Origin of the sequence: Pseudomonas sp. 008 (assembly GCF_016861935.1) — a bacterium.
In the GTDB taxonomy this organism is placed as follows: Bacteria; Pseudomonadota; Gammaproteobacteria; order Pseudomonadales; family Pseudomonadaceae; genus Aquipseudomonas.
Map to the genome: position 1 here is coordinate 1 of NZ_BOMA01000022.1, position 46,293 is coordinate 46,293.

Genomic DNA, 46,293 nt, shown 5'->3' on the forward strand with positions numbered 1-46,293 from the left:
AACCATAAGTCGCCGTTACCGTAGTCATGGATATGTACGCAACCAAAGAGTCGCAACGGATATACCCCCCAATCGTAAAAACGCCCCTCCAGAGCAAAATCAAAGGGCGGTGTAGACTGATGACCTGTTCTCTTCTGGCAAGACAAAGGAGTGTGCCCAGCCATGATCGGTGCCGAGTTACTGTCATCCGAAACCCTGACGGTGGGTTGGCTGATCTATATACCGGCGCTGATCTGGGCAATTGCACGAGCGCCATGGGTCGAACTGTTCAGCGACAGCCGCCGCCAGCATCTGCTGTTCGGTACGGTGTTCGCGCTGTTTATGCTGTGGCTGGTGCGACGGGACTTCGATACCGGCGTGTCCTATCACTTCATCGGCATGACCGCTGTGACCTTACTGCTGGATTGGCCGTTGGCGATTGTCGGCGGGTTGGTCGCGCAGGTGGGCTTGGTGTTGCTAGGGCGTCAGGACCTGGCCGCTGTCGGCGTAAACGGAGCGCTGCTGATTCTGCTACCGATGCTGGTCACCGAGTGCTGCGCCATCCTGGTGGAGCGCGCGCAGCCGCGTAATCCCTTTGTGTATATCTTCTGCTCCGGTTTTTTTGCCGCTGCGCTGTCGGCCTTGTTGTGCCTGATCCTGACGCTCACGCTGCTGTGGTACGACGAGCGATTCGTCATGCCGTACTGGCTGGAAGACTTTGTCGGTTACCTGTGGTTGCTGATTTTTCCAGAAGCGTTCATCAACGGCATGGTGGTCAGCGCGTTGGTGGTGTTCTGCCCCGAATGGCTGGAGACGTTCAATCGCACGCGCTATCTATCGGCGCCCTGGAAAGATGACGATCCCAAATCTTGATCCACATCAAATCCAAAAAACGTTGACGAATCCATGCTTCGGAAAACTTTCAGGAGCATCGAAATGAGTGTCTACGAGTGGGCCAGGCAGGAGTTGCGTCAGAGTCTGGATGTGGCGCAAGAGGTGGGCTTCGATCCGGGATTGAGCTTGCGCGCCTTGCTCAGTGCAGTGGTGCAGCAGAGCAAGGCAGTGCGCAATATTGAAGACCTGGCCGATGAGTTGCGGTTTCTCGCCGAGAACCTCGACGAGGGCCAGGACTATGGCTTTATGCGGCCCTGATGGCCGGGATCAGTGACGCGGGTCGAAGTCGCCGCTGAACAACTCATCCTCGGCATCGGGGGGCACCGGAATCTTGTGCTCTTCTGATGCCCAGGCGCCCAGGTCGATCAGTTTGCAACGGTCCGAACAGAATGGCCGGAATTTGTTCTCGGGGCTCCATTCGACAGGGGCGCCACAGGTTGGGCAATCGACGGTCGGGGTTTGGCTCATGACTGGCCTCCACGCAAAGTAAGGTAAAAGTGATGCAGGCGTTCGACCTCGCTGTGCAGCCAGGCGAGGTCGCGGTCGTTGACCACCACATCGTCGGCATGGCTCAAGCGGTCCTGTCGGCTGGACTGAGCCTTGAGGATCGCCTGGACTTGCTGTTCGCTGGTCTGGTCACGCTGCAGGGTGCGTTCGATCTGTAACTGTTCCGGGGCATCGATCACCAGGACCCGTTGGGTCATGGCGTACTGCCCGGACTCGATCAGCAGCGGCGAAACCAGAATCGCATAAGGCGATTGTGCCTTGGCCAGATGATGGGCGATTTCCTCGGCGATCAACGGATGCAGTAGCGCTTCAAGCCAGCGGCGTTCTTCCGGCACCTCGAAGATCAGCTTGCGCAGGGCCGCACGATCCAGCTGGCCATCGGCTTGCAACACGCCGGGGCCAAAGTGCTCGGCGATTTTTGCCAGTGCCGGGCGACCGGGTTCGACCACCCAGCGAGCCGCATGATCGGCGTCCACCACGTGCACGCCGAGGTCGATGAAGTGCTGCGCGGCCGCGCTTTTGCCGCTGCCGATGCCGCCGGTCAGGCCGAGAATCCAGGGTTTTTCCACAGGGGTATTCATTTCAAACCGACAAACTGCCAATAGAAGCCGGTTATTTGACCACCCCAGAGCAAGGCAATCCAGCCGGCAATGGCCAGATAGGGTCCAAAGGGTAGCGGCGTCGAGGTTTTCGCATCCCGCAGGCGCAGCAAAATCACCCCGAGAATGGCCCCTACCAGCGATGACAGCAGAATGGTCATGGGCAGGATCTGCCAGCCGCCCCAGGCGCCGAGCATCGCCAGGAGCTTGAAGTCACCGTAACCGATGCCGTCCTTGCCGGTGACCAGCTTGAACAGCCAGAACACCGTCCACAGCGCCATGTAGCCGGCCACCGCGCCCCAGAACGCGTCATGCAGTGATACGAAGAGCCCGAAGCTGTTGAGGACCAGTCCCAACCACATCAATGGCATCACCAGTACGTCCGGCAACAGTTGATGTTCGGCATCGATCAGGCTCATCGCCAGCAGGCCCCAACTCAGGACCAGCACCATGCAGGCCTGCCAGCCGAAACCGAAATGCCAGGCGACGAACGCCGACAGCAGGCCGCAGGTCAGTTCGGTCAGCGGGTAACGTTTACTGATCGGCGCTGCACAGCTCGAGCATCGCCCACGTAAAAACAGATAACTGAGTATTGGAATGTTTTCCCACACTCGAATCCGATGGCCGCAGTGAGGACACTCGGAGTGGGGCAATATCAGGTTGTAGGTCGGGCCGGGGGCTTCGGCTGGCAAGTCCAGTACGTCATGGGCCTGCAGGCGCCATTCACGCTCGAGCATTTTCGGCAGGCGCCAGACCACCACGTTGAGAAAACTGCCGATCAGCAGGCCGATCAGCCCTGCGGTAATCACAAAGGCCAGCGGGTTGAGGCTCAGAAATTCGTTCAAGGACATATCAGACCGCTGAGCCGAGTTGGAAGATAGGCAGGTACATTGCAACTACCAGCCCGCCGACGATAACCCCCAGCACCACCATGATGAAGGGTTCCATCAGGCTGGTCAGGTTATCGACCATGTTGTCCACCTCGGCCTCGTAGAAACTCGCGACCTTGTCGAGCATGTCGTCCAGCGCGCCGGACTCTTCGCCAATGGCCGTCATCTGGATCGCCATGGTCGGAAAGATACCGGAGGTACGCATGGAAAAATTCAGCTGCATGCCGGTCGAAACGTCCTGCTTGATGCGCAACACCGCTCGCTTGAACACGATATTGCCGGTCGCGCCCGCTACTGACTCCAGGGCTTCGACCAGTGGTACGCCGGCGGCAAACGTCGTCGACAGGGTGCGGGCGTATCGGGCCACGGCGGACTTGTACATGAGCGCGCCAACCAATGGCAGTTTCAGCAGCCAGGTGTCCGTCCGGTCGCGAAAGCCCGGGGAATTCTTCAAGGCATGGCGCAGGCCGAAGATCCCCCCAGCCAGCACGCCGAGTATCATCCACCACCAGTCCTGCATGAACTCCGACAAGCCGATGACCATCACAGTGAACGCCGGCAGTTCGGCGCCGAACCCCGAGAATACCGACTGGAACTGCGGCACAACCTTGACCAGCAGAATGCCGGTCACAATGATTGCGACAAACACCACGGCCAGCGGGTAGGTCATGGCTTTCTTGATCTTGGCCTTGAGGCTTTCGCTCTTTTCCTTGTAGGTCGCCACCCGTTCCAGCAGGGTATCCAGGGCACCGGCCTGCTCGCCGGCGTCCACCAGGTTGCAGTACAGCTCGTCGAAATACTGGGGCTTTTTGCGCAGGGCCGCAGCGAAGCTGTTACCGGCCGCGACTTCTTGTTTCACCTCGTCCACCAGCTTGCGCATGTTCGGGTTATCGAAGCCTTCGCCGATGATCTCGAACGATTGCAGGAGCGGTACGCCGGCTTTCATCATGGTCGCCATCTGCCGGGTAAACAGGGCAATGTCCAAGGGTTTGATGCGCTTACCGGCACTGAAAATGGACGCGGACTTTTTCCGCACCTTGCCCGGGTTGATGCCCTGCTTGCGCAACTGGGCCTTGATCAGCGCGGGATTTTGACCGGTCAACTCGCCGGTCATTTTCGCACCTTTGCGATCCGTGCCTTCCCAGGCATACACGCTGATTTTCGCTGCTTTGACCGCCATATTCAGTCCTTCGTGACCCGATTGATTTCTTCAAGGCTGGTGATGCCTTGCATGGCCTTGAGTAAGCCCGACGTGCGCAGGTCGTTGAAGCCGTCCTTGCGCATCTGGAGGTCGATCTCCAGTGAATTGCCTTCGGCCATGATCAGCCGTTGCAGGTCAGGGGTGTTCTTTACCACTTCATAAATCCCCACTCGCCCTTTGTAGCCGGCGTTGCATTGATTACAGCCGACCGGTTCATAGATCGTGAACGAGCCGATGCGTTCCTCGGGGAAGCCTTCCTTGAGCAGCGTCTCGCGGGGAATCTCGATGGGTTTCTTGCAATGGCTGCACAACTTGCGCGCCAGGCGCTGGGCAATGATCAGGCTGACCGAGGTCGCAATGTTGAAGCCCTGAATCCCCATGTTGTGCAGGCGGGTCAGGGTTTGCGCGGCGCTGTTGGTGTGCAGGGTGGAAAGCACCATGTGCCCGGTCTGGGCGGCCTTGATGGCAATTTCGGCAGTTTCGAGGTCGCGGATTTCGCCGACCATGATCACGTCCGGGTCCTGGCGCAGAAACGAGCGCAACGCCTGGGCGAAATCCATTCCTTGCCTGGGATTGACGTTGACCTGGTTGACGCCTTCCATGTTGATTTCCACCGGGTCTTCGGCAGTGGAGATGTTGATGTCGACGGTGTTGAGGATGTTCAGCCCGGTATAGAGCGACACGGTCTTGCCTGAACCGGTGGGCCCGGTCACCAGGATCATCCCCTGTGGTTGCTTGAGGGCGGCCATGTACAGGTCTTTCTGCTCGGGCTCGTAGCCGAGGGCATCGATGCCCATTTGCGCACTGGACGGATCGAGGATCCGGATCACCACTTTTTCGCCCCACAGGGTCGGCAGGGTGTTGACCCGGAAGTCGATGGACTTGCTCTTGGACAGGCGCATCTTGATCCGCCCGTCCTGGGGTTTGCGCCGCTCGGAGATGTCGAGACTGGCCATGACTTTGAGCCGGGAAGCAATGCGGTTGGCCAGTTGCGTTGGTGGCTTGGCGACTTCATGCAGGATGCCATCGGTGCGCATCCGCACGCGGTAGGATTTCTCGTAGGGTTCGAAATGCAGGTCGGAAGAACCGCTCTTGATCGCATCGAGCAACATCTTGTGGACGAAGCGCACCACGGGCGCATCATCGGTGTCCTGCCCGGCGATGGCGTCCTGTTTCTGGTCGTCGACCGACTCGATGTCCAGACCGTCGAGGTCGACATCGGCCATCTCTTCCAGGCCGGTGGCGTGGCTGTCGAAGAATTTTTCGATGGCGTCGCTGAGCTTGTCTTCTTCGACCAGGATGGCTTCGGTGTTCAGCCCGGTACTGAACTGGATGTCGTTGATGACCTGTTGATTGCTCGGATCGGAAACCCCCACGAACAGTTTGTTGCCGCGTCGCCAGAGGGGTAGGGCGTGGTGCTGGCGGATCAGTTTTTCGCTGACCAGCCCCTTGGGCTGGGTGTCTTTTTCCAGGCAGTTGAGGTCCAGCAGGGCCATGCCGAAATGCTCCGAAGCCACCTCGGCGACCTGCCAGCTTTTCAGCAGTTTGTTTTGCACCAGATAACTGACCAGTGAGACTCGATCGCGTTGGGCTTGCTGATAAGCCTGTTGCGCACTTTGATCAGTGATCAGCTCGGCCAGCACCAATTGCTTGGCCAGACCGCTAAGGGCAATGTCATTCATTGGGATTCCGGACGCAGGCGGTTAATGACTTATAGCCTAGTCAAGCAGTGGAACCAAACCAGCCGAGGTGAGGTGACAAAAAGTGTCAGAAACTGCGGATCCTGGGAGCAGGAAAGGTCTTTTTCGTGATCCCGAGCCCAGTCTGCAGGGGCGCATACGACTTGGCATGACCTGTGCTGTACCCTGTACAGATCATGAGATTTCGACTCATGCATGGAGCCTGTCTATGAAAAATCAAAATGGTTTTACCCTGATCGAGCTGCTGATCGTGGTGGCGATCATCGGGATTCTGGCGACGTTTGCGTTGCCGCAGTATTCGAAGTACCAATCACGGGCGAAGGTCACCGCTGCGGTTGCAGAAATCTCGGCACTGAAGGTGCCTTTCGAAGACATTATTAATCAAGGCACCGATATTGCCGCCCCCGCCGGGATCGGCGCGACGACCCCCACGGGTAATTGCACGATTACAGCGACGGGTACCGCCTCTACCGGTGTGGGCAGTATTGGTTGCACGATTCTCAACGCACCGGGGCCGGTGCTCGGCAAAACCGTTACGCTTTCGCGTACCCTCGCCGGTGGCTGGACTTGCGCCACCACGGTTGCGCCGGAGTACAGTCCAAAAGGCTGCACCGCCAGCGGTACCTGATTCACTTTGCCAGGCATACCCAGTGCCCCGTTCTCACGACACGGGGCATTTTTTTGCTCGTCATTTGGGGGGGCGATCCGATAATCCAGAAAACCCCCGACAATTCATGCCCTTAGACCTGCGTTAAAACCCGCAACTTGCATGTAGATAATGTCGCACTCATGCATTTTGCATGATTTCGAAAATTGTCATTGTTATTAAGTTATTGATTTGTATGTATTTATTTTTCATCGAGCAGTTGGCATAGCGTTCGCACTGTCTCTGGTAACCCTGCTGACAAGACGACACGCAGCAGATTTTTCAGAAGAACAGGAGTTACTCGTATGAAGAAGTTCGCTATTGCTGCCGCTACTGCCACCGCGCTGACTCTGACCATGGCCAACGCTGCATTTGCACAGACCGCGCAAACCACCCAGGCTCCCATGACGCTGGCCGCCGGTGAAGTGACCAAAGCCAAGGAAGCTACTTCCGATACCTGGATCACGACCAAAGTCAAAGCAGACCTGGTGACCGAAAAAGGCATTCCAGGCACTGATATCAAAGTCGAAACCAACAAAGGCGTAGTGTCACTGTCGTCCACAGTTGCGCTGACTGAAGCTCAGAAAACCACCGCCGTGGCCATCGCCAAGAAAATCAAAGGCGTCAAAGCGGTGTCCGCTGACGGCCTGAAAACCGAGTAAGGCAAGGCTTCTCGCCTGGACCGGGAGAAGATGCGGCAGGCGGGCCAAGTCATACGTCTGTCGCTTTTTGAGAGTTCATGCGAAAGGCCATATGGACGTGGCCGTTACAGGCCCCGACATTCGTGTCGGGGCCTGTTCTATTGGGAGCAACGCAAAAAACTGTGGGCGCGAGTTCAGTTACCGCGTTTGCTGGTGATTTGAACCAATCGGTTTCCTTCAAAGCGCAGGTACTGGTACATCCCGCTGTTGGGCCCGTAGGTCCATTCTTCGACCTGAAACTCTTCCCGTCGATTGGCGCTGCGCTTGTAGCCAAGCAGGTCGCGGGCGACGGGCTCTCCGCATTTTTGCAGCACTTCGCTGGACCTGTCCCCGACGCTGATCAATTGACTGCCGCAGCGCAGGGTATCGGCCGCCGCGGCTTGGCCGGCAGCCAATACCAGGGCCAGGCTCATAAGCCATTGCGCGCCCATCACTCGGCATCCAGATGCAAGGCCGTCACCACGCGGCCATCGCTTTCGGCCTCACCGAGGTTGGCGTCGATGAAGTACACGCGGTCATCGGCCAACTGCCCTTTGTCCACCAGGTAGTCCTTGATGCTGCTGGCCCGTTCTTGCCCCAGTTGGCGCAACAGCACCTCGCTGGAACTCCAGAAGTCGATCACGCTTTCACGCATTTTTTTGCTGCGTTCTTCCTTGCCCAGATCCTTCCATTCCGCGGGCGGCTGGATCTTGAGGCGTGTGCGGTAGATGCCTTCGAGCAGCGGGCCTTTCTCGCTGTCCGGCACTTCCAGCATGGAGGCTTGGGCCGGCACCTTGTCACCGCGGCGCTGGAGCATTTTGTAGTAGTTGTACTGGTATTCCCGTTCCAGGCGTTGCTCGGCGAGTAGCGGGCCGTCGCTGCTCTTGGCGGCAGTGCCTTCGATTTCCAGGCGCAGGGCCGGACGCTCCTTGAGCGCCTGGGACAGTTTGATCAGTGTCGCTTCGGCTTCCTTGCTCAAGTCACTCGAACCGGGGGCAAACGCCACGGTGCCGAGGTCCTCTGAACCACCGCCGCTGACCAGCCCACCAATCATTTTGAACGGCGCCGCGGCCGCCTTCACGATCAGATTGCGCAGGGTCTGCCAGATGATCGGCATGATGCTGAACTGTGGGTTGTTCAGGTCGCCGCTCACCGGCAGTTCGATGGAAATCTTGCCATCGACATCCTTGAGCAAGGCAATCGCCAGTTTCAGCGGCAGGCTTACTGCATCCGGACTGTCGACTTTTTCACCCAGTTGCAGTTGCTCGACCACCACTTTGTTTTCGGCCAGGAGCTGACCGTTGGTGATCTTGTAATGCAGATCCAGATTGAGCCGGCCCTTGCGGATGCGGTAACCGGCGAACTTGCCGGAATAGGGCGTCAGGGTCGTCAGTTCCACCCGTTTGAAACTGGTGGCGATGTCCAGGCTGGCCATCGGGTCGAACGGGTTGACCGAACCCTTGATGGTCACGGGGGCATAGCGGTCGACCTTGCCTTTGACGTCGACGTTGGCCGGTTTTACGTGGCGGCTGTCGATGGTGCCGATGTTGCCGTTCAGTTGTTGGACGGCGGTGGCGAAGTTCGGTGTCAGGCTGAAGTCGGCGAAGTTTGCCGAACCGTCATTGATCCCGATGCTGCCAATGTGGATGCCCAGTGGTTTTTCGCTTCCGGTTGCCGGTTTGGTCGCAGCGGTCTTGGCACCGGAGTCGGCCGGTTGCGGGATCAGCAGGTCATCGATGTTGGTGGTGCGGTCATCGTTGATCATGAAGCGCGCATAGGGCTGGAACAGATTGACCTTGTCAATCGACAGGCTGTCGCCGTGCTGATAGTTCAGGCCTTCGAGCGCCAACTGCTGCCACTTGAGGAAGTCACGGGTTTTCAGAGTGTCGAGGGTATGCAACTGATCGATCTGGGCTTTACCTGTGACGCTGAACGCCAGCGGCTCGGTGCTTTTCAAGTCGACCGCCAGATCACTGCCCAGCATGCCGCTACGCAGTTCGAGGCGAATGAACGGATTGATGTAGGACTGGGCGACGCGCAGGTCGATATCCCTGGTCTGCACGTTCAGTTTGGCGCTGATCGGGGCCAGATTGACCGTGCCGTCCGCCATGATCTTGCCTTGCTTGCCCACGCCCGTGTCGAGCTTGAGGTTGAAAGGGGAGCCATTGAGGCTGTCGAAATTCTGCAGGTCCAGGTTCAGTGGGCCAAGCTCCAGTGCCACGGCGGGTTGTGCCTTGCGGTCGGCCAGGTGCACTTGATAATTACGCAGTTGCACGTCTTTGAGCAGCACCTGCCAGGGCTTGCTCGGTGCAGTCGGCTCGGGCTTCGGTGAATCGGCTGCCGCGGGTGTGCTGGTGGGTTCGGCGTTGGCTTTGGCCGCCTGTTTGGACGGCTGGCTGGCGAACAGTTTTTGCCAATCGAGTTGCCCATCGGCTTCGAGGGCGGCCCAGGTTTCCAGTTTCTGGCTGCGGATCTTGCCGACCACCACTTGTTGCTTGGCCAGGTCCACGGTGGTGTCGCTGATGTCCAGACGTTCGAGCTTCGCCAGCGGTCGGCCGTCCGGCGCCTTGATGGCGAAAGGCGCAACGCTGACGGCGACGTTGTCCAGCAGCAGTTCGGTGCCTTTGTTCAGATTGAGTTTGTAGTCGGTGCTCAGGTTCAGGACGCCGTTTTCCAGGACCAGTGGCACAGCATCGCGCACGTAGGGCCAGAAGGATTTCATCTTGCCGTCGGTGATTTTCAGCTTACCTTCAGAGGCGATCGGGCTCAGGCTGAAATTGCCGGTCCAGTCGATCTGCCCCCCGGCCGGGCCGACCGCGACCAGGGTCATGTCGGCGTTGTCGTCGGGCAGGGTGCTGAGGTTCTTCAGCTCGAAATCCAGTTTGTCGTAGAGAAACTCGATGGGCTCGCTGGGCCGGGCATCTTCGAAATGCACGTAGCCGCCGGCCAGTTTGATCCGCTCCACGCGCAGCGGGAAGGGTTTGGCGTTTGGGTCGACCGGGGTCGGTTCACTGGCGGGGATTTTGAACAGCCCGAGAAGATTGAGCTGGCCGTCCTTGCCGAAGAGTATTTCGGTCTTGGGTTTGTCCAGTTCGATATCGGACAGGTGCAGCGCCTTGGTCCACAGGCTGTCGATCTGCAGGTTGGCGTACAGGCGTTCGAAGCCCACTTGTTCCTTGCCCGGCTCGCCGATGATCAGGCCCCAAAGGGTTACTTCAAGGCTGAACGGGTTGAGTTCGATCCGCGAAATCGTCGCGGGCGTCGTGGCGTAGTTGGCCAATTGCTGGTTGGCAACCCGCAACGCGATGCCCGGCAAAATCAGAAACCCCAGCAGGCTGTAAAGGGCCAGGGCTGTTAACAGGGCGCCGATAGCGCGGATCAATCCTTTGGGCATGTGTGGCTTCATCTGTCGGAATCGGAGTGCCTTGGAGTATGGCATGCGTTTGCGGTTCCGAAGCAATCACGCTTTATAGGATTTGTCTGATAACGGGTGTGGATTTTCAGAGCTGCAGGATCAGCGTTTTCAGCGGCGGTTGTTGATCCATCGACGGAAAGTCGCTGCCCGGTGTCAGCGCTGTCCACTCACGCACCGGGCGTCCGGCCTTCTCTGCGCAGCGCAGCACCTGTTCGCGCCAATCGTCCATGCTGACCTTCGCCAGGTTGTTGCAGCAGATCAGCACGCCATTGTCGGCAGTGGTCAGCAGTGCCGGTTTGAGCAGGCTCTGGTAGTCGCGCAACAGGTCGACCGTGCCGAAAGCACTCTTGGCCCAGGCCGGAGGATCGAGCAGCACCAGATCGTATTGACGCGGTTCCAGACGTTGATAACTCGGCAGCTTCTGGCCGCGACGCTGGCTGATCGGCAGGCCGGCCAATTGACGAATCGCCGGGAAGTAATCGGACTGGATGAACTCCATGGTCGGCAATTGCGGGTTGAGCAGACCGTTTTCGCGGCCGACCGCCAAGTTGCCTTCGGCAAAGTCCAGGTTGCACACCTCGCTGGCACCACCGGCCGCAGCGCAGAGACCGACGCCACAGGTGTAGGCAAACAGGTTCAGCACACTTTTGTTTTTGCTGTGTGCCTTGACCCAGCCGCGGGCGTTGCGCAGGTCGAGAAACAGCAACGGATCCTGGCCGGCATGGCGCCCGCGAACCCGATAATTCAGCCCCCATTCGTGGCCGATCAAGTCTTGCAGGGCGGCCTCGTCGGCGCGGTACACAGTGTCTTCGCGGTCGATGCGCGAGTTGCCGCGGGAGCGGTCGTTGTAGACCAGCAGGCTATCGAGGCCCAGCTGTTGATTGACGATTTCATGCAATTGCAGCAGGGCGTCACGCTCCAGTGACTGATGAAAGCTTTGCACCAGCAGTTGCGGGCCATAGCGGTCGATGGTCAAGCCGCCGGCACCTTCCTGGCTGCCGTGGAACAGGCGATAGCAATCGGTGCCTTGCTGATGCAGCTCGGCGAGCAGGTCCTGGCGACGATCAAGGGCGGCGCACAGCGCCTGATTCAAGGAAGACATGCTGGGCGCCTTGCTGGAGGGAATTGGGGGCGCGGGAGTTTAACAGCTCTGGGCTTTGAGTTTGGGTGGCAAATGCGAGGGATGTGGTGACTGTGCCGCCGTCTTCGCGAGCAAGCCCGCTCCCACAGTGGATTTAGGTGAGGCACAGTTTTCGTGTTCACTGAAGATCACCTGTGGGAGCGGGCTTGCTTGCGCAACCCGCCGAATGGCTCGGCCAAACGGCGGGTGCGCGAGCGCTTTATGAGTTCAGGCGTTTGTCGATCAAGCCCTGCACCACGCTCGGGTCGGCGAGGGTCGAGGTGTCGCCGAGGCTGTCCAGTTCGTTGCAGGCGATCTTGCGCAGGATCCGTCGCATGATCTTGCCCGAACGGGTTTTCGGCAGGGCCGGGGCCCACTGGATCAAGTCCGGTTTGGCGAAGCTGCCGATTTCCTGGCTGACATGGGCCAGCAGTTCTTTCTTCAGATCGTCGTTGGGGTCGATGCCGTTCATGGGGGTGACGAAGGCGTAGATGCCCTGGCCTTTGATGTCATGGGGGTAACCGACCACGGCGGCCTCGGCAATGCTGTCGTGCAGCACCAGCGCGCTCTCCACTTCGGCGGTGCCGATGCGGTGCCCGGAGACGTTGATCACGTCGTCGATGCGCCCGGTGATCCAGTAATCGCCGTCCTCGTCGCGGCGTGCGCCATCGCCGGTGAAGTAGTAGCCGGGGTAGGGTTTGAAGTAGGTTTCGACCATCCGTTTCGGATCGCCGTAGACGCTGCGGATCTGCCCCGGCCAGCTGGACTTGATGGCCAGCACGCCACTGCCGGCGCCTTTGATTTCCTTGCCGTGTTCATCGAGCAATACCGGTTGCACGCCGAACATCGGTTGGGTGGCGCAACCGGGTTTGATCCGTTGGGTACTGACCAGTGGGCTGAGCATGATGCCGCCGGTTTCGGTCTGCCACCAGGTATCGACAATTGGGCAGCGCTGCTCGCCGACCGTATTGAAGTACCACTCCCAGGCTTCCGGGTTTATCGGCTCGCCGACAGTGCCGAGTAATCGCAGGCTCTCGCGGGACGTTTCCTTCAACGGCCCGGGGCCTTCACGCATCAACGCGCGCAAGGCGGTCGGGGCGGTGTAGAAGATGTTCACGTGGTGCTTGTCGATCACCTGCCAGAAGCGCGAGGTGCTGGGGTAGCTCGGTACGCCTTCGAAGATCAGCGTGGTCGCGCCATTGGCCAGCGGCCCATAGACAATGTAGCTGTGGCCGGTGACCCAGCCGACATCGGCGGTGCACCAGAAGACTTCACCGTCGCGATAGTCGAGCACGTACTTGAAGGTCATTGCCGCTTGCAGCAGGTAGCCGCCGGTGGTGTGCAGCACGCCTTTGGGTTTGCCGGTGCTGCCGGAGGTGTAGAGGATGAACAGCGGGTCCTCGGCGTCCATCGGCTCTGGCGGGCAATCGTCACCGACATCGCGCAGGGCCTGGTGATACCAGAGGTCGCGGTCTTCAACCCAATTCACCTGGTTTTGGGTGTGCTCGACCACGATCACGCTGCTGACGTGCGGGCAACTTTGCAGGGCCTTGTCGACGTTCTGTTTGAGCGGCACGAATTTACCGCCGCGCACGCCTTCATCGGCGGTGATTACGGTGCGGCAGTCGGCGTCGAGGATCCGGTCACGCAGTGAGTCCGGGGAGAATCCGCCGAACACTACTGAATGAATCGCGCCGATCCGCGCACAGGCGAGCATGGCGTAGGCGGCTTCGGGGATCATGGGCATGTAGATGCACACGCGGTCGCCTTTCTTCACGCCACGGCTTTTGAGCACGTTGGCCAGTCGACAGACGTTGTGATGGAGTTTTTTGTAGGTGATCTGGATGGATTCGGCGGGGTCATCGCCTTCCCAGATGATCGCGGTTTGATCGCCACGCTTTTCCAGATGACGATCGATGCAGTTGTAACTGACGTTTAACTTTCCGCCGGCAAACCAGCTTGCGTCACCGGTTTTCAGGTCGTACCGCTGAACGGTTTGCCACGGCGTGCTCCAGTCGAGGAACCGTGTGGCCTGTTCGGCCCAGAAGGTGCTGGGATGTTCAATGGATTCACGGTACAGGCGCTTATAGTCGTCCTGACTCAACTGTGCAGCCCGGCGGACGGCATCGGCTTTGGGGAACGTGCTGATATCGAACATGACGGTTCCTTATTCTTGTTTTGCGACAAGAGGGGAGCTGCGCGACCCTCGTAGGAGCTGCCGAAGGCTGCGATCTTTTGATCTTGTTTTTTACAACCAGGATCAAAAGATCGCAGCCTTCGGCCGCTCCTACAGTGATAGCGCACGCCACCGATTTTGCAGTAAACCCGGTGCCGTGGAACTGTCGGTGCTGCAAGTTGAAGGGGCGGGTAAACCGCCCCTTCAGCCTATCACCCGCGGTGACGACCGCGGAAGTAGTTGATCAGGCCTTGGGTGGAAGCATCGTCGGCCGGGGTTTCTTCGCTGCCGACCAGGCGGTTGTAGACGCCTTTGCCCAGCTCCTTGCCCAACTCCACGCCCCACTGGTCGAAGGCATTGATGCCCCAGACCACGCTTTGCACGAAGACTTTGTGTTCGTACAACGCCACCAGTGCGCCAAGACGCCGCGGGCTGATACGTTCGAGCACCAGGGTGTTGCTCGGACGGTTGCCCGGGATCACCTTGTGTGCGGCCAGTTTTTGCACTTCATCCTCGGCCATACCCTTGTCACGCAGTTCGGCTTCAGCCTCGGTGCGGGTCTTGCCGAGCATCAATGCCTGGCTTTGCGACAGGCAGTTGGCGTACAGCCACTGGTGGTGGTCGGACACCGGGTTGAAACTGACGATCGGCACGATGAAGTCGGCCGGGATCAGTTGGGTGCCCTGGTGCAGCAACTGGTGGTAAGCATGCTGACCGTTGCAGCCAACGCCACCCCAGATTACCGGGCCGGTATCGGTTGACACAGGCGTGCCGTCCTGGCGCACGCTCTTGCCGTTGGATTCCATGTCCAGCTGTTGCAAGTGCTTGGTGATGTTGCGCAGGTAGTGGTCGTACGGCAGGATCGCGTGGCTCTGCGCGCCCCAGAAGTTGCCATACCAGACGCCGAGCAACGCCAGCAGTACGGGCATGTTCTGTTCGAATGGCGCGCTCTGGAAATGCTGGTCCATGGTGTAGGCACCGGACAGCAGTTCCTTGAAGTTCGACATGCCGATGGCCAGGGCAATCGGCAAACCGATGGCCGACCACAGCGAGTAACGGCCGCCGACCCAGTCCCACATCGGGAAGATGTTCTCTTCACGAATACCGAACGCCACGGCCGCCGCGTTGTTGCTGGAGACGGCGATGAAGTGACGGTACAGCTCGGCTTCCGAACCGCCCTGAGCGAGGTACCAGGCGCGGGCGGCCTGGGCGTTTTTCAGGGTTTCGAGGGTGTTGAAGGATTTCGACGAGACGATGAACAGCGTGGTCTCGGCGCGCAGCTTCATGGTCAGTTCGTGGAATTCACTGCCGTCGATGTTCGCCAGGTAATGGCAACGCACGCCTTTCTGGGCGTAGGACAGCAGTGCTTCGGACACCAGCTCGGGGCCGAGGAACGAGCCACCGATGCCAATGTTCACCACGTCGGTGATCGGCTTCTCGGTGTAACCGCGCCACAGACCGTCGTGGATACGGCCCACGAGATCGGTGATCTGGTTCAGCACTTTGTGTACGTCGGGCATCACGTTGACGCCGTTGACCGACAGCTTGTCGCCCACCGGGCGGCGCAGTGCGGTGTGCAGGGCCGGGCGTCCTTCGGAAGCGTTGACGATTTCGCCCGAGAACAGCGCTTTGATCGCGCCCTTGAGGTCGACTTCGTTGGCCAGGCCCACCAGTAGATTGCGGGTCTCGGCGTTGATCAGGTTCTTCGAGTAGTCGAGAAACAGGCCGCAGCTGCTGAGGGTGAATTGATTAAAGCGCTGCGGATCGGCATTAAAGGCTTCGCGCATGCTGAAATCCTGCATGGCTTGGCGGTGGTCATTCAGCGCTTGCCAAGCGGGCAGAGCGGTAACGTCGTGAGGAGTGCGGTAATACGCCATCGCTGCGGTTTTCCTTTTACTTGAACGGCCTTTTGAACACTAAAAATCCCGGAGCGCTGTGGGTGGGCGTCCGGTCAACTGCGTCGACACGATTTCTGGCGCAGGGCGAATACAGTAAACCTCGCGCTGCAATCTGTCTTGACTTTGTCTGACCTGCTCCCGGTACTTTTTTAACATTTAACCAGGAGCGGTCCGACAAACGGAAAGCTGGCAGGGGGGGCGGTTCGGTCAGGCGACCTGAACTGGAATGGCATTGCTGGTGTGGCTCAGTTCGTTACCCGGCGCCATGTAGAGCATGCGCGGCTTGAAGTTGAGCAGTTCGGCTTCGCTGTAGTGAGCGTAAGCGCAGATGATCACGCGGTCGCCGACCTTGGCCTTGTGGGCCGCGGCACCGTTGACCGAGATCATGCGCGAACCTTCTTCGCCACGAATCGCGTAGGTGGTGAAGCGTTCGCCGTTGTCGATGTTGTAGATCTGGATCTGTTCGTACTCTCGGATGCCGGATAAGTCCAGCCATTCACCGTCGATGGCGCAAGAGCCTTCGTAATCGAGTACAGCATGGGTGACTTCGGCGCGATGCAGCTTGGCCTTGAGCATGATGGCGTGCATGAGTGTTTCCCCGGGTCGGAATCGAACGGGGGGCAGTTTGCCCGAAGGCTTTGTGGGCGGCAATACAACGCAAAAGATCACAGCCTGCGGCGTCTCCTACAGGTCCCCGCGAGACCGTATAGGAGACGCCGCAGGCTGCGATCTTTTGATTTTGCCGTTAAGACGTAGCGTCGAGGTTCAGATGCAGGTTGTCGATCAACCGCGTCGTGCCGAGGAACGCTGCCACCAGAATCACCAGATCCCGATCTTGCGCTGTCGCCGGACGCAAGGTCAGCGCATGGCGAATTTCCAGGTAATCCGGACGCAGGCCAGCGGCTTCCAGTTGCTTGATCTGCTCGTTGATCAGCGTCGGGTAATCGCGCTCGCCCTGTTTGATCGCGTCGCTGATCCGGGTCAGGGTGCGATAGACCTCTGGTGCGATGGCCCGCTGTTCTTCGCTGAGGAAACCATTGCGTGACGACAACGCCAGACCGTCGGCGGCCCGTACGGTCGGTTCGCCGATGATCTGGATCGGCATATTCAGGTCGTGCACCAGGGCGCGAATCACCGCCAGTTGCTGGAAGTCTTTCTGGCCAAAGATCGCCAGGTCCGGCTGGACCATGTTGAACAGTTTGCTGACTACCGTCGCGACGCCTTCGAAATGCCCCGGACGGCTGGCGCCGCACAGGCCTTCAGACAGTTGCGGAACGCTGACGCGGGTCTGGCCGGCCATGCCGTCGGGGTACATTTCTTCGACGGTCGGGGCAAACAGCAGATGGCAACCGGCCTGGAGCAGTTTTTCCTGATCGGCAGCCAGGGTTCTCGGGTATTTGTCGAGGTCTTCGCCGGCGCCGAATTGCAGCGGGTTGACGAAAATGCTCGCGACCACGAAATCCACCCGTTGGGTGGCTTTGGTAATCAGCGCGATATGCCCGCTGTGCAGGTTGCCCATGGTCGGCACAAAGCCGATGCGCTTGCCTTCGCTACGGGCGCGGGCCACCGCGGCCCGCAGTTCGCGTACGGTTTTTACGGTGTTCATGCAGAGAATCCGTGTTCGAGGCCAGGGAAAGTCGCCGCTTTGACTTCAGTGACGTAAGCGCTCAAGGCTGCTTGAATGCTGGTTTGGTCGGCCATGAAGTTCTTCACGAACTTTGGCACGCGGCCGGTCATGGACAAGCCCAGCATGTCGTGCAGAACCAGGACCTGACCGTCGGTGCCACTGCCGGCGCCGATGCCAATCACCGGGATCTTCACCGCCTGGCTGATTTCTTCGGCCAACTCGCTCGGCACGCATTCGAGCAGCAGCATGGCTGCGCCGGCCTGTTCCAGGGAAATCGCGTCGGCACGCATCTGCCGCGCCTGGTTCTCGTTGCGGCCCTGGACTTTATAGCCGCCGAGGATGTTGACCGATTGCGGTGTCAGCCCCATGTGCGCGCACACCGGGATGCCGCGTTCGGCCAGCAGACGGATCGAGTCCGCGAGCCACAATGCCCCTTCAACCTTGACCATGTGCGCACCGGCCTGCATCAACAGGGCGCTGTTGGTCATGGTTTGATCGAGGGTGGCGTAGGCCATGAAGGGCAGGTCGGCGAGGATCAGGGCATCGGTGTTGCCGCGTTTGACGGCTGCCACGTGGTAGGCCATTTCTGCAGTGGTCACCGGCAGGGTGCTGTCGTGACCTTGCAAGACCATGCCGAGGGAGTCGCCCACCAGCAGCACTTCAACCCCGGCCTCATTGCAGGCGTGGGCGAAGGTCGCGTCATAGCAGGTCAGCATGGTGATCTTTTCACCTGTCTGCTTGAGGCTCTGGAGCGTGGTCAGGGTGATGGCTGGCATGAAAAAAATCCTCATTACAGGCGCTATGAAAACTACTGCGAGTAACGCGCGTGATTCGTCATTTATACAGGCGCACCCTCTTTCGTGGTGCTTGTAAGGCCTGGACTGCGCCCTTTAGCGCCGCGTTGGCGGCAGCGGGACGCCTATAGTCGTGAGGAGAACCCGGGAAGTCAATTGCATGTGTTACCGCATTGTTACGTGTGGGGTGTTACCGACGTTACTGATGCGATTCAGCAGGTATTTGTGAGGCGAGATCTGGCACCGGCCACAAAACCAATGTGGGAGCGGGCTTGCTCGCGAAAGCGGAGTGTCAGTCAACATCAATGTCGAATGATAAGCCGTCTTCGCGAGCAAGCCCGCTCCCACAAGGGATTAGCGTTAAATCGGCGGCAGGCGTTCCAGGCCGACGAACGGGCAGGCGGCGAGTAATTCTGCGAGGGTGCGGCCGTCAGCCAGGCGCAAGTTCGCTGGTGCCAGTTCGGCCAGCGGATAGAGCACAAAGGCTCGTTCCTGCAGGTGATAGTGAGGGACTTTGAGGCGCGGTTCGTCGATCAGTCGATCGCCGAACAACACGATGTCCAGATCCAGCGTGCGCGGGCCCCAGCGTTCAAGGCGCTGGCGGCCTTGTCCGTTCTCGATGGCTTGCAGGGCATCGAGCAGTTCCAGCGGCGCGAGGCGGCTGTCGAGAGCGGCGACCGCGTTGGTATAACGCGGTTGGCCGGGCAGCAGCGAGTCGCTTTGATAAAACCCGGAAACACCGACCAGTTCGGTCTGCGGCAAGCGTGCCAAGGCCTCGACAGCGCTGCGCAACTGTTCGGCAGGGTCAGCCAGATTGCTGCCCATGCCGATGTAGATGCGTTCCATAGCCTATTCGCCTGTCGTGCTCGAAGCGCCGGCAGCGCGTTTGCGTTTGGCACCGCCACTGCGGCGACGTTTGCGCGGAGCACCGCTGCCGTCGTCCTTGCCGCTGAGTTCGCGGATCATGTCCCGACGTTCGCTGTCGTTGGCGTCCTGATAGTCGGTCCACCATTCGCCCAGGCCGTCCGTCTGTTCGCCAGCGCTTTCGCGCAGCAGCAGGAAGTCGTAACCGGCACGGAACCGCGGGTTGTCCAGCAACAGGTCGGCCCGCTTGCCGCTGCGGCGCGGCAGGCGCTCTTGCATGTCCCAGATCTCGCGGATCGGCATGGTGAAGCGTTTCGGAATCGCAATACGCTGGCACTGTTCGGCAATCAACTCGTGCGCTGCTTCCTGCATCGCCGGAATCGGCGGCATGCCACGTTCTTGCAGGCGCAACACGCGGGCCGGCAGGGCAGGCCAGAGCAGGGCGGCGAACAGGAACGCCGGGGTAACCGGTTTGTTCTGCTTGATCCGCAAGTCCGTGTTGATCAGTGCTTCACTGATCAACGTGTGGGTGTACGTCGGGTTGTATTCCAGCGCCTCGGCACTGGCCGGGAACAGCGGATCGAATAGCTGCAGGTCGACCAGCATCTCGAAGGTGTCCGCGGCGTGGCCGGAGAGGAACAGCTTGAGCACTTCTTCGAACAGACGAGCTGATGGAATCTCGCGCAGCATCGGTGCCAGATCGCGGATCGGCAGGGCGCTGTGCTTCTCGATACCGAAATTCAGCTTGGCGGCGAAACGCACGGCCCGCAGCATCCGCACCGGGTCTTCCTGGTAGCGCTGCTTCGGATCGCCGATCAGGCGGATCAAGTGATTGCGGATGTCGTGTACGCCATTGGCGTAGTCGAGAATGCGTTCGCTGACAGGATCGTAATACAGGGCGTTGATGGTGAAGTCGCGGCGTTGCGCGTCTTCTTCCAGCGTGCCGTAGACGTTATCGCGCAAGATGCGCCCGCTTTCGTTACGGGAAGACTGGTTGCTGTCTTCTTCCTCGTCATTTTGCGGGTGATTGGCGCGGAAGGTCGCGACTTCAATGATTTCGCGGCCAAAGTGGATATGCACCAGTTTGAAGCGACGACCGATGATCCGCGCGTTGCGGAATTCGGCCCGTACCTGTTCAGGGGTGGCACTGGTGGCGACGTCGAAATCTTTCGGCGTGATGCCGAGCAGCATGTCACGCACACAGCCGCCGACCAGGTAAGCCTGGTAACCGGCGTTCTGCAAGCGTTCGACGATGTTGACCGCGTAACGGCTGAATTGCGCCTTTTGCAGCGAATGTTGGCCGCTATTGAGCACTTCAGGCGTGCTGCGGATGTGTTGCGTACGACGCAGGGGAGAACGGAATGACTGGAACAGCTTCTTCAGCATGGGATGCACTGTTTGAAGGAATGTTCGGCCATAACGAAGAATGACCGCATGATGGGCCGGGATTCTAGCATTTAGTCGGGGGATGGTGTAGGAAGCTGCGCAAGCGCTTGAAGGGGAATGTCTTGAAAGGGGCGGTTTTGTAGCAGCTGCCGAGCAGCGCGAGGCTGCGTTCGGCGGCGAAGCCGTCGTAAAACCAGAGATTGCGGTGTGTCAGTAGGAACCGGTTGCCCGTATTTGCGACTGCTGCGCAGTCGAACGCAGCCTCGCGCTGCTCGGCAGCTGCTACAGACAGAGAATGCCAAACGCCAGAAACCACAAGGGGAGCCGAAGCTCCCCCAGAAGTAGTTGCGTGCTCTATTTTTATTATTGGTTTCGGGCTTCTTGTTTTTGTTGAGCGCCCTCGCCATGAAGTTTTCCTTCATGACCCTCCCAATCGGGAGCCAAGAGCAAACGGATTGCTTTGGTCGCTGTGTTGCTATGATCGTGTGATCCAACCAGTTCAGGCACTGTCTCGGGACAGTTTTTTATTGTTCTCGGCCTGGTTGCGGGGCAAGCCCCAAATGCAACGCCTCTCCAAAAGAATCAGTTAGCTACGCCTCTCGCCGTCTTGTTTTTATTGTGCGTGAGTCGATTCGTCTTATTTTTATTGTCTTGTGCATTACTTGTTATTGTTCTTGTACTGAACATATAGCAGGGTGCGTGCCAACTTTTGTGAAGTCCAATAAAACAAGGGGTTAGGCGGGCTAATGAGGCTTTTCGAGGTCAAAAAAAACCGGGGCTTCGTTACCGTAAGCCCCGGCTTCTGTTACGTGAAAAAGCTGAGGTAACAGTTTTTCCACAATGTCACGTGTTACCCGCGCATCTGACAGGCGCGGTTCAGCTCTCGCTGGCCACTCCGGTCTTGCGCCGCGGGATGCCCAGGCGCTGACGGCGTTCCCACAAGCATTTGCGACTGACCCCGAGTTTGCGGGCCAGTTCGGTTTCGGTCATGTGATCCTGATGCTCGAGCACGAAGTGCTGGAAGTAGTCTTCCAGGGACAGATCTTCGGTCGGTTCGTGGCTGGTGTTACCGGCGCTGTTGCCCTGCTGGGGCGCGAGGCCGATGAAATCGTCGTCTTCCAGATCGCTGAGTTCGATGTCGATGCCCAGCAGCTCGGCGGAAATCTCCGGGCTCTCGCACAGAATCACCGCGCGCTCGACCGCGTTTTCCAGTTCGCGAACGTTACCCGGCCAGGAGTAATGCCGAATTGCTTGCTCGGCATCCAGGGCGAATTTCAGATCGGTGCGGTTGACCCGCGCGCTCTGCCGCGCCAGGAAGGCATTGGCAATTTCATTGACGTCCGCACCGCGCTCGCGCAGGGCCGGCAGTTTCAGGGCGATCACGTGGAGGCGGTAATACAAGTCTTCACGGAACTGGCCGATCTTCGCCAGGCTCTTGAGGTCCCGGTGGGTCGCGGCGATCAGGCGTACATCGACCTTCTGCGACTGGACCGAGCCAACCCGGCGGATTTCACCTTCCTGCAATACGCGCAACAGGCGGGCCTGGGCTTCCAGTGGCAGTTCACCGATTTCATCGAGGAACAAGGTGCCGCCGTCAGCCGCTTCCACCAACCCGGCACGCCCGGCGCTGGCGCCGGTGAACGCGCCTTTTTCGTGGCCGAACAGTTCAGACTCGATCAGGCTTTCCGGAATGGCTGCGCAGTTCACCGAAATCATCGGTGCCTTGGCGCGTTTGGACAGGTTGTGCAGGGCACGTGCTACCAGTTCTTTACCGGTACCGGATTCGCCCTGGATCAGGACATTGGAATCGGTCGGCGCGACTTTACGGATTTTGCTGTACAGGTCCTGCATCGGCGGGCAAGAACCGATGATGCCGATTTCGCCATTGCTGTTGTCGACACCGCTTTTTGCTGCGGCGCCATTGGACGCTTTGCCGACGACCGGCTCACCGCTGGCTTGCGCCGATTGCCGGTCACGCAGGATTCGCGCGACGGCCTGGAGCATCTCGTCGTGATCGAAAGGCTTGGCGATGTAGTCCACCGCGCCCATTTTCATGGAGTCGACGGCCGAACGCAGGCTGGCGTAACTGGTCATGATCAGCACCGGAGTGCCCTGGCCGAGTTTGATCAACTCGGTACCTGGCGCGCCCGGCAGGCGCAGGTCACTGACGATCAGGTCAAACGTGGGAATGCTGAAACGCTCTTGTGCTTCCTGCACGGATCCGGCTTCGCTGACCTGGTACTGGTTACGTTCCAGCAGACGGCGCAAGGCGGAGCGGATAATTGTTTCGTCTTCGACGATCAAAATGTGCGGCATTGATTCGATACTCTCGACGGTCTCAGTTCACAGCGGACGTCGCTTCGACATGACGCGGTAAGGTCACCCGGATACGGGTGCCGCGTTGGCTTTGAACATCAGCCGGGCTGTCGATGGTGATTTGTCCATAATGCTCTTCAACGATGGAATAGACCAGTGCAAGGCCCAGACCGGTGCCTTCGCCAGGATCCTTGGTGGTGAAGAAGGGTTCGAACAGTCGGTCCATGATGCTCGAGGGAATACCGCTGCCTTCGTCTTCGACGATCAGATCGACCGTGTGTTCGCCGGCTTCGCTCTTGACGCGCACTGCGCTGCCCGGAGGCGAGGCGTCACGGGCGTTTGAGAGCAGATTGATCAATACCTGGGCGAGCCGCTGCGGGTCGCCTTCGACCCAGTGATCGGGGTCGCACAGGTTGTAGAACTGTACTTCGAAATTGCGCCGGTTCAAGGCCAGCAGGCCGATGGCATCCTGGGCCACTTCCGCCAGACAAACGGGCTCGTCGCTGTGCTGATGAGCGCCCGCGTGGGCGAAGCTCATCAGCGACTGAACGATGCGTGACACGCGTTTGGTCTGCTCGAGGATCTGCCCGCTGATTTCCGTGAGTTCGGCGTCTTCTTCACGTTCTTCGCGCAGGTTTTGCGCGAGACAGGCAATGCCGGTGATCGGGTTGCCGATTTCATGGGCCACGCCGGCCGCTAGTCGGCCAATGCTGGCCAGGCGCTCGGAGTGCACCAGTTTGTCTTCGAGCATCTGGGTTTCGGTCAGGTCTTCCACCAGCAGCACCAGGCCGCTGTTACCCGGTGCCAGCGGTTCGTCGATTGCCGCTTTGTGCAGGTTCAGCCAGCGGGTCTGGCCATCGAGGGCCAGGTGCTGCTTGTGCAAGTGTTCGTCCGGCAGATTGATGAAGCCTTGCAGCAGCTCTTTCCATGGATCGGCAATGGTACTCAGGCGCGAACCGACCACGCGCTGCGCGGCAATCCCGGTCAGCTCCTCCATGGCTTTGTTCCACATGAGGATTTCCTGATCCTTGGCCAGCGAACACACGCCCATCGGCAGTTCCTGCAGGGTTTGGCGGTGGTAGCGGCGCAGGGCATCGAGTTCGGCGGCAAGGCCGGTGAGGCGCGAGTGGTAGTCCTCGAGGCGACTTTCGATGAAGTGGATGTCTTCGGTGACGTAGTTTTCGCCGCCGGCCTTATAGGGCAGGAAGGTTTCGACCATGTCCTGCGCCACGCTCGGGCCCATCAGACCGGAGAGGTTGGCTTCGATACGGTCACGCAAACGACGCAAGGCGTAAGGCCGGCGTTCGTCGAACGGCAGATAAAGGTCACGCAGCGCTTGTTCGACTTCTTTCTGCGCCGCCTTGGCGCCCAGCGGTTTGGCCAGTTGCGTGGCGAATTCCTGAGGCGAGGCGGCATGCAGTTCGCGGCGTTGCGGGCGGCGAACGTTGTCCACCGCGCAGGCTTCGGCGGCGCTGGCCTCTTCGGGGCTGGCGTTGGTGAACAGTGAGATCAGAGTGAACATCAGCACGTTGGCGGCCAGCGAGGCAATTGCCGCCATGTGCCAGCTGGTGTCGTCCAGCACGTAAATCATGTTCAGCAACGGAATGTAGAAGCCTTGCAGATTGCCGACCAGCGGCAACAGCATGGTCACCAGCCACACCAGAATCCCCGCCAGGAGGCCTGCGATGAAGCCGCGACGGTTGGCGGTCGGCCAGTACAGCACCGACAACACTCCCGGCAGGAACTGCAACGTGGCGACGAAGGCGACGATGCCGAGGTTGGCCAGGTCCTGTTCCGCGCCCAGCATCAGGTAAAAACCGTAGCCGGCCATGATGATCGCGACGATCAGCGCCCGGCGGGTCCATTTCAGCCAGCGGTAGATATTGCCCTCGGCCGGCGGCTGATAGAGCGGTAGCACCAAGTGGTTCAGTGCCATCCCGGACAGCGCCAGCGTAGTAACGATGATCAGCCCGCTGGCCGCCGACAATCCACCGACATACGCCAACAGCGCCAGGGCTTTGCTATTGGCGGCGATGCCGATGCCCAAGGTGAAATATTCCGGATTGGTGGTGGCACCGAGTTTCAACCCGGCCCAGAGAATCAACGGCACTGCCAGGCTCATCAGCAGCAGGAACAGCGGCAAGCCCCAGCTCGCGCTGACCAGCGAGCGCGGGTTGAGGTTTTCGGTAAAGGTCATGTGGTACATGTGCGGCATGACGATCGCCGAGGCGAAGAACACCAGCAGCAGCGTGCGCCATGGACCTTCCTGCAGTGGCGTGTGCAGGGCGGCGAGGGCGGTCTGGTTTTGCAGCAGCCACAGTTCCAGCTGTTGCGGGCCATCGAACACGCCATACAGTGCATACAGGCCGACGCCACCAATCGCGATCAGCTTGATCACCGACTCGAAGGCGATTGCGAACACCAGGCCTTCATGTTTCTCACGGGTGGCGATGTGACGCGAGCCGAAGAAAATCGTGAACAGCGTAATCAGCGCGCAAAAACTCAGTGCCACGCGATGCTGCACCGGCTCGCGGGTGAGGATGCCGATGGAGTCGGCTACCGCCTGAATCTGCAACGCCAGCAACGGCAGCACACCGATCAGCATGAAAATCGTCGTCAGCGCACCGGCCCAGGTACTGCGGAAGCGGAACGCGAACAGGTCGGCCAGCGATGAGAGTTGGTAAGTGCGGGTGATTTTCAGGATCGGGTACAAAAGCACCGGCGCCAGCAAAAACGCCCCGGAAACCCCAAGGTAGCTGGACAGAAAACCGTAGCCGTACTGATAAGCCAGGCCCACCGTGCCGTAAAACGCCCAGGCACTGGCATAAACGCCCAGCGACAGGGTGTAGGTCAGCGGATGGCGAATGATCGCCCGGGGGATCATGCCCCGTTCACTGATCCAGGCTACACCGAACAGCACCGCCAGGTACGCGGCGCTGATCAGGATCATCTGGGTCAGGCTAAAGCTCATCGGCATCTTTTTGGCTCTGCAGGATGAAGGTCACGACGATCAGAATCAGCCAGAGCAAATAAGGGCGATACCAGGCGCCAGTGGCGTCGATCCACCAATCCATGATGGCCGGGGAGAACAGATAAATCCCCACTACCAGGAGCAGGACCAAGCGATAGATGTACATCCCGGCCTCTCTCTCTTATGCGCGTGCCCGAAAACGTGCGGCGATGGTAACGGATGGGTGCGCCACTGCAAGTGGCATCACTGCAGTTGCGCTTCAGGCAACGTCAGTGTGCGCGGGATCAGCGACGCATCCCAGTGGACAATGCCCCAATTCAGCACTTCCCGTGGCGTGGCGTCATTGAGTTCGATAACGGGAGTGTGCCCCAGCGCCCGCAATGCGCGCAGCAACAGCGGCGTAGCCTGATCTTCGGTCAGCGGCGGCGAGCGATAGGATTTTCCGAGTTTGTGGCCGTCCGGCTGGGTAATCAACGGGATGTGCAGGTAGCGCGGTTGCGGCAGGCCGAGCAGTTCTTGCAGATAGAGCTGGCGTGGCGTGGAGTCCAGCAGGTCGGCGCCGCGCACGATATCAGTGATGCCTTGCCAGGCATCGTCTAGCACCACCGCCAATTGATAGGCGTAGAGCCCGTCACGGCGACGAATCACGAAGTCACCCACCTCGCGGCCCAGGTGTTGACGGAATTCGCCCTGCACCCGGTCGATGAAGTGGTATTCCAGCTCCGGTACACGCACGCGGATCGCCGCATTCTCAGTGCCGTGCCCCGCGTTGCGGCAGAACCCGGGATAGATGCCGTGATACGGCTCCAATTGCTTGCGCGAGCAGGTGCATGCGTAGGCCAGGCCCTGGCTGAACAGGCGATTGAGGACTTCGGCGTAGGCCGCGTGGCGGTCACTCTGTCGGACCATCTCGCCATCCCACTCGAAACCGTAGCTTTCCAGCGCCTTGAGAATCGCCGCCTGAGCGCCGGGCTCCTCGCGTGGCGGATCTAGATCCTCCATGCGCACCAGCCAGCGCCCGCCGACCGAACGGGCGTCGAGGTAGGAGGCCAGCGCTGCAACCAGCGAACCGAAGTGCAGGTGCCCGCTGGGCGTGGGGGCGAAGCGCCCGATGTAGGTGGGGGAGGAGATGGCAGTCATGGCGATTATTTAACGTCTAAAAGCGTCAGAAACAAAAACGGAGCGTTCGCACGCTCCGTCTTTCGTTCAAGTCGAGATTACTTGCCGACTTGCTTTTCCTTGATTTCCGCCAGGGTCTTGCAGTCAACGCACATGTCGGCGGTAGGACGGGCTTCCAGTCGCTTGACGCCGATTTCGACGCCGCAGGACTCGCACCAACCGTATTCTTCGTCTTCGATCAGTTGCAGGGTCTTGTCGATTTTCTTGATCAGCTTGCGCTCACGGTCGCGGGCGCGCAATTCGAGGCTGAATTCCTCTTCCTGACTGGCACGGTCTGCCGGGTCAGGGAAGTTGGCCGCTTCGTCTTTCATGTGATCAACGGTACGGTCGACTTCCTGCATCAAGTCCTGTTTCCACTTGTTCAGGATCTTGGTGAAGTGAGCACGCATGGGTTTGCCCATGTACTCTTCGCCCTTCACTTCTTTGTAGGGTTCGAAGCCGCTGATCGACTGATTTTGCTGCTTTGCTTGGGTGGGCATGAAATGGACCGCCTCTACTCTTGTAATCCATTGCGCAGGATTGCTCCATCACCGACACCTGCCGGCCCTGCGGCTGCAAGCGGGCGAACTTACCAGATCAAATCGGACCGCGCTACTCCCGGATGTCGAGCCCGCGGCCCGTGGTGCTTGCAAAAGATTGCAAAGCTTCGTCTGGTGGCTAAGGAGACCTGATCAATTATTGATTTTAGCCAAACCTGAGACATACGCTTGAATCGATTGAGACCAGCATTATATGGGCTCTGACCGCTTTAGACTCTCGCTCGTTCCTGCGCTTGGGTAGAATCAATTCTTTTCCCCGTTGTAAGGAAGGCTAATGGCTCTGTCCTACAGTGCGCGCAGTCGCGCTATCGAACCGTTCCACGTTATGGCCCTGCTGGCGCGGGCCAACGAGCTGCAAGCGGCTGGCCACGACGTGATTCACCTGGAAATCGGCGAGCCGGACTTCACCACCGCCGAGCCGATCATCCAGGCTGGCCAGGCCGCGCTGACGGCGGGGAAGACCCGTTACACCGCCGCTCGCGGCATTCCCGAGCTGCGTGAGGCCATTTCGGGCTTTTATCAGCAGCGCTACGGGCTGAACATCGATCCGCAGCGCATTCTGATCACGCCTGGCGGCTCAGGTGCGTTGCTGTTGGCCAGTGCCTTGCTGGTGGACCCAGGCAAACACTGGCTGCTGGCCGACCCGGGTTACCCGTGCAACCGGCACTTCCTGCGCCTGGTGGAAGGTGCGGCGCAGCTGGTGCCGGTCGGCCCGGACGTGCGTTATCAACTGACTCCGGACCTGGTCGCGCGTCACTGGGATCACGACAGCGTCGGCGCCCTGGTGGCATCGCCGGCCAACCCCACCGGGACCATCCTGACCCGTGATGAGCTGGCCGGGCTGTCCGCGGCGATCAAGGCCCGCCACGGTCATTTGGTGGTCGACGAGATTTACCACGGCCTGACTTACGGCACGGACGCCGCCAGCGTGCTGGAAGTCGATGACAGCGCGTTCGTTCTCAATAGTTTTTCCAAGTATTTCGGCATGACCGGCTGGCGCCTTGGTTGGCTGGTCGCACCTGAAGCGGCGGTCGGTGAATTGGAGAAGCTCGCCCAGAACCTCTACATCAGCGCACCGAGCATGGCCCAGCACGCGGCATTGGCCTGCTTCGAACCCGCCACCATCAGCATTTTCGAGGAGCGCCGCGCCGAGTTCGGTCGACGTCGTGACTTCCTCCTGCCAGCCCTGCGGGAATTGGGTTTCGGTATCGCCGTAGAACCGGAAGGCGCGTTCTATTTGTACGCCGATATCAGCAAGTTCGGCGGCGATGCCTTCGCGTTCTGTCGGCACTTTCTCGAAACCGAGCATGTTGCAATTACTCCGGGCCTGGACTTCGGGCGTCATCAGGCCGGGCATCATGTGCGGTTTGCCTACACCCAAAGCCTTCCGCGCTTGCAAGAAGCAGTCGAGCGGATCGCCCGCGGTTTGAAGAGCTGGCAAGGCTGATGCGTTTTCATCCTCCCCTTGAAGAGGGGCGCTTGATTCGTCGTTACAAGCGTTTTCTTGCCGATATCGAAACCGTTGGCAGCGAGTTGCTGACCATTCACTGCCCGAACACTGGCTCGATGCTTAATTGCCAGGTCGAGGGCGGGCAAGTCTGGTTCAGCCGCTCCACCGACCCCAAGCGCAAGTTGCCCGGCACTTGGGAAGTTGGCGAAACCCCACAGGGACGGCTGTTTTGTGTGAACACCGGGCGCGCCAACGGCTTGATCGAGGAAGCGTTGCAGGCTGGCGTCATCACCGAGTTGAACGGCTTTACCGAACTGAAGCGCGAAGTGGCCTATGGTCAGGAAAACAGCCGCATCGATTTTCGTCTCGATTACCCGGGCGGGCCGGCTTATGTGGAAGTCAAAAGCGTCACCCTGGGCTTTGATGGCTCGGCGGTGGCGGCATTTCCTGACGCGGTGACCCAGCGTGGGGCCAAGCATTTGCGCGAACTGGCGCATTTGGCCAGGGACGGGATTCGGGCAGTGCAGTTGTATTGCGTGAACCTGACAGGGATCGACGCGGTGCGTCCTGCCGAAGAAATCGATTCGGCCTACGCAGCTGCGTTGCGTGAGGCAGTGGCGTGTGGAGTCGAAGTGCTGGCGTATGGCGTGCGCTTGACTCATGAAGAGATGGTGGTCGATCGGCGACTGGATGTGCTGTTGAACGGTTAGAGCGTGACCCAGATTCCTTGTTCATCTTCGTGGCAGGGGATGCTGGTCAGGGATTGTCCGGCGCAGGGGCCGGCGACGCATTCACCGTCCTCGACCAGAAACAGTGCGCCGTGGGTCGCACACTGGATCAAGCTGTTGCTGGGGTCGAGAAACTGGTCGGGCTGCCATTCCAGCCCGACGCCCCGGTGCGGGCAGCGATTTTCATAGACATACACCCGACCGCCCCGGCGTACGGCCAAGAGCTTCTGACCGTCGACGTCGAAACCGCGACTGCTGGCGTCAGCCAATTCGGCGCCTGTGCAAAGAAGCTTCATGTCTATCCTCAAGTCCTGCGGCTCGTGACCCGGTATGTCCGAGCTTGACGTTCAAATGCACGCAATTATCAAATGACGGCTCGCCCGCAGGGCGATTACCGGATGCCGAGAATACTTGGCCTGTCATAACTATGCCTGGGAAACCTTTAAAGGAGGCTGTTTATGCACCTGTTCGATCCCGGTACGACTGGCCAATGACCCTTCTGATTAAACCTCGTGCGTTGTTCATTGGCTTGAGCCTGTTGTGTTTGCTGGCGATCTGGCTGTCGCTGGCGTTGGGGCCGGTGAGCTTGCCGTTGTTCGATACGCTACGGGCGGCGCTGCGGTTGATCGGTTTGCCCATTGCACCCGACGGGTTGGAGCAGGCCGAACTGATCCTCGGGCAAATCCGCCTGCCGCGAACCTTGCTCGGTTTGGCGGTGGGCGGGGTTCTGGCGCTGTCCGGCGTGGCGATGCAGGGCTTGTTTCGCAATCCTTTGGCCGATCCAGGCCTGGTAGGGGTGTCGAGCGGCGCGGCATTGGGCGCGGCTATCGCGATTGTCGGCGGCTCGGTATTCGGTGGATTGCCTGAATCCTTCGGGCCATATCTGTTGTCGGTGTGCGCGTTTCTCGGCGGGTTGGGGGTGACGGCGTTGGTCTATCGACTGGGGCGACGCAATGGCCAGACCAACGTCGCGACCATGCTGCTGGCCGGTATTGCATTGACTGCCCTGGCTGGTTCGGCGGTCGGGCTCTTCACTTATCTGGCGGATGACGCGACCCTGCGCACCCTGACGTTCTGGAACCTGGGCAGCCTTAACGGCGCCAGTTATGCGCGACTCTGGCCGTTATTGCTGGTGAGCACCGGCGTGGCACTGTGGTTGCCGCGTCGGGCCAAGGCCTTGAACGCATTGTTGCTGGGGGAGTCGGAGGCCGGCCACCTGGGTATCGACGTCGAAGGACTCAAGCGCGAATTGGTGTTCTGCACGGCGTTGGGTGTCGGCGCGGCGGTAGCTGCGGCGGGGATGATCGGGTTTGTCGGCCTGGTGGTGCCGCATCTGGTGCGGCTGCTGGTCGGCCCCGATCATCGGGTGTTGTTGCCGGCGTCGGTGTTGGCGGGGGCCAGTCTCCTGTTGTTTGCTGATCTGGTGGCGCGGCTGGCGCTGGCGCCGGCTGAGTTGCCGATCGGGATTGTCACGGCCCTCATCGGCGCGCCGTTCTTTCTGTATTTATTGCTCAGAGGGCGTGCCTGATGTTGCGAGCGCAGAACCTGCAAATCCGCCGCGGTCGAAAAGTTGTCCTGACGGATATCACCCTTGAGCTTAAACCGAGCGAAGTGCTCGGCGTGTTGGGGCCGAATGGCGCCGGCAAAAGCACGTTGCTCGGCGCCCTGTGCGGAGAATTGCCTGCGGACCATGGCAGCGTCTGGCTCGATGAGCGTGAGCTGAGCCATTGGAGCGGAGCGCAGCGAGCCCAGCGTTTGGCGGTGTTGCCGCAAGTGTCGACCCTGGACTTTGCCTTTCGCGTCGAAGAAGTGGTCGGCATGGGCCGTCTGCCTTATCAAAGCGGTCGGGTCCGGGATGAGGAGATTGTCGCCGCCGTGTTGCAGGCGGCCGATGCGGGGCACTTGAGCGGTCGCAGTTACCTGGCGTTGTCCGGTGGCGAACGTCAGCGGGTGCATTTGGCGCGGGTGTTGGCGCAGCTTTGGCCGGGCGAGGCGGGGCAGACGTTGTTGCTCGATGAGCCGACGTCAATGCTCGACCCGCTGCATCAGCACACTACTCTGCAAGCGGTGCGTGAATTCGCCGATCGCGGTGCGGCGGTGCTGGTGATCCTGCATGATCTGAACCTGGCGGCGCGTTATTGTGATCGCTTGTTAGTGCTCGAAGGTGGGCGTCCTGTGGTGCTGGACACGCCGGAGCAGGTATTGCGCCCGGAACCGCTCAAGGCTGTGTTCGGGCTGGAAGTATTGGTGCAACCGCACCCGGAGCGTGGGCATCCGCTGATCATCGCCCGCTGAGGTGTTTTAGGGATGAAAACACGCATGATGGTTTTTCTGGCCGCGCTGTTACTGAGTGCTTGCCAGCATGTAGCGGTGCCGCCGGTCAGCGGCGAAATCCGGGATCTGCGCAGCGGTCAGACCCTGACGGCGCAAGAACTGCTTGCACGGTTGGCGGAACCTTCGCGGTTGATCGTCGGCGAGCAGCATGACAATCGTGATCACCATCAACTGCAATTGTGGTTATTGCAGGCACTGGGTGAGCGACGGCCTCAAGGCAGCCTGCTGCTGGAAATGCTGACGCCGGTTCAGCAACAGCGCGTCGATGACGTTCGGCATACCTCACCGCTGCCGAGCGATTTGTCCGGGGCATTGGCCTGGCAGCCGGGATGGGACTGGAATCTTTACGGGCCGATCGTTCGTTTTGCCCTGACTCAGCCGTACCCGTTACTGGCGGCCAATCTGGACGCGCCTGAAGTCCGTACTGTCTATGCCAAACCGCCAACATTGAGCGGTACGCGCTCCAACGCTCCGACGGTCAAGAATGAGTTGCTGGCACAGATCAGCGATTCCCACTGCGGCTTGCTGCCTGAATCACAGATGCCCGCGATGCTGGCCGTGCAGCAACAGCGTGACCGGCGGATAGCCGAGCGATTACGGGCGGCACCGATGCCTTCACTGTTGTTTACCGGCGCGTTCCACGCACGCAAGGATGTCGGGGTGCCGATCCATGTGCTGGACCTGGGGGAGCCCAAGGCACCAACGGTATTGATGCTGGCGGAGCAGGGCGCTGAGGTCACGTCGGCTATGGCCGATTACGTCTGGTATACGCCCAGCACGCCGCCGCAGGATTACTGCGCGCAAATGCGTAAACAGTTCGGCAAGCCATCAGGCCAATAGAATCAGGCGAGTTTTCCACAGGCAAAAAAAGACCCGGCAAGAGCCGGGTCAAATAACCGTGATTAGCCTGATGAGGAGATAATCTGAGAGTCCGAACCAAGGGCTTTTCAGAATATCGACCAGTCTCGCGACCAGTTGTGATAATCATAGCGATTCTCATTACCAAGTCAACCGCTGATTTCTCGTATTAGTGAATGACGTCATTCCTTCGCTGGAAATCCTCGTAATCATTGGGTTTCAGGCTGTGCGTTCGAGTGAAATTACCCGTTCAATTCTTGTGGCGAGACGAAATAGCATCCAGCTGTTTGTTCAAGGCTTCCTTGCGCTCGGCGGGAATGTCGTTCCAGTGAACATCCATCAACGCGCCTTCAATCGCATACAACAACACCTTGGACGCCCGAAAACCGCGAGTGCGCACGGCCCGATAAGCGTCCACAGCTCCCAGCCGACGCAAGTCCGAGGCACTGTGGATGCCCACGGCATGCAGCCATTGCGCCGACGTCTTGCCAAGATTCTTCAGGTGTTGCAGTTCATCATTCATCAAGCCTCCTTGCGACAGCCGAATGGTGCGTGGGCGAGCCTCTCAGCAGTGTAGCCATCAGTAGGAAAAGCGTGATTGTTTGGTCGGTTTCGACGCAAAAGCTTCTAAGAGGAAAGCTCAAGAAGCGGCGTGAAAAGGCGGAGCATGTAGTCCGAGGGGCGTGTGGAAAATTGAGTTTTCGAGCAAAAAAAGTACAAAGTCCAGCGCAAGGCGGGGGCGCTGGACTGGGTGAGACGTCGCTTTTAGCGGGTGCGATAACGCAGGCGTGTACCGAAATTCATCGACATCAGAATCTCATCGGCACTCAGCTCTGGCGGGAAGTAGGCGCCGGAGATCTGCGCGTGGGCCAGGCTCGCGCCTTCCAGGGATGAATTGCGAAAGTCGATGCCGCGCAAGTCGGCAGAGCGAAAATAGGCATCGGTGAAGTCGATGCCGTCGGCGTTCAGTTCACGCAGATCGAGCCCGCGGAAGTCACCACCGACCATGTCGATAGGTCCATCTTTCGGGCGTTCATTGTTGAAGCTTGTGATGTCGTCTTTGTGCAGCAAGGCATAAAGCGGGGTGTCGAGAAGTTTCGGCTGGCTCATGTCACATCACCTGATGGTTTTATGACGCCAGTATAGTGCCACTATTTGACAGCCGTGAAGCCGGTGAGGGCTTCACGGTTGAAATAGTTTCTTACAGACCAGGCAGGCGCTGGCGAATCTGCGCAACGACCGTATCGAGGGTGCCACTTTCATTGGTCTGGACGCGCTTGCTGCAGAGGATTTCTGCTGGCGTCAGTGCCTCGCGGCTGGCTTGCTGGGCGGCGATAACAGCCAGGTTGGCGTCGGACGGATCGTTGTTGTCCGCCTGGCGTTGCTTCAACCAGCTCTCGATCACCGCTTGCGGCGCGTCGCAATCGAGGATCAGGAACGGCGCGCCGGTGGCCTCGGCAATTTTTGCCGCGCTGTCGCGTTGGTCGCGCTTGAGATAAGTGGCATCGATCACCACCGGGAAGCCGGCACGCAGAATTACATTGGCAACCTCATGCAGGCGGGCATAGGTGGCGACGCTGGCGTCGGCGCTATAGATGCCGGCCTGCGGGTCGTTCGGTACGGTCTGTTCGCCGAACATGCGCTTGCGCTCGACATCCGAACGCAGGCGAATGGCACCCAATGCTTCCACCAGGCGCATGGCCACATGGCTTTTGCCGACGGCGGAAACACCGTGGGTGATCGCCAGGAAACGCGAAGGAATGGTGCTGTAGCTTTCCGCCAGGTTGGCGTAGTTGCGGTACTGACGCAGAGTGGTAGCGCGCTGCACCGGATCGGCCTCGGCCGGCATGCTGAACAGGCTGACCTTGGCGCGAACCAGTGCGCGGTAGGCTTTATAGAAGTTCAGCAGCTCAAGGCCCTGGTAGTCGCCGGTCAGTTCCAGGTATTGGCTGATAAAACGGCGCGCCAGGCTCTTCAGGCCGCGGTCTTCCAGGTCCATTGCCAGGAAACCGGTGTCGGCGTAAACGTCGGTGAAGCGGAACGGTTCGTTGAACTCGATGCAGTCGAAGATCACCACTTTGCCGTCGATCACGGTAGCGTTGCCCAGGTGAATGTCACCATGGCATTCACGAATGAAGCCGTCGGCCTTGCGCTGGGCGAACAGCGGCTTGAGGCGCTCGAAGCTGCTTTCGGCCCAGGCTTGCAGTGCCTCGAGTTGCAGCAGATCGGCCTTGTCGCTGAGGAACGGAAGGATTTGTTCGAAGTTCTGGCGTACAGGTGCCATGACGCTGTCCGGCGTGCCGGCTTCGTGTTCGGCAGGCACTTTCGGTGCGCTGAGGTGGAATTGAGCGATCTGCGCCGCCATCTCGTCGATGTGCGTGGTGGTCAATTCGCCGTTGGCTTGCAGGGTGCTGAGCAGTTGGCTTTGTGGGAACTGACGCATTTTCAGGGCGTATTCGACGGCCGGACCATCGCCGCCCAATTGTGGCGCCTCGGCGCTGCCGGTGATTGGCAGCACTTCAAGATACAAGTCATGGGTCAGGCGCTGGTTCAGGCGCAGCTCTTCGCCGCAGAAATGCTTGCGAGCTTCGAGACTGGTGAAATCGAGGAAGCCGAAATTCACCGGCTTCTTCACTTTATAAGCATAGGGACCGGTGAGTATCACCCAGGAAATATGGGTCTCGATGACCTGGAACCCTTCTACGGGATGCGGGTAGAGGGCCGGGTTTTGCAGGGCAGCGATCAGGGACTGGCTCACAGGCGATCCTTCAGAGTCTGGGGGAAAATTCAAGGCCGTCATTATGGCTGCAAGTCCGTCCGACGCAAACCTCGGTGGGCTCCTGTTGAGTATGAATAAAGTGCGTATAATCCGCCGCCATGACTCGAACTCGATCCCCCCGCACCCCTAAAAAACCACCTTCCAAGGGCATGCGCCCCTGGCTGGGTTGGGCCCTTAAACTCAGCCTGGTCGGCCTTGTGGTGCTCGCCGGGTTCGCGGTTTACCTCGACGCCGTGGTCCAGGAGAAGTTCTCCGGCAAGCGCTGGACCATCCCGGCCAAGGTGTACGCGCGCCCGCTCGAGCTGTTCGTCGGACAAAAGCTCAGCAAGGACGACTTCCTCACCGAACTCGATGCCTTGGGCTACCGACGCGAAGCTGTCAGCAACGGCCCCGGCGCGGCGGCTGTCAATGGCAATACCGTCGACTTGAACACCCGAGGCTTCCAGTTCTATGAAGGGCTTGAGAAGCCTCAGCCCGTGCGCGTGCGCTTCTCCGGCGACTATGTGGCCGAACTCTCGTCGACCAACGATGCGAAGCTGTCCGTGGTGCGACTGGAGCCGCTGCTGATCGGCGGGATTTACCCGAAAAACCTTGAAGACCGCATCCTGATCAAGATCGATCAGGTTCCGCCGTATCTGCTCGAAACCCTGGTTGCCGTAGAGGACCGGGATTTCTACAGCCACTGGGGCGTGTCACCGAAGTCGATTGCCCGAGCTATCTACGTCAACACCTCGGGCGGCAAGATGACCCAGGGCGGTAGTACGCTGACGCAACAGTTGGTCAAGAACTTCTACCTCACCAGTGAACGCAGCCTGACCCGTAAGCTCACTGAAGCCATGATGGCGATGTTGCTTGAGCTGCATTACGACAAGAGCGAAATTCTTGAGGCTTACCTCAATGAAGTGTTCGTCGGCCAGGATGGTCAGCGCGCGGTGCACGGCTTCGGCCTGGCCAGCCAGTTCTTCTTCGGGCAGCCATTGTCCGAGCTGAAACTGCACCAGGTCGCTTTGTTGGTGGGCATGGTCAAGGGGCCGTCCTATTACAACCCGCGTCGCAACCCTGAGCGGGCGCTGGAGCGGCGCAATCTGGTGCTCGATGTTCTGAAGGAACAAGGCGTTGCCAGCGCCGAACAGGTTGAGGCGGCGAAGAAAATGCCACTGGGTGTGACCACTCGCGGCAAGTTGGCCGACAGCTCGTTCCCGGGCTTCCTTGATCTGGTTAAACGTCAGTTGCGCGAAGACTACCGCGACGAAGACTTGACCGAAGAAGGGCTGCGAATCTTCACCAGTTTCGACCCGATCCTGCAGATGAAAGCCGAAGCCTCGGTCAACGACACGTTCAAACGTCTTTCGGGTCGCAAGGGTTCCGATGACGTGGAAGCGGCGATGGTCGTGACCAACCCGGAAACCGGAGAGGTCCAGGCCATGATCGGCAGCCGTCAGGCGAGTTTTGCCGGTTTTAACCGTGCGTTGGACGCGGTGCGACCGATCGGCTCTTTGATCAAGCCGGCGGTTTATCTGACCGCTCTTGAAAAACCGAGCCAGTACACGCTGACCAGTTGGCTATCGGACGACTACTTCTCGGTCAAAGGCGCGGACGGTCAGATCTGGAAGCCGCAGAACTATGATCGCCGTTCCCACGGCACGGTGTTCCTGTACCAAGGGTTGGCGCATTCCTACAACCTGTCGACCGCGCGTCTCGGGTTGGCGGTGGGCGTGCCGAATGTCTTGAAGACCCTGGCACGCCTGGGCGTAAGCCGCGAATTCCCGGCGTTCCCGTCGATGTTGCTCGGTGCCGGCGGTATGACCCCGATCGAAGTGGCGACCATGTACCAGACGCTGGCCAATGGCGGGTTCAATACGCCGATGCGCGGGATTCGCAGCGTACTGACTGCCGAGGGCGAGCCGCTCAAGCGTTATCCGTTCCAGATTCAGCAGCAATTTGATCCGGCGTCCATTTACCTGATCCAGAACGCCATGCAGCGCGTCATGCGCGAAGGTACCGGCAGTTCGGTTTATAACGTGTTGCCGAAAACCCTGACCCTGGCCGGTAAGACTGGTACCAGTAACGATTCGCGGGACAGCTGGTTCGCCGGTTTCAGTCAGGATCTGCTGGCCGTGGTCTGGCTGGGGCGCGATGATAATGGCAAGACACCGTTCACCGGTGCCACCGGCGCGTTGCAGGTCTGGACCAGTTTCATGCGCAAGGCCGATCCGCTGCCGCTGGACATGCCGCAACCGGACAACATTGTTCAGGCCTGGGTCGATTCACGCACCGGTCAAGGTTCCGAAGCCAACTGCCCAGGCGCGGTGCAGATGCCGTATATTCGCGGCAGCGAACCGCCTCCCGGTGCTGCTTGCGGTGGCGAAAGCCCTGCAGAATCGGTGATGGATTGGGTCAAGGGCTGGATGAATTAAGCAAAGAGGATTTGAAGTGAACAAGTGGTTGATTCCAGCGGTGACTGCCGTGGCTTTGCTCAGCGGCTGCTCCACTGTACAGCGTGGTTCGATCCCGGTTGTGGACGCCGGCACTGCCGTCTCCAACAGTGAGCGGATTTCGGCGAATGGCGGTTTCCGTCAGTCGACGGTGAAACGTCCTGTACAAGCTCAGACTCAGGCGATCCCGCAAGGTGACACCGGGGTCGTGGTGATGGTCCCGGGTGGTGGCGCCGTCTCCTCGGCACCGATCAGCACTTCGCCGATTACCCCGGGCCCGATTACTCCGGGGCCGATTGATACCTCGCCGGTTCAGTCGGCACCGATCAATCAGGGCAGTTACAGCATGCCGTCGACGCCCAGCGGGATTCCTTCGGCGAACTCCGGCGGTCTGTCCGCCGATGAACAACTGGACGGTCCGGTCCTGGCATTGTTGACCACTGCCCAGCAGCAACAGGCCAGTGGCGACCTTAATGGTGCATCTTCCAGTCTCGAACGTGCCCAGCGTGTTGCACCACGCGAGCCGCAAGTGCTTTATCGCCTGGCCCAGGTACGTATGGCTCAAGGTGATGCGGCACAGGCCGAGCAGTTTGCCCGTCGTGGTCTGACGTTCGCCAATGGGCGTCCGGACCTTCAGGCCAGCCTGTGGGAATTGATCGCCCAGGCCCGTGAGAAACAGGGTGATCCGGCCGGTGCAGCATTGGCTCGTCAGAAGGCCAAGGTTTCGCTGTGATGGATACTCGCTTTCCGAAGATTGCCGAACAGTTGCTGTTGATCGAGCGCGAGCTGCGCGTTCAGGGCTGGTGGGATGAAGTACCGCCGTCCGCTGAGGCGCTTTCCAGCGTTGAACCATTTTCGGTGGATACGCTGGATTTCGAGCAATGGCTGCAATGGATCTTCTTGCCAAGGATGAAGTCGATCCTGGAGCAGGATCTGCCGTTGCCCAACGCATCGGGCATTCAGGAGATGGCCGAAATGGTCTTCGCCTCCCGCAATGTCCAAGGCAAGGATCGGCAGCTTCAGGCCTTGCTCAAAGAGTTCGACGCGTTGATCATCGTTTCCCGCTGAATCGGATACTGCCAGTGCTTACTGGCAGTTTTTCGCAATCTGTTTCTGTGCTTCGGTGATGCGCTCCTGACGTTGTTGGTCGGTCAGGCGGCGCGTCTCGCCGTCGACTTCCTCCCGCAATCGCGGATTGTTCTGCAGTTGAGCCAGGTTCGTCCGAGCCTGTTCGCAGAACACTTTTAGCTGGGCCTGCTGCTCGGCGACCTGCTTTTTCACTTTGTGATCGATGGCCTTTTGATCGCCGATGACGTTGCCGTGCGGTAGCACGCCCGGTTTGCCGATGGGCGGGGAGGGCGTGACCATGACGGTGGCCTCCCGGCCCTGGGGCGGCTGCGCATCGAAATGGGTGACGCCCTGGGCATCGACCCATTTATAGATCTGACCCGCCATGCACAAAGGGCTCAGGCTGATCAGTAAGCTGGCGGTGAAGATGAGCGTTCGCATGCCATTTCCTTATCGGGGGTGCGCAATTGAAGCTAACACAGTTGCGGTTTAAAGGTTTTTTCTTGCGTTCTCATGCGCTTAGTTCAATAAAGCACATTGACGGCTTGACTTGCGATGGGCGAAACAGAAGAATCCAAAGTCCGCTGTAGAGGGACTGCCAGAAGCAGACCCACTCGGTAGATCATGAGGCGCACATCCGCGCCGACCTGTTACACCCGCAACGCGTTACCTCGCGCTGGGTGGGAAAGGCCCGCAACACTTGGGACGATCCCAATACTTGCTCAGTCAGTGCTGACGTAGTCGGCGACCACCGTCGCTCATGCTCTGCCGAGAAGTAAACCTATTAAGACCCGTCCTCTTGTATGTGGGCGGTATTCTGGCGTTTTAGAGGTGAACAACGTGGAGCTTTTATCTGGCGGTGAGATGCTCGTCCGCTTTTTGCGTGACGAAGGCGTCAAATATATCTACGGGTACCCGGGTGGTGCTCTTCTTCATGTCTATGATGCCCTGTTCAAGGAACCGGAAGTGACCCACATCCTGGTTCGTCACGAGCAGGCTGCGACCCATATGGCTGACGGCTATGCCCGTGCCACCGGTAAAGCCGGCGTGGTACTGGTGACCTCCGGCCCGGGCGCAACCAACGCCATCACCGGTATTGCCACGGCCTACATGGACTCCATTCCGATGGTGATCATTTCCGGCCAGGTGCCTAGCACCATGGTAGGCACCGATGCGTTCCAGGAAACCGACATGATCGGTATCTCCCGGCCGATCGTGAAGCACAGCTTCATGATCAAGCACGCTTCGGAAATCCCGGAAGTCATGAAGAAGGCGTTCTACCTGGCGCAATCCGGTCGTCCTGGTCCGGTCGTTGTCGATATCCCGAAAGACATGACCAACCCGGCCGAAAAGTTCGAATACATCTTCCCGAAAAAAGCCAAGCTGCGTTCCTACAGCCCGGCCGTTCGCGGTCACTCCGGGCAAATCCGCAAGGCAGCCGAAATGCTTCTGGCGGCCAAGCGCCCTGTGTTGTATTCGGGCGGCGGCGTGATCCTCGGTGGTGGCTCTGCGCCGCTGACCGAGCTGGCGAAGATGCTCAACCTGCCAGTGACCAATACCCTGATGGGCCTGGGTGCCTACCCTGGCACCGACCGTCAGTTCATCGGCATGCTCGGCATGCACGGCAGCTACACCGCCAACCTGGCGATGCACCATGCCGATGTGATCCTTGCAGTCGGCGCGCGTTTCGATGACCGCGTGATCAACGGCCCGGCCAAGTTCTGTCCGAATGCCAAGATCATTCACATCGACATCGACCCGGCTTCGATCTCCAAGACCATCAAGGCAGACGTGCCTATTGTTGGCCCGGTCGAGAGCGTCCTGACCGAAATGGTCGCGATCCTCAAGGAAATCGGCGAGACCCCGAACAAGGAGTCCGTTGCCAGCTGGTGGAAGCAAGTTGATGAGTGGCGCGGTGACCGCGGTCTGTTCCCTTACGACAAGGGCGACGGCAGCGTGATCAAGCCGCAGACCGTGATCGAAACCCTGTGCGAAGTGACCAAGGGCGACGCCTTTGTGACCTCCGACGTGGGTCAGCATCAGATGTTCGCGGCGCAGTACTACAAGTTCAACAAGCCGAACCGTTGGATCAACTCCGGTGGCCTGGGCACCATGGGCTTCGGTTTCCCGGCGGCCATGGGCATCAAGCTGAGCTTCCCGGATGACGATGTCGCCTGCGTAACAGGCGAGGGCAGCATCCAGATGAACATTCAGGAACTGTCGACCTGCCTGCAATACGGTTTGCCGGTAAAAATCGTCATCCTGAACAATGGTGTGCTGGGTATGGTTCGCCAGTGGCAGGACATGAGTTATGGCAGCCGTCACTCGCACTCCTACATGGAATCGCTGCCTGACTTCGTCAAACTGGCAGAGGCCTATGGTCACGTTGGCGTGCGCATCACCGACTCGAAAGATTTGAAGTCGAAGATGGAGGAGGCGTTCGCCATGAAAGATCGCCTGGTGGTTATCGATATCTCGGTTGACACCAGCGAGCACGTCTACCCGATGCAGATCAAAGACGGCTCCATGCGTGATATGTGGTTGAGCAAGACGGAGCGTACTTAATCATGCGGCACATTATTTCCCTGCTTCTGGAAAACGAACCGGGCGCTCTGTCTCGTGTAGTCGGCCTGTTTTCGCAGCGCAACTACAACATCGAAAGCCTGACCGTGGCGCCGACCGAAGACCCGACTTTGTCGCGTCTGACGCTGACCACTGTCGGCCATGATGAAATCATCGAGCAGATCACCAAGAACCTGAACAAACTGATCGAAGTGGTCAAACTGGTCGACTTGTCGGAGAGTGCTCATATCGAGCGCGAACTGATGCTGGTCAAGGTCAAGGCTACCGGCGCCCAGCGCGCCGAGATCAAGCGCACCACCGATATTTATCGTGGGCAGATCGTTGATGTCAGCGCCAGCGTGTATACCGTTCAATTGACCGGTACCAGCGACAAGCTCGACAGCTTCATTCAATCGATCGGCACTGCCTCGATTCTGGAAACCGTACGCAGTGGCGTCACCGGGATTGCCCGCGGCGACAAAGTACTGAGCATCTAAACCAAATTAGCGAATGGCCTGAGGGCCAGATATAAAGGGGAAATTCATGAAAGTTTTCTACGATAAAGACTGCGACCTGTCGATCATCCAGGGCAAGAAAGTTGCCATCATTGGTTACGGCTCCCAAGGCCACGCTCAAGCGTGCAACCTGAAAGACTCCGGCGTTGACGTTACCGTTGGCCTGCGTAAAGGTTCGGCCACCGTTGCCAAGGCTGAAGCCCACGGCCTGAAAGTGACTGACGTTGCTTCCGCCGTAGCGGCTGCCGACCTGGTCATGATCCTGACCCCGGACGAGTTCCAGTCCTCCCTGTACAAGAACGAAATCGAGCCGAACATCAAGAAAGGCGCCACTCTGGCCTTCTCCCACGGCTTCGCGATCCACTACAACCAGGTTGTTCCGCGCGCTGACCTCGACGTGATCATGATCGCGCCGAAAGCTCCGGGCCACACCGTGCGTTCCGAGTTCGTCAAAGGCGGCGGTATCCCTGACCTGATCGCTATCTACCAGGATGCTTCGGGCAACGCCAAAAACGTTGCACTGTCCTACGCTGCCGGCGTTGGTGGCGGTCGTACCGGCATCATCGAAACCACCTTCAAGGACGAGACCGAAACCGACCTGTTCGGCGAGCAAGCCGTTCTGTGCGGCGGTACCGTTGAGCTGGTAAAAGCCGGTTTCGAAACCCTGGTTGAAGCTGGCTACGCGCCGGAAATGGCCTACTTCGAATGCCTGCACGAACTGAAGCTGATCGTTGACCTCATGTACGAAGGCGGTATCGCCAACATGAACTACTCGATCTCCAACAACGCTGAGTACGGCGAGTATGTGACAGGTCCGGAAGTAATCAACGCCGAGTCCCGTCAGGCCATGCGCAATGCCCTGAAACGTATTCAGGACGGCGAATACGCCAAGATGTTCATCAGCGAAGGCGCCACCGGCTATCCTTCGATGACCGCCAAGCGTCGTAACAACGCCGCTCACGGTATCGAAATCATCGGTGAGCAACTGCGCTCCATGATGCCGTGGATCGGTGCCAACAAGATCGTCGACAAAGCCAAGAACTAAGTCACGAGCTTGTACGGAAAACGCGGCCTAGGCCGCGTTTTTTCGTTTGGATCCGCCGGTTCTGGTATAAAGCTGCATCGTTTGCGGTCGAACCGTCGTCCCAGACACCTGTCGAAACTTTCCACCCCGTTGCAAGGTAATGTCCATGAGCGAACGTCCCGAAGAGCCAAAGCAGGCTTCTGACGCCGAAAGCCTTCTGCCCATCGATGAGCACATCGAAGAAGGGCATGACGCTGAAGGCCGTAAAGTCCGGCATCGTGGTATCTATCTTCTGCCGAATCTGTTCACCACTGCGAACCTGTTCGCAGGGTTCTATTCCATCATCAACTCGATGAGCGCCCAGAGCGCCTTGAGTGCCGGTGATGCAATCGGCGCGAGCAAGTATTTTGCGTTTGCCGCGATCGCGATTTTTGTCGCCATGGTGCTCGACGGCCTCGACGGTCGCGTCGCTCGCATGACCAACACCCAAAGCGCCTTCGGTGCGGAGTACGACTCGCTGTCGGACATGGTTGCCTTTGGCGTCGCGCCGGCTTTGCTGGCATTCGGCTGGGCCTTGGGCGATATGGGCAAAGTCGGCTGGATGGTCGCCTTTATCTATGTGGCGGGTGCGGCGTTGCGCCTGGCACGCTTCAACACGCAGGTCGGCACCGCCGACAAGCGCTACTTCATCGGTCTGGCCAGCCCGGCCGCGGCCGGTGTGGTCGCGGGAATTGTCTGGGCGTTCAGCGATTACGGCATTCAGGGTTCCAAAATGTCATTCCTGGTTGCGCTGATGGTTGCCGCCGCGGGCATGCTGATGGTCAGTAACATCAAGTACAACAGCTTCAAGGAGCTGGACTTGAAGGGGCGCGTTCCCTTCGTCGCGATCCTGGCAGTGGTGCTGGTATTTGCCGTTGTATTCAGTGATCCGCCGCGCATCCTGTTGCTGGTTTTCCTCGCCTATGCGGCTTCCGGGCCGGTGCAGTACCTGCTGCGTCTTCGTCGGCACAAAAAAGCCGAGTGATGTAATTTCCCTCATACTCCGCAGTCTATGGGTGCATCTGTCCTCCAATGCTGCGGAGTTGCCATGCTGATCAAAGTCCCCAAAGCGTCTGACTGTCATGAGTCAGACGTCACGCCTGAATCTCTCTACCTTTCTCGTCGCAATGTATTGGGCGCGGCCGTTGCCGGTTTGGCTGTGAGTACGCTGCCGCGCTGGGCGAGTGCCGACGATGCTGCGCGTTATGCCGATGTCGAGCCTGGCAAGGCGCCGTCCTGGTTTGCCGAAAAACTGCCTTCCACTAAATGGGGGGCGGTCAACGTCAAGGATGAAGCAATCACGCCTTTCAAGGATGCGACCCACTACAACAACTTCTATGAGTTCGGTACCGACAAAGGCGATCCTGCGGCCAACGCCGGTGCGCTAAAAACCGAACCGTGGAGCGTGGTGGTAGACGGGGAGGTAGGTAAGCCGGGGCGATATGCGCTGGAAGACTTCATGAAGCCTTATCAGCTGGAAGAGCGTATTTATCGTCTTCGCTGTGTAGAGGCCTGGTCGATGGTCATTCCATGGATAGGTTTTCCAATTTCGGCTTTGCTGAAGGAAGTAGAACCGACGTCCAAGGCCAAGTTCATTCGCTTTGAAACCCTGCAAGATCCCAAGAGTATGCCTGGACAGCGTTCTGGCTTCGCCTTGATCGACTGGCCATATGTAGAAGGGCTGCGCCTGGATGAGGCGATGAATCCGTTGGCGATTCTCGCTGTAGGCATGTATGGACGTGAGTTGCCCAATCAGAACGGTGCGCCGCTACGTCTGGTGGTGCCGTGGAAATACGGCTTCAAGAGCATCAAGTCCATCGTGCGAATCAGCCTGGTCAGTGAGCAGCCGAAAACCACCTGGCAGAGCATTGCCTCGAATGAGTATGGCTTTTATGCGAACGTGAACCCGACAGTCGATCACCCGCGCTGGACGCAGGCACGGGAAAGACGTTTACCGAGCGGTCTGTTCAAGCCCAATGTGCGGGACACGCAAATGTTCAACGGCTACTCGGATGAAGTCGCTTCTTTATATGTAGGGCTCGATCTGCGGAAGAATTACTGATGCGATATCTGTTCTGGCGTATTGGTGTCTTTATCGCCGCGGCGGTTTGGCCGCTGCTTTGGTTGTATCAGGCCTGGGTGGATGTGCTGGGGCCTGATCCAGGAAAGGTGCTGGTTGATCGTCTGGGGTTGGGGACGCTTGTCCTGCTGCTCATTACGTTAAGCATGACGCCTTTGCAGAAACTCACCGGTTGGTCGGGGTGGATAGCTGTCCGACGGCAGTTGGGGTTGTGGTGTTTCGCCTATGTGGTTTTGCATTTGAGCGGCTATACGGCGTTCATCCTCGGCTTTGATTGGTCACAACTGGGTATCGAGTTGCGCAAGCGGCCGTACATTATCGTCGGGGTGCTGGGGTTTCTCGGTTTGTTGGCGCTGGCGGTTACCTCCAATCGTTACAGTCAGCGGCGTTTGGGCGTTCGCTGGAAAAGATTGCATCGGTTGGTCTATGTGATTCTCGGGCTTGGGTTGCTGCATATGTTGTGGATCGTTCGCGCCGATCTGAGGGAGTGGGCGATCTACGCTTCTATAGGTGCGTTGTTGTTAGTATTGAGATTGCCGCCTGTAACGCGCCGAATTCCACGTTTAATCGTTAAAAAGGCACCTTCTGCAAGAAAGGCGTAATTAAAGGTTGACGGCAGATCCTGGATGTCTATAATTCGCCCCACTTCCGGCGCAGTCGAAACGGAAAACTCCTTGTTAAACAACGAGTTACGCAGTTTTCGGCAGCGGTTGCACTTCAGATCATCGAAGCCAGAAGGAGTTGGTAGGGCAGGGTATTGTCGCCTTATTGACGGTTCGATCTTCTCGGTCGAAAGCGGAGAAAAAGAGGTGTTGACAGCAGCGACTAACGCTGTAGAATTCGCCTCCCGCTAACGAGAGATCGGAAGCGCAAGTGGTTGAAGTTGCTGATGTTTCTTACGGGAAACTTTGAAAACTTCTGAAAATAACCGCTTGACAGCAATAGAGGCTGCTGTAGAATGCGCGCCTCGGTTGAGACGAAAGATCTTAACCAACCGCTCTTTAACAACTGAATCAAGCAATTCGTGTGGGTGCTTGTGG

The 46,293-nt window shown here is 59.1% G+C and carries 44 protein-coding genes; 18 read left to right on the forward strand and 26 right to left on the reverse strand.

Features of this window, described 5'->3' with window-relative positions; genetic code table 11:
* The first annotated feature begins 162 nt into the window (after nt 1-162).
* Both JUI81_RS30045 and JUI81_RS30050 read left to right on the forward strand, forming a co-directional pair.
* Complete coding sequence (locus tag JUI81_RS30045) at nt 163-852, forward strand: energy-coupling factor ABC transporter permease (protein ID WP_204125571.1); 690 nt, start codon at nt 163-165, stop codon at nt 850-852.
* Nucleotides 853-915: 63 nt separating this feature from the next.
* Nucleotides 916-1,131, forward strand: coding sequence for a hypothetical protein (locus tag JUI81_RS30050; RefSeq protein WP_007938959.1), 216 nt, complete (start codon nt 916-918; stop codon nt 1,129-1,131).
* 9 nt (nt 1,132-1,140) lie between these two features.
* On the opposite strand, the gene yacG is transcribed toward JUI81_RS30050, so the two are convergent.
* The 5 genes from yacG to pilB are packed head-to-tail and all read right to left on the reverse strand — an operon-like array spanning nt 1,141 to nt 5,752.
* The gene (gene yacG / locus JUI81_RS30055) at nt 1,141-1,341 is read right to left on the reverse strand and encodes a DNA gyrase inhibitor YacG (RefSeq protein WP_007938961.1); all 201 of its coding nucleotides are present in this window, start codon (nt 1,339-1,341) and stop codon (nt 1,141-1,143) included.
* Complete coding sequence (coaE, locus tag JUI81_RS30060; protein WP_026286732.1) at nt 1,338-1,961, reverse strand: dephospho-CoA kinase; 624 nt, start codon at nt 1,959-1,961, stop codon at nt 1,338-1,340. Before coaE ends, yacG begins: the two co-directional genes overlap by 4 nt.
* The gene (locus JUI81_RS30065) at nt 1,958-2,830 is read right to left on the reverse strand and encodes an A24 family peptidase (RefSeq protein WP_204125572.1); all 873 of its coding nucleotides are present in this window, start codon (nt 2,828-2,830) and stop codon (nt 1,958-1,960) included. Before JUI81_RS30065 ends, coaE begins: the two co-directional genes overlap by 4 nt.
* A gap of 1 nt (nt 2,831) precedes the next feature.
* On the reverse strand, nt 2,832-4,049 hold the full coding sequence (locus JUI81_RS30070; RefSeq protein ID WP_007938983.1) for a type II secretion system F family protein: 1,218 nt from the start codon (nt 4,047-4,049) through the stop codon (nt 2,832-2,834).
* Nucleotides 4,050-4,051: 2 nt separating this feature from the next.
* Nucleotides 4,052-5,752: a type IV-A pilus assembly ATPase PilB gene (gene pilB / locus JUI81_RS30075; protein WP_019582871.1), complete on the reverse strand. Its 1,701-nt coding sequence runs from the start codon at nt 5,750-5,752 to the stop codon at nt 4,052-4,054.
* A gap of 226 nt (nt 5,753-5,978) precedes the next feature.
* On the opposite strand from pilB, the gene JUI81_RS30080 reads away from it, so the two are divergent.
* Nucleotides 5,979-6,398, forward strand: a complete 420-nt coding sequence (locus JUI81_RS30080) for a pilin (RefSeq protein ID WP_019582870.1) — start codon at nt 5,979-5,981, stop codon at nt 6,396-6,398.
* Nucleotides 6,399-6,721: 323 nt separating this feature from the next.
* Nucleotides 6,722-7,078 carry a BON domain-containing protein gene (locus JUI81_RS30085; protein ID WP_028940360.1) on the forward strand — a complete coding sequence of 119 codons (357 nt, stop codon included), beginning with the start codon at nt 6,722-6,724 and terminating at the stop codon, nt 7,076-7,078.
* Between the two features lie 173 nt (nt 7,079-7,251).
* Here the strand turns inward: JUI81_RS30085 and JUI81_RS30090 are convergent, their stop codons facing one another.
* From JUI81_RS30090 to dksA, 15 genes are all read right to left on the reverse strand, one after another.
* Nucleotides 7,252-7,548, reverse strand: coding sequence for a DUF2845 domain-containing protein (locus JUI81_RS30090; RefSeq protein WP_019582868.1), 297 nt, complete (start codon nt 7,546-7,548; stop codon nt 7,252-7,254).
* The gene (locus JUI81_RS30095) at nt 7,548-10,535 is read right to left on the reverse strand and encodes a DUF748 domain-containing protein (RefSeq protein WP_204125573.1); all 2,988 of its coding nucleotides are present in this window, start codon (nt 10,533-10,535) and stop codon (nt 7,548-7,550) included. The genes JUI81_RS30090 and JUI81_RS30095 overlap by 1 nt, the downstream gene beginning before the upstream one ends.
* Before the next feature lie 61 nt (nt 10,536-10,596).
* Complete coding sequence (locus tag JUI81_RS30100) at nt 10,597-11,613, reverse strand: class I SAM-dependent rRNA methyltransferase (RefSeq protein ID WP_019582866.1); 1,017 nt, start codon at nt 11,611-11,613, stop codon at nt 10,597-10,599.
* Between the two features lie 238 nt (nt 11,614-11,851).
* Complete coding sequence (gene acs, locus JUI81_RS30105) at nt 11,852-13,789, reverse strand: acetate--CoA ligase (protein ID WP_204125574.1); 1,938 nt, start codon at nt 13,787-13,789, stop codon at nt 11,852-11,854.
* Nucleotides 13,790-14,019: 230 nt separating this feature from the next.
* On the reverse strand, nt 14,020-15,684 hold the full coding sequence (gene pgi / locus JUI81_RS30110) for a glucose-6-phosphate isomerase (protein WP_018930196.1): 1,665 nt from the start codon (nt 15,682-15,684) through the stop codon (nt 14,020-14,022).
* Between the two features lie 228 nt (nt 15,685-15,912).
* Nucleotides 15,913-16,293 carry an aspartate 1-decarboxylase gene (gene panD / locus JUI81_RS30115; RefSeq protein ID WP_008153310.1) on the reverse strand — a complete coding sequence of 127 codons (381 nt, stop codon included), beginning with the start codon at nt 16,291-16,293 and terminating at the stop codon, nt 15,913-15,915.
* A 157-nt stretch (nt 16,294-16,450) separates the two neighbouring features.
* Entirely contained in the window at nt 16,451-17,311 is an 861-nt protein-coding gene (gene panC / locus JUI81_RS30120) for a pantoate--beta-alanine ligase (protein ID WP_007938070.1), read from the reverse strand.
* Complete coding sequence (panB, locus tag JUI81_RS30125) at nt 17,308-18,108, reverse strand: 3-methyl-2-oxobutanoate hydroxymethyltransferase (RefSeq protein WP_019582863.1); 801 nt, start codon at nt 18,106-18,108, stop codon at nt 17,308-17,310. The genes panC and panB overlap by 4 nt, the downstream gene beginning before the upstream one ends.
* Before the next feature lie 378 nt (nt 18,109-18,486).
* Nucleotides 18,487-18,972, reverse strand: a complete 486-nt coding sequence (gene folK, locus JUI81_RS30130; RefSeq protein ID WP_204125575.1) for a 2-amino-4-hydroxy-6-hydroxymethyldihydropteridine diphosphokinase — start codon at nt 18,970-18,972, stop codon at nt 18,487-18,489.
* Nucleotides 18,973-18,975: 3 nt separating this feature from the next.
* Nucleotides 18,976-20,376 (reverse strand): polynucleotide adenylyltransferase PcnB, encoded by a 1,401-nt coding sequence (locus JUI81_RS30135; RefSeq protein WP_019582861.1) that lies wholly within the window; start codon nt 20,374-20,376, stop codon nt 18,976-18,978.
* Between the two features lie 876 nt (nt 20,377-21,252).
* Nucleotides 21,253-22,692, reverse strand: a complete 1,440-nt coding sequence (locus JUI81_RS30140; RefSeq protein WP_019582860.1) for a sigma-54 dependent transcriptional regulator — start codon at nt 22,690-22,692, stop codon at nt 21,253-21,255.
* A 22-nt stretch (nt 22,693-22,714) separates the two neighbouring features.
* A complete protein-coding gene (locus tag JUI81_RS30145; protein ID WP_019582859.1) occupies nt 22,715-25,669 on the reverse strand; it encodes a sensor histidine kinase in 2,955 nt (984 codons plus the stop codon).
* Nucleotides 25,653-25,829: a hypothetical protein gene (locus tag JUI81_RS30150; RefSeq protein WP_003176118.1), complete on the reverse strand. Its 177-nt coding sequence runs from the start codon at nt 25,827-25,829 to the stop codon at nt 25,653-25,655. Before JUI81_RS30150 ends, JUI81_RS30145 begins: the two co-directional genes overlap by 17 nt.
* A gap of 77 nt (nt 25,830-25,906) precedes the next feature.
* Nucleotides 25,907-26,803, reverse strand: a complete 897-nt coding sequence (gluQRS, locus tag JUI81_RS30155) for a tRNA glutamyl-Q(34) synthetase GluQRS (protein ID WP_019582858.1) — start codon at nt 26,801-26,803, stop codon at nt 25,907-25,909.
* A gap of 77 nt (nt 26,804-26,880) precedes the next feature.
* A complete protein-coding gene (gene dksA, locus JUI81_RS30160) occupies nt 26,881-27,321 on the reverse strand; it encodes an RNA polymerase-binding protein DksA (RefSeq protein ID WP_007902025.1) in 441 nt (146 codons plus the stop codon).
* 334 nt (nt 27,322-27,655) lie between these two features.
* Between dksA and JUI81_RS30165 the strand changes: the two genes are divergently transcribed.
* Complete coding sequence (locus JUI81_RS30165; RefSeq protein WP_018930205.1) at nt 27,656-28,828, forward strand: pyridoxal phosphate-dependent aminotransferase; 1,173 nt, start codon at nt 27,656-27,658, stop codon at nt 28,826-28,828.
* Nucleotides 28,828-29,541, forward strand: a complete 714-nt coding sequence (gene sfsA / locus JUI81_RS30170) for a DNA/RNA nuclease SfsA (RefSeq protein WP_204125576.1) — start codon at nt 28,828-28,830, stop codon at nt 29,539-29,541. The genes JUI81_RS30165 and sfsA overlap by 1 nt, the downstream gene beginning before the upstream one ends.
* Here sfsA and JUI81_RS30175 read toward each other — a convergent pair.
* Complete coding sequence (locus JUI81_RS30175) at nt 29,538-29,855, reverse strand: Rieske (2Fe-2S) protein (protein WP_026331977.1); 318 nt, start codon at nt 29,853-29,855, stop codon at nt 29,538-29,540. The genes sfsA and JUI81_RS30175 overlap by 4 nt on opposite strands.
* A gap of 248 nt (nt 29,856-30,103) precedes the next feature.
* On the opposite strand from JUI81_RS30175, the gene JUI81_RS30180 reads away from it, so the two are divergent.
* From JUI81_RS30180 to JUI81_RS30190, 3 genes are read left to right on the forward strand one after another with little or no spacing between them, the layout of a single operon-like run.
* Nucleotides 30,104-31,087: an iron ABC transporter permease gene (locus JUI81_RS30180; RefSeq protein WP_172901224.1), complete on the forward strand. Its 984-nt coding sequence runs from the start codon at nt 30,104-30,106 to the stop codon at nt 31,085-31,087.
* Nucleotides 31,087-31,854: a heme ABC transporter ATP-binding protein gene (locus tag JUI81_RS30185; RefSeq protein ID WP_204125577.1), complete on the forward strand. Its 768-nt coding sequence runs from the start codon at nt 31,087-31,089 to the stop codon at nt 31,852-31,854. Before JUI81_RS30180 ends, JUI81_RS30185 begins: the two co-directional genes overlap by 1 nt.
* Nucleotides 31,855-31,866: 12 nt before the next feature.
* Nucleotides 31,867-32,733 (forward strand): ChaN family lipoprotein, encoded by an 867-nt coding sequence (locus tag JUI81_RS30190; RefSeq protein WP_204125578.1) that lies wholly within the window; start codon nt 31,867-31,869, stop codon nt 32,731-32,733.
* Between the two features lie 268 nt (nt 32,734-33,001).
* On the opposite strand, the gene JUI81_RS30195 is transcribed toward JUI81_RS30190, so the two are convergent.
* The 3 genes from JUI81_RS30195 to JUI81_RS30205 form a co-directional block, all read right to left on the reverse strand.
* Nucleotides 33,002-33,274 carry a TfoX/Sxy family protein gene (locus JUI81_RS30195; RefSeq protein WP_009050884.1) on the reverse strand — a complete coding sequence of 91 codons (273 nt, stop codon included), beginning with the start codon at nt 33,272-33,274 and terminating at the stop codon, nt 33,002-33,004.
* Nucleotides 33,275-33,516: 242 nt separating this feature from the next.
* Nucleotides 33,517-33,861, reverse strand: coding sequence for a pentapeptide repeat-containing protein (locus JUI81_RS30200; protein WP_019582853.1), 345 nt, complete (start codon nt 33,859-33,861; stop codon nt 33,517-33,519).
* Between the two features lie 91 nt (nt 33,862-33,952).
* Nucleotides 33,953-35,509, reverse strand: a complete 1,557-nt coding sequence (locus JUI81_RS30205; RefSeq protein WP_204125579.1) for a bifunctional aminoglycoside phosphotransferase/ATP-binding protein — start codon at nt 35,507-35,509, stop codon at nt 33,953-33,955.
* A 119-nt stretch (nt 35,510-35,628) separates the two neighbouring features.
* On the opposite strand from JUI81_RS30205, the gene mrcB reads away from it, so the two are divergent.
* From mrcB to JUI81_RS30220, 3 genes are read left to right on the forward strand one after another with little or no spacing between them, the layout of a single operon-like run.
* A complete protein-coding gene (mrcB, locus tag JUI81_RS30210) occupies nt 35,629-37,947 on the forward strand; it encodes a penicillin-binding protein 1B (RefSeq protein WP_019582851.1) in 2,319 nt (772 codons plus the stop codon).
* Nucleotides 37,948-37,963: 16 nt separating this feature from the next.
* Nucleotides 37,964-38,698 (forward strand): M48 family metallopeptidase, encoded by a 735-nt coding sequence (locus JUI81_RS30215; protein WP_019582850.1) that lies wholly within the window; start codon nt 37,964-37,966, stop codon nt 38,696-38,698.
* Complete coding sequence (locus JUI81_RS30220) at nt 38,698-39,033, forward strand: YqcC family protein (protein WP_204125580.1); 336 nt, start codon at nt 38,698-38,700, stop codon at nt 39,031-39,033. The genes JUI81_RS30215 and JUI81_RS30220 overlap by 1 nt, the downstream gene beginning before the upstream one ends.
* A gap of 18 nt (nt 39,034-39,051) precedes the next feature.
* On the opposite strand, the gene JUI81_RS30225 is transcribed toward JUI81_RS30220, so the two are convergent.
* Nucleotides 39,052-39,474, reverse strand: a complete 423-nt coding sequence (locus JUI81_RS30225) for a DUF4124 domain-containing protein (RefSeq protein WP_019582848.1) — start codon at nt 39,472-39,474, stop codon at nt 39,052-39,054.
* 399 nt (nt 39,475-39,873) lie between these two features.
* Between JUI81_RS30225 and JUI81_RS30230 the strand changes: the two genes are divergently transcribed.
* From JUI81_RS30230 to msrQ, 6 genes are all read left to right on the forward strand, one after another.
* Nucleotides 39,874-41,598, forward strand: coding sequence for an acetolactate synthase 3 large subunit (locus JUI81_RS30230; protein WP_026331976.1), 1,725 nt, complete (start codon nt 39,874-39,876; stop codon nt 41,596-41,598).
* 2 nt (nt 41,599-41,600) lie between these two features.
* A complete protein-coding gene (gene ilvN, locus JUI81_RS30235; RefSeq protein ID WP_003205610.1) occupies nt 41,601-42,092 on the forward strand; it encodes an acetolactate synthase small subunit in 492 nt (163 codons plus the stop codon).
* Nucleotides 42,093-42,138: 46 nt separating this feature from the next.
* On the forward strand, nt 42,139-43,155 hold the full coding sequence (gene ilvC, locus JUI81_RS30240) for a ketol-acid reductoisomerase (RefSeq protein ID WP_003228216.1): 1,017 nt from the start codon (nt 42,139-42,141) through the stop codon (nt 43,153-43,155).
* Nucleotides 43,156-43,300: 145 nt separating this feature from the next.
* On the forward strand, nt 43,301-44,158 hold the full coding sequence (gene pssA, locus JUI81_RS30245) for a CDP-diacylglycerol--serine O-phosphatidyltransferase (RefSeq protein ID WP_008006914.1): 858 nt from the start codon (nt 43,301-43,303) through the stop codon (nt 44,156-44,158).
* A gap of 63 nt (nt 44,159-44,221) precedes the next feature.
* Entirely contained in the window at nt 44,222-45,235 is a 1,014-nt protein-coding gene (gene msrP, locus JUI81_RS30250; protein ID WP_204125581.1) for a protein-methionine-sulfoxide reductase catalytic subunit MsrP, read from the forward strand.
* Nucleotides 45,235-45,855: a protein-methionine-sulfoxide reductase heme-binding subunit MsrQ gene (gene msrQ / locus JUI81_RS30255; RefSeq protein WP_019582846.1), complete on the forward strand. Its 621-nt coding sequence runs from the start codon at nt 45,235-45,237 to the stop codon at nt 45,853-45,855. The genes msrP and msrQ overlap by 1 nt, the downstream gene beginning before the upstream one ends.
* 248 nt (nt 45,856-46,103) lie before the next feature.
* Here msrQ and JUI81_RS30260 read toward each other — a convergent pair.
* Nucleotides 46,104-46,293: hypothetical protein (locus tag JUI81_RS30260; RefSeq protein ID WP_204125582.1), on the reverse strand; the 190-nt coding region annotated here is incomplete at its 5' end.

Excerpts from the sequence above, each read along its gene's own strand:
- JUI81_RS30045 (WP_204125571.1), top strand. The coding sequence starts at position 163 with ATGATCGGTGCCGAGTTACTGTCATCCGAAACCCTGACGGTGGGTTGG.
- JUI81_RS30050 (WP_007938959.1), top strand. The coding sequence starts at position 916 with ATGAGTGTCTACGAGTGGGCCAGGCAGGAGTTGCGTCAGAGTCTGGAT.
- yacG (WP_007938961.1), bottom strand. The coding sequence starts at position 1,341 with ATGAGCCAAACCCCGACCGTCGATTGCCCAACCTGTGGCGCCCCTGTC.
- coaE (WP_026286732.1), bottom strand. The coding sequence starts at position 1,961 with ATGAATACCCCTGTGGAAAAACCCTGGATTCTCGGCCTGACCGGCGGC.
- JUI81_RS30065 (WP_204125572.1), bottom strand. The coding sequence starts at position 2,830 with ATGTCCTTGAACGAATTTCTGAGCCTCAACCCGCTGGCCTTTGTGATT.
- JUI81_RS30070 (WP_007938983.1), bottom strand. The coding sequence starts at position 4,049 with ATGGCGGTCAAAGCAGCGAAAATCAGCGTGTATGCCTGGGAAGGCACG.
- pilB (WP_019582871.1), bottom strand. The coding sequence starts at position 5,752 with ATGAATGACATTGCCCTTAGCGGTCTGGCCAAGCAATTGGTGCTGGCC.
- JUI81_RS30080 (WP_019582870.1), top strand. The coding sequence starts at position 5,979 with ATGAAAAATCAAAATGGTTTTACCCTGATCGAGCTGCTGATCGTGGTG.
- JUI81_RS30085 (WP_028940360.1), top strand. The coding sequence starts at position 6,722 with ATGAAGAAGTTCGCTATTGCTGCCGCTACTGCCACCGCGCTGACTCTG.
- JUI81_RS30090 (WP_019582868.1), bottom strand. The coding sequence starts at position 7,548 with ATGGGCGCGCAATGGCTTATGAGCCTGGCCCTGGTATTGGCTGCCGGC.
- JUI81_RS30095 (WP_204125573.1), bottom strand. The coding sequence starts at position 10,535 with ATGCCATACTCCAAGGCACTCCGATTCCGACAGATGAAGCCACACATG.
- JUI81_RS30100 (WP_019582866.1), bottom strand. The coding sequence starts at position 11,613 with ATGTCTTCCTTGAATCAGGCGCTGTGCGCCGCCCTTGATCGTCGCCAG.
- acs (WP_204125574.1), bottom strand. The coding sequence starts at position 13,789 with ATGTTCGATATCAGCACGTTCCCCAAAGCCGATGCCGTCCGCCGGGCT.
- pgi (WP_018930196.1), bottom strand. The coding sequence starts at position 15,684 with ATGGCGTATTACCGCACTCCTCACGACGTTACCGCTCTGCCCGCTTGG.
- panD (WP_008153310.1), bottom strand. The coding sequence starts at position 16,293 with ATGCACGCCATCATGCTCAAGGCCAAGCTGCATCGCGCCGAAGTCACC.
- panC (WP_007938070.1), bottom strand. The coding sequence starts at position 17,311 with ATGAACACCGTAAAAACCGTACGCGAACTGCGGGCCGCGGTGGCCCGC.
- panB (WP_019582863.1), bottom strand. The coding sequence starts at position 18,108 with ATGCCAGCCATCACCCTGACCACGCTCCAGAGCCTCAAGCAGACAGGT.
- folK (WP_204125575.1), bottom strand. The coding sequence starts at position 18,972 with ATGGAACGCATCTACATCGGCATGGGCAGCAATCTGGCTGACCCTGCC.
- JUI81_RS30135 (WP_019582861.1), bottom strand. The coding sequence starts at position 20,376 with ATGCTGAAGAAGCTGTTCCAGTCATTCCGTTCTCCCCTGCGTCGTACG.
- JUI81_RS30140 (WP_019582860.1), bottom strand. The coding sequence starts at position 22,692 with ATGCCGCACATTTTGATCGTCGAAGACGAAACAATTATCCGCTCCGCC.
- JUI81_RS30145 (WP_019582859.1), bottom strand. The coding sequence starts at position 25,669 with ATGCCGATGAGCTTTAGCCTGACCCAGATGATCCTGATCAGCGCCGCG.
- JUI81_RS30150 (WP_003176118.1), bottom strand. The coding sequence starts at position 25,829 with ATGTACATCTATCGCTTGGTCCTGCTCCTGGTAGTGGGGATTTATCTG.
- gluQRS (WP_019582858.1), bottom strand. The coding sequence starts at position 26,803 with ATGACTGCCATCTCCTCCCCCACCTACATCGGGCGCTTCGCCCCCACG.
- dksA (WP_007902025.1), bottom strand. The coding sequence starts at position 27,321 with ATGCCCACCCAAGCAAAGCAGCAAAATCAGTCGATCAGCGGCTTCGAA.
- JUI81_RS30165 (WP_018930205.1), top strand. The coding sequence starts at position 27,656 with ATGGCTCTGTCCTACAGTGCGCGCAGTCGCGCTATCGAACCGTTCCAC.
- sfsA (WP_204125576.1), top strand. The coding sequence starts at position 28,828 with ATGCGTTTTCATCCTCCCCTTGAAGAGGGGCGCTTGATTCGTCGTTAC.
- JUI81_RS30175 (WP_026331977.1), bottom strand. The coding sequence starts at position 29,855 with ATGAAGCTTCTTTGCACAGGCGCCGAATTGGCTGACGCCAGCAGTCGC.
- JUI81_RS30185 (WP_204125577.1), top strand. The coding sequence starts at position 31,087 with ATGTTGCGAGCGCAGAACCTGCAAATCCGCCGCGGTCGAAAAGTTGTC.
- JUI81_RS30190 (WP_204125578.1), top strand. The coding sequence starts at position 31,867 with ATGAAAACACGCATGATGGTTTTTCTGGCCGCGCTGTTACTGAGTGCT.
- JUI81_RS30195 (WP_009050884.1), bottom strand. The coding sequence starts at position 33,274 with ATGAATGATGAACTGCAACACCTGAAGAATCTTGGCAAGACGTCGGCG.
- JUI81_RS30200 (WP_019582853.1), bottom strand. The coding sequence starts at position 33,861 with ATGAGCCAGCCGAAACTTCTCGACACCCCGCTTTATGCCTTGCTGCAC.
- mrcB (WP_019582851.1), top strand. The coding sequence starts at position 35,629 with ATGACTCGAACTCGATCCCCCCGCACCCCTAAAAAACCACCTTCCAAG.
- JUI81_RS30220 (WP_204125580.1), top strand. The coding sequence starts at position 38,698 with ATGGATACTCGCTTTCCGAAGATTGCCGAACAGTTGCTGTTGATCGAG.
- JUI81_RS30225 (WP_019582848.1), bottom strand. The coding sequence starts at position 39,474 with ATGCGAACGCTCATCTTCACCGCCAGCTTACTGATCAGCCTGAGCCCT.
- ilvN (WP_003205610.1), top strand. The coding sequence starts at position 41,601 with ATGCGGCACATTATTTCCCTGCTTCTGGAAAACGAACCGGGCGCTCTG.
- ilvC (WP_003228216.1), top strand. The coding sequence starts at position 42,139 with ATGAAAGTTTTCTACGATAAAGACTGCGACCTGTCGATCATCCAGGGC.
- pssA (WP_008006914.1), top strand. The coding sequence starts at position 43,301 with ATGAGCGAACGTCCCGAAGAGCCAAAGCAGGCTTCTGACGCCGAAAGC.
- msrP (WP_204125581.1), top strand. The coding sequence starts at position 44,222 with ATGCTGATCAAAGTCCCCAAAGCGTCTGACTGTCATGAGTCAGACGTC.
- msrQ (WP_019582846.1), top strand. The coding sequence starts at position 45,235 with ATGCGATATCTGTTCTGGCGTATTGGTGTCTTTATCGCCGCGGCGGTT.